Source organism: Bacillus sp. NPDC094064 (genome assembly GCF_050279585.1).
Classification (GTDB): Bacteria; Bacillota; Bacilli; order Bacillales; family Bacillaceae_G; genus Bacillus_A.
The window spans coordinates 16,484-74,154 of record NZ_JBNNUI010000011.1 but is presented as its reverse complement, the minus strand read 5'-3'; the positions used below and the strand labels follow the sequence as shown (position 1 = coordinate 74,154).

The 57,671-nt window shown below is 34.9% G+C and carries 50 protein-coding genes (1 of these 50 cut by a window edge); 14 read left to right on the top strand and 36 right to left on the bottom strand.

All coding sequences use genetic code 11. The features are described from left to right. Positions 1–1,313, top strand: partial view of a peptide MFS transporter gene (locus ACQKNI_RS22030; protein WP_088232505.1) — the 3' portion only. Its footprint begins 37 nt before the window's first position; the window shows 1,313 of its 1,350 coding nt (coding positions 38–1,350); its start codon lies beyond the left edge, outside the window; it ends in the stop codon at positions 1,311–1,313. A gap of 43 nt (positions 1,314–1,356) precedes the next feature. Here the strand turns inward: ACQKNI_RS22030 and ACQKNI_RS22025 are convergent, their stop codons facing one another. Together ACQKNI_RS22025 and ACQKNI_RS22020 are read right to left on the bottom strand one after the other, a co-directional pair. Further along, entirely contained in the window at positions 1,357–1,536 is a 180-nt protein-coding gene (locus tag ACQKNI_RS22025) for an acid-soluble spore protein H (RefSeq protein ID WP_088232504.1), read from the bottom strand. Between the two features lie 151 nt (positions 1,537–1,687). Continuing rightward, positions 1,688–1,975 carry an ArsR/SmtB family transcription factor gene (locus ACQKNI_RS22020; protein ID WP_000081427.1) on the bottom strand — a complete coding sequence of 96 codons (288 nt, stop codon included), beginning with the start codon at positions 1,973–1,975 and terminating at the stop codon, positions 1,688–1,690. Between the two features lie 796 nt (positions 1,976–2,771). Here ACQKNI_RS22020 and ACQKNI_RS22015 point away from each other — a divergent pair. After that, positions 2,772–4,391 carry an L-lactate permease gene (locus tag ACQKNI_RS22015; RefSeq protein WP_144559906.1) on the top strand — a complete coding sequence of 540 codons (1,620 nt, stop codon included), beginning with the start codon at positions 2,772–2,774 and terminating at the stop codon, positions 4,389–4,391. Between the two features lie 39 nt (positions 4,392–4,430). On the opposite strand, the gene aspA is transcribed toward ACQKNI_RS22015, so the two are convergent. From aspA to gloA2, 3 genes are all read right to left on the bottom strand, one after another. Beyond that, positions 4,431–5,864 (bottom strand): aspartate ammonia-lyase, encoded by a 1,434-nt coding sequence (aspA, locus tag ACQKNI_RS22010; RefSeq protein ID WP_088232502.1) that lies wholly within the window; start codon positions 5,862–5,864, stop codon positions 4,431–4,433. Positions 5,865–6,035: 171 nt separating this feature from the next. Continuing rightward, positions 6,036–7,334, bottom strand: a complete 1,299-nt coding sequence (locus ACQKNI_RS22005) for a hemolysin family protein (RefSeq protein WP_088232501.1) — start codon at positions 7,332–7,334, stop codon at positions 6,036–6,038. Positions 7,335–7,442: 108 nt separating this feature from the next. Continuing rightward, complete coding sequence (gene gloA2, locus ACQKNI_RS22000; protein ID WP_088232500.1) at positions 7,443–7,829, bottom strand: SMU1112c/YaeR family gloxylase I-like metalloprotein; 387 nt, start codon at positions 7,827–7,829, stop codon at positions 7,443–7,445. Positions 7,830–7,920: 91 nt separating this feature from the next. Between gloA2 and ACQKNI_RS21995 the strand changes: the two genes are divergently transcribed. The 3 genes from ACQKNI_RS21995 to ACQKNI_RS21985 all read left to right on the top strand — a co-directional run bounded on the left by ACQKNI_RS21995 (position 7,921) and on the right by ACQKNI_RS21985 (position 11,799). Next, the gene (locus tag ACQKNI_RS21995) at positions 7,921–9,099 is read left to right on the top strand and encodes a NupC/NupG family nucleoside CNT transporter (protein ID WP_098253292.1); all 1,179 of its coding nucleotides are present in this window, start codon (positions 7,921–7,923) and stop codon (positions 9,097–9,099) included. Positions 9,100–9,285: 186 nt separating this feature from the next. Beyond that, a complete protein-coding gene (locus ACQKNI_RS21990) occupies positions 9,286–10,302 on the top strand; it encodes an LCP family protein (protein ID WP_141524801.1) in 1,017 nt (338 codons plus the stop codon). Between the two features lie 234 nt (positions 10,303–10,536). Continuing rightward, positions 10,537–11,799, top strand: a complete 1,263-nt coding sequence (locus ACQKNI_RS21985) for a VanW family protein (RefSeq protein WP_088232497.1) — start codon at positions 10,537–10,539, stop codon at positions 11,797–11,799. A 54-nt stretch (positions 11,800–11,853) separates the two neighbouring features. Here the strand turns inward: ACQKNI_RS21985 and ACQKNI_RS21980 are convergent, their stop codons facing one another. Then, the gene (locus tag ACQKNI_RS21980) at positions 11,854–12,126 is read right to left on the bottom strand and encodes a hypothetical protein (RefSeq protein WP_088232496.1); all 273 of its coding nucleotides are present in this window, start codon (positions 12,124–12,126) and stop codon (positions 11,854–11,856) included. Between the two features lie 15 nt (positions 12,127–12,141). After that, positions 12,142–12,660 (bottom strand): RNase A-like domain-containing lipoprotein, encoded by a 519-nt coding sequence (locus ACQKNI_RS21975; protein ID WP_088232495.1) that lies wholly within the window; start codon positions 12,658–12,660, stop codon positions 12,142–12,144. Positions 12,661–13,057: 397 nt separating this feature from the next. On the opposite strand from ACQKNI_RS21975, the gene ACQKNI_RS21970 reads away from it, so the two are divergent. Further along, on the top strand, positions 13,058–13,606 hold the full coding sequence (locus ACQKNI_RS21970) for a TVP38/TMEM64 family protein (protein ID WP_088232494.1): 549 nt from the start codon (positions 13,058–13,060) through the stop codon (positions 13,604–13,606). 63 nt (positions 13,607–13,669) lie between these two features. Here the strand turns inward: ACQKNI_RS21970 and ACQKNI_RS21965 are convergent, their stop codons facing one another. From ACQKNI_RS21965 to ACQKNI_RS21955, 3 genes are all read right to left on the bottom strand, one after another. Beyond that, positions 13,670–15,367, bottom strand: a complete 1,698-nt coding sequence (locus ACQKNI_RS21965) for a M4 family metallopeptidase (RefSeq protein ID WP_098841335.1) — start codon at positions 15,365–15,367, stop codon at positions 13,670–13,672. Between the two features lie 171 nt (positions 15,368–15,538). Next, a complete protein-coding gene (locus tag ACQKNI_RS21960) occupies positions 15,539–15,667 on the bottom strand; it encodes an NprX family peptide pheromone (RefSeq protein WP_098841334.1) in 129 nt (42 codons plus the stop codon). After that, on the bottom strand, positions 15,664–16,941 hold the full coding sequence (locus ACQKNI_RS21955; protein ID WP_427282689.1) for a tetratricopeptide repeat protein: 1,278 nt from the start codon (positions 16,939–16,941) through the stop codon (positions 15,664–15,666). Before ACQKNI_RS21955 ends, ACQKNI_RS21960 begins: the two co-directional genes overlap by 4 nt. A gap of 199 nt (positions 16,942–17,140) precedes the next feature. Here ACQKNI_RS21955 and ACQKNI_RS21950 point away from each other — a divergent pair, with 199 nt between their 5' ends. After that, on the top strand, positions 17,141–18,604 hold the full coding sequence (locus tag ACQKNI_RS21950) for a nicotinate phosphoribosyltransferase (protein ID WP_088232490.1): 1,464 nt from the start codon (positions 17,141–17,143) through the stop codon (positions 18,602–18,604). A gap of 145 nt (positions 18,605–18,749) precedes the next feature. On the opposite strand, the gene ACQKNI_RS21945 is transcribed toward ACQKNI_RS21950, so the two are convergent. From ACQKNI_RS21945 to fdhF, 8 genes are all read right to left on the bottom strand, one after another. Beyond that, positions 18,750–21,116, bottom strand: a complete 2,367-nt coding sequence (locus ACQKNI_RS21945; protein ID WP_280147390.1) for a heavy metal translocating P-type ATPase — start codon at positions 21,114–21,116, stop codon at positions 18,750–18,752. 24 nt (positions 21,117–21,140) lie between these two features. Then, positions 21,141–21,518, bottom strand: a complete 378-nt coding sequence (locus tag ACQKNI_RS21940; protein WP_088232488.1) for an ArsR/SmtB family transcription factor — start codon at positions 21,516–21,518, stop codon at positions 21,141–21,143. Between the two features lie 373 nt (positions 21,519–21,891). Then, positions 21,892–23,307, bottom strand: a complete 1,416-nt coding sequence (locus tag ACQKNI_RS21935; RefSeq protein ID WP_088232487.1) for an amino acid permease — start codon at positions 23,305–23,307, stop codon at positions 21,892–21,894. Between the two features lie 103 nt (positions 23,308–23,410). Further along, positions 23,411–24,544 carry an alanine dehydrogenase gene (gene ald, locus ACQKNI_RS21930; RefSeq protein WP_001219739.1) on the bottom strand — a complete coding sequence of 378 codons (1,134 nt, stop codon included), beginning with the start codon at positions 24,542–24,544 and terminating at the stop codon, positions 23,411–23,413. A gap of 371 nt (positions 24,545–24,915) precedes the next feature. Further along, a complete protein-coding gene (locus ACQKNI_RS21925; protein WP_427282687.1) occupies positions 24,916–26,787 on the bottom strand; it encodes a glycerophosphoryl diester phosphodiesterase membrane domain-containing protein in 1,872 nt (623 codons plus the stop codon). Next, complete coding sequence (locus ACQKNI_RS21920) at positions 26,774–26,938, bottom strand: hypothetical protein (RefSeq protein WP_427282686.1); 165 nt, start codon at positions 26,936–26,938, stop codon at positions 26,774–26,776. The genes ACQKNI_RS21925 and ACQKNI_RS21920 overlap by 14 nt, the downstream gene beginning before the upstream one ends. 5 nt (positions 26,939–26,943) lie before the next feature. Further along, entirely contained in the window at positions 26,944–27,426 is a 483-nt protein-coding gene (locus ACQKNI_RS21915) for a DUF1641 domain-containing protein (RefSeq protein ID WP_001040512.1), read from the bottom strand. A 12-nt stretch (positions 27,427–27,438) separates the two neighbouring features. After that, positions 27,439–30,381, bottom strand: a complete 2,943-nt coding sequence (gene fdhF / locus ACQKNI_RS21910; RefSeq protein WP_098945646.1) for a formate dehydrogenase subunit alpha — start codon at positions 30,379–30,381, stop codon at positions 27,439–27,441. A gap of 461 nt (positions 30,382–30,842) precedes the next feature. Between fdhF and ACQKNI_RS21905 the strand changes: the two genes are divergently transcribed. Further along, complete coding sequence (locus ACQKNI_RS21905; RefSeq protein WP_098841328.1) at positions 30,843–31,349, top strand: GNAT family N-acetyltransferase; 507 nt, start codon at positions 30,843–30,845, stop codon at positions 31,347–31,349. A 407-nt stretch (positions 31,350–31,756) separates the two neighbouring features. Here the strand turns inward: ACQKNI_RS21905 and ACQKNI_RS21900 are convergent, their stop codons facing one another. Then, positions 31,757–31,879 carry a hypothetical protein gene (locus ACQKNI_RS21900; RefSeq protein WP_088233340.1) on the bottom strand — a complete coding sequence of 41 codons (123 nt, stop codon included), beginning with the start codon at positions 31,877–31,879 and terminating at the stop codon, positions 31,757–31,759. A gap of 332 nt (positions 31,880–32,211) precedes the next feature. On the opposite strand from ACQKNI_RS21900, the gene ACQKNI_RS21895 reads away from it, so the two are divergent. From ACQKNI_RS21895 to ACQKNI_RS21885, 3 genes are all read left to right on the top strand, one after another. After that, the gene (locus tag ACQKNI_RS21895; RefSeq protein ID WP_098882397.1) at positions 32,212–32,883 is read left to right on the top strand and encodes a response regulator transcription factor; all 672 of its coding nucleotides are present in this window, start codon (positions 32,212–32,214) and stop codon (positions 32,881–32,883) included. A gap of 148 nt (positions 32,884–33,031) precedes the next feature. Beyond that, positions 33,032–34,483, top strand: coding sequence for a HAMP domain-containing sensor histidine kinase (locus ACQKNI_RS21890; protein WP_088233338.1), 1,452 nt, complete (start codon positions 33,032–33,034; stop codon positions 34,481–34,483). A gap of 292 nt (positions 34,484–34,775) precedes the next feature. After that, on the top strand, positions 34,776–35,288 hold the full coding sequence (locus ACQKNI_RS21885) for a GNAT family N-acetyltransferase (protein WP_088233337.1): 513 nt from the start codon (positions 34,776–34,778) through the stop codon (positions 35,286–35,288). 33 nt (positions 35,289–35,321) lie between these two features. Here ACQKNI_RS21885 and ACQKNI_RS21880 read toward each other — a convergent pair whose 3' ends face one another. Then, positions 35,322–36,722 (bottom strand): PLP-dependent aminotransferase family protein, encoded by a 1,401-nt coding sequence (locus ACQKNI_RS21880; RefSeq protein ID WP_098253289.1) that lies wholly within the window; start codon positions 36,720–36,722, stop codon positions 35,322–35,324. A gap of 120 nt (positions 36,723–36,842) precedes the next feature. On the opposite strand from ACQKNI_RS21880, the gene ACQKNI_RS21875 reads away from it, so the two are divergent. Next, positions 36,843–37,769: a DMT family transporter gene (locus ACQKNI_RS21875; protein ID WP_098253288.1), complete on the top strand. Its 927-nt coding sequence runs from the start codon at positions 36,843–36,845 to the stop codon at positions 37,767–37,769. Between the two features lie 115 nt (positions 37,770–37,884). Next, entirely contained in the window at positions 37,885–38,409 is a 525-nt protein-coding gene (locus ACQKNI_RS21870) for a DUF4871 domain-containing protein (RefSeq protein ID WP_427282685.1), read from the top strand. Positions 38,410–38,579: 170 nt separating this feature from the next. Here the strand turns inward: ACQKNI_RS21870 and ACQKNI_RS21865 are convergent, their stop codons facing one another. The 11 genes from ACQKNI_RS21865 to ACQKNI_RS21815 form a co-directional block, all read right to left on the bottom strand. Then, a complete protein-coding gene (locus ACQKNI_RS21865) occupies positions 38,580–39,779 on the bottom strand; it encodes an NAD(P)-dependent malic enzyme (RefSeq protein WP_098946156.1) in 1,200 nt (399 codons plus the stop codon). Between the two features lie 59 nt (positions 39,780–39,838). After that, a complete protein-coding gene (locus ACQKNI_RS21860) occupies positions 39,839–41,185 on the bottom strand; it encodes a 2-hydroxycarboxylate transporter family protein (RefSeq protein ID WP_000512840.1) in 1,347 nt (448 codons plus the stop codon). Between the two features lie 122 nt (positions 41,186–41,307). Then, entirely contained in the window at positions 41,308–42,015 is a 708-nt protein-coding gene (locus ACQKNI_RS21855) for a response regulator (RefSeq protein WP_088233190.1), read from the bottom strand. Further along, complete coding sequence (locus ACQKNI_RS21850) at positions 42,012–43,616, bottom strand: sensor histidine kinase (protein ID WP_427282684.1); 1,605 nt, start codon at positions 43,614–43,616, stop codon at positions 42,012–42,014. The genes ACQKNI_RS21855 and ACQKNI_RS21850 overlap by 4 nt, the downstream gene beginning before the upstream one ends. 304 nt (positions 43,617–43,920) lie before the next feature. After that, positions 43,921–44,670 (bottom strand): C39 family peptidase, encoded by a 750-nt coding sequence (locus ACQKNI_RS21845; protein WP_140417535.1) that lies wholly within the window; start codon positions 44,668–44,670, stop codon positions 43,921–43,923. Positions 44,671–44,683: 13 nt separating this feature from the next. Next, positions 44,684–45,505: a transporter gene (locus ACQKNI_RS21840; protein ID WP_088233187.1), complete on the bottom strand. Its 822-nt coding sequence runs from the start codon at positions 45,503–45,505 to the stop codon at positions 44,684–44,686. Positions 45,506–45,727: 222 nt separating this feature from the next. Further along, positions 45,728–46,978 (bottom strand): sensor histidine kinase, encoded by a 1,251-nt coding sequence (locus ACQKNI_RS21835; protein WP_098882402.1) that lies wholly within the window; start codon positions 46,976–46,978, stop codon positions 45,728–45,730. Continuing rightward, positions 46,975–47,646 (bottom strand): response regulator transcription factor, encoded by a 672-nt coding sequence (locus ACQKNI_RS21830; protein ID WP_088233193.1) that lies wholly within the window; start codon positions 47,644–47,646, stop codon positions 46,975–46,977. The genes ACQKNI_RS21835 and ACQKNI_RS21830 overlap by 4 nt, the downstream gene beginning before the upstream one ends. Positions 47,647–48,318: 672 nt before the next feature. After that, positions 48,319–49,191, bottom strand: coding sequence for an ankyrin repeat domain-containing protein (locus ACQKNI_RS21825; RefSeq protein ID WP_098882403.1), 873 nt, complete (start codon positions 49,189–49,191; stop codon positions 48,319–48,321). Positions 49,192–49,481: 290 nt separating this feature from the next. After that, positions 49,482–49,985 carry a nitrous oxide reductase accessory protein NosL gene (locus tag ACQKNI_RS21820; protein ID WP_098882404.1) on the bottom strand — a complete coding sequence of 168 codons (504 nt, stop codon included), beginning with the start codon at positions 49,983–49,985 and terminating at the stop codon, positions 49,482–49,484. Between the two features lie 130 nt (positions 49,986–50,115). Further along, a complete protein-coding gene (locus tag ACQKNI_RS21815) occupies positions 50,116–50,370 on the bottom strand; it encodes a hypothetical protein (protein ID WP_088233184.1) in 255 nt (84 codons plus the stop codon). A gap of 255 nt (positions 50,371–50,625) precedes the next feature. On the opposite strand from ACQKNI_RS21815, the gene ACQKNI_RS21810 reads away from it, so the two are divergent. After that, a complete protein-coding gene (locus ACQKNI_RS21810) occupies positions 50,626–51,930 on the top strand; it encodes a CitMHS family transporter (RefSeq protein ID WP_088233183.1) in 1,305 nt (434 codons plus the stop codon). Between the two features lie 44 nt (positions 51,931–51,974). Here the strand turns inward: ACQKNI_RS21810 and ACQKNI_RS21805 are convergent, their stop codons facing one another. The 5 genes from ACQKNI_RS21805 to ACQKNI_RS21785 form a co-directional block, all read right to left on the bottom strand. After that, complete coding sequence (locus ACQKNI_RS21805) at positions 51,975–52,667, bottom strand: response regulator (protein ID WP_088233182.1); 693 nt, start codon at positions 52,665–52,667, stop codon at positions 51,975–51,977. Then, complete coding sequence (locus tag ACQKNI_RS21800) at positions 52,667–54,271, bottom strand: ATP-binding protein (RefSeq protein WP_140417534.1); 1,605 nt, start codon at positions 54,269–54,271, stop codon at positions 52,667–52,669. The genes ACQKNI_RS21805 and ACQKNI_RS21800 overlap by 1 nt, the downstream gene beginning before the upstream one ends. A 163-nt stretch (positions 54,272–54,434) precedes the next feature. After that, complete coding sequence (locus tag ACQKNI_RS21795; RefSeq protein ID WP_098841324.1) at positions 54,435–56,003, bottom strand: flotillin family protein; 1,569 nt, start codon at positions 56,001–56,003, stop codon at positions 54,435–54,437. Positions 56,004–56,015: 12 nt separating this feature from the next. Further along, positions 56,016–56,564, bottom strand: a complete 549-nt coding sequence (locus ACQKNI_RS21790; RefSeq protein ID WP_088233179.1) for an NfeD family protein — start codon at positions 56,562–56,564, stop codon at positions 56,016–56,018. A 525-nt stretch (positions 56,565–57,089) separates the two neighbouring features. Next, positions 57,090–57,671, bottom strand: a 582-nt coding sequence (locus tag ACQKNI_RS21785; protein WP_427282683.1) for an LPXTG cell wall anchor domain-containing protein, incomplete at its 5' end; no start/stop codon positions are given.

Genomic DNA, 57,671 nt, shown 5'->3' with positions numbered 1-57,671 from the left:
AACAATCACCAAAAAAACATCCACCAGGGTTATACTTGTTGTTCTTTACAGAGGCATGGGAAAGATTTAGTTATTACGGAATGCGTGGCTTATTAGTTCTTTATTTAACAACGAGCTTAGTAAGCGGCGGTTTAGGATTTGATAAAGCAGTTGCAGTACAAATATACGGTCTTTTCACAATGTTCGTATATTTCACACCGATTATCGGTGGTTGGTTAACTGACCATTTCATTACGAAGCGACATGCCATTACCATCGGTGGTATCATTATGGCACTTGGTAACTTTGTACTATTTTCAATGAACACGAAAACTGGACTATTTTTAGGATTAGGATTATTAGTTATTGGTAACGGATTCTTCAAACCAAATATTTCGACTTTATTAGGTCAACTATATAGCGAAAACGATTCTCGTCGTGATAGTGCCTTTACTATCTTCTACATGGGAATTAACTTAGGAGCTTTTGTTGCTCCATTCATTTGCGGTTATTTCGCAGATTATAAATACGGATTCTTAACAGCATGTATCGGTATGATTATCGGTCAGATTGCATTTAATTTATTAGCTCCTCGTTACTTAGGATCTATCGGAACAACTGTTGTTGGAAAACAATCTAAAGAAAACAATGCAAAAGTAATTGAGAAAAAACCTTTAACATCACAAGAGAAAAAACGTACAGTTGCAATTTTAATTTTAACTTGTTTCGTTGTATTCTTCTGGGCAGGATTCGAGCAAGCAGGTAGTTCTTTAACACTTTACACAGATAAGTTCGTGGATCGTACAATTGGTGGATTTACAATTCCAACACCTTGGTTCCAATCTGTAAACCCATTGTTCATTATCATATTGGCATTACCTGTTTCTGCATTATGGATTAAACTTTCAAAAACAAAAAATGGTGATTTAAAAATCCCAACAAAAATGGCATTAGGTATGATTTTACTAGGGATCGGATACTTAGTTCTAACTTTAGCTGTTTTAAAAACTGGTAGTGATGAAAGTAACATTACAATAAAAGCAAACTTATTATTCATTGTATTCACTTACATGTTCCACACAATCGGTGAGTTATTCTTATCACCAATCGGATTATCTATGGTAAGTGCAATCGCTCCTGTTAAATTAGCATCATTATTAATGGGTGTATGGTTAGCTGGTACTGGATGCGCTAACTTGTTAGCAGGACAATTAGCTGCTTTCACTCAATCTTTAGGATACTTAGAAGTATTCGCAAGCATCGGTATTATCGTAATCGTACTTGGATTAGTACTTCTTATGTTCTCTAAGAAAATTGCACATATGATGGAATAACACACAAAAAAGACGCTTCTAAAATTTAGAAGCGTCTTTTCTATTACTTCTCCTCTAAAGCCGTCACGTCCACGTGAACGCTTTCTCCAGGATTAGATACATCATACACTTGAGCAATCCCTCTCTGCTCATCACAGCTCTCAATCCATACTGGTACACCCTCATATGTAACATCAACTCTACTTGAAGAAGATAAGATTTGTTGCACGCGTTTTATATCCATACTATTATTCCTCCTTTACTTACTGCACTCCTTTCTATTTTTTCTTTTCCCTTTAGAATATATTCGGTAAAGCAACATGTTGATAAATAATCTTTTCTTCCAAATAAAAAAGACGTATATTTCACACGTCTCTTCCCATAATATTCAAATTTTAAGAAAATAATGTTTTCACTACTTCACTTACTTTATCATTATGAATTTGATAATACACTTCTAATCCTCGTCTTTCAAAGCGTACTACTTTATTTTGCTTTAATTTCGTTAAATGTTGTGAAACCGTTGATTGTGGAATTTCTAATACTTCCTGTAATTGCGTTACATTACACGTTCCACGTTGCATTAATTCCATTACTAGGCGTAGACGCAATGGATGCGCTAACGCTCTTAACATTTGTACATCTTCTTCTGAAATATGACATTCGAATTGATTTTGGCTCATAAAGTTCCCCTCGTTTTCGTTTTTATTTTCTTTTTATTTATTTATATATCTGTTCTTATATTTCCTGTTACGACATAACTTTATCAACCTAGAACGCTGAAAAATTTTTCCACTTTCATCAACAAAGAGTTCAGGAAAAACCCCTGCTGATTTTGAATATTATACTATATGATATAACGAAAAAGCAAAACAAAGGATTAGGAATACATTGCTTACAAATGTTGTTTTATCAAGCTTTTTGTTATATTTTCACCTCATCGAAACGTATAGTAACGATATTGTAAAATACCATCTATAATTGATAACTTTTCGTAAAGTGATTGAACCATACTTAACCTTTTTGTTACGCAAAAAGGAATTTTCAGTAAAAAATGATAACATGATAAAAAAATAAATATTTATTATTTTTTATCATGTTATCATTTGACTGTTATTCAAAACTTCCTATTAAATATATACACCTTTCCTGTTTTACTAGATCAAACAGATCAGTGCCGCCTATCCAATTATAAAGTTTGTCCCATCCTCCACTGATTATTAGCCCTCACCAATCAAGCGTTTATTGGATAAAAGAATATACAAATAATTTATACAGCGCACTCAAATAAACTCGAGTGCGCTTTTTGTCTACTTTATGAACAAAATGTTACTTTTAATACTATTATGGAATAATTATACTTTTTTACGTTGACAATAGTGTTGAAGGAGAATATACTAAGCATGTAAGTTGATTGTGAATAGTTTCACAAATAATGTGAATTTCTTCACATACAAATAGATAGGAGTTGTCATTATTATGAGTACTTGGACACAAATTTATGACCCATTAAACAATATTTGGTTATCTGCACTAATCGCAGCACTTCCAATTTTCTGCTTCATCCTTTGTTTAATGGGACTCAAAATGAAAAGTTACATGGCTGGTCTTTACAGTGTGATTGTCGCTATTATTCTTGCTATATTTGTTTATAAAATGCCAGCAACAGTAGCTGTAGCATCTGCCGGATTCGGTGTTTTATCTGGATTTTATCCAATTTGTACTATCGTTATCGCAGCAATTTTCCTTTATAAATTAACTGTTAAAACAGAGCAATTCAATATCATTCGTGATAGTATTTCAAGCATTACAAATGATCAACGTCTACAAGTATTATTAATCGCTTATTCTTTCGGTGCTTTCTTAGAAGGCGCAGCTGGTCTAGGGGTTCCAGTTGCTATTACAGCTGCACTACTTGTAGGTATGGGCTTTAATCCATTAAAAGCAGCAGGTATTTGTTTAGTGGCTAACATCGCTGGTGGTGCTATGGGTGCTATGGGTATCCCAGTTACAGTACCTGCACAATTAACTGAACTTGATGCATTAACTATTGGTCGTCAAACTGTTATGATTTTACCTTTCATTAGCATTATTTTACCTTTCTTACTTGTTTCAATGGTCGATGGAATGAAAGGTATTAAAGAAACTTGGCAAGGTATTCTTGTAAGTGGTGTTTCATTCGCAATTACTCAGTTCCTTGTAACTTACTTCTTAGGAGCAGAACTGACTAATATTTTCGCAGCCGTTGTAAGTATGGTCTCTCTTGCATTATTCTTACGTGTTTGGCAACCAAAATCTTCTGCTAAAGAAGAAAAACAAGAAGCAACAGAATCTCATACATTCAATCAAATTTTATATGCTTGGTCTCCATTCGTATTCTTAACTGCATTCGTAACAGTCTTTAATTTAAAACCGATTAAAGCTTTATTTGCTCCGGATGGCGCATTAGCAAACTTAGTATTTAACATTCAGTTCCCTGGTCTTCATAATGTGGTTATGAAAACTACACCAATTACAAAAGCAGATACACCGTTCGCAGCGATTTTCAAATTCGATGTATTCTCTTCTACAACTACTGCGATCGTACTAGCAATTATCGTTTCACTTATCGTTTACCGCGTAAAAGGTAAAATGGTTAAAGAATTAATGATTGAAACAATGAAAGAATTAAAAGCTCCAGTATATACAATTTGTAGCGTTATCGCTTTAGCTTATGTAGAGAACTACTCTGGTATGTCATCTACACTTGGACTTGCATTCTCTTCTACTGGTAATGCATTCCCAGTTCTTTCTCCAATCTTAGGATGGATCGGCGTATTCATTACAGGTTCAGTAGTATCAAGTGGTTCATTATTCGCACCACTTCAAGCAGTAACAGCAGACCAGTTAAACATCGTTCCTTCTACTCTCGTTGCCTTAAACGTAGTAGGTGGTACAATGGCAAAAATGGTTTCACCACAATCTGTAGCAGTTGCTTGTGCAGCAGTTGGACTAGTTGGTAAAGAATCTGCTTTATTTAAAACAGCAATGAAATATAGCTTAATCTTCTTAGCTGTTATTAGCTTACTTCAATTAAACGCTGTATTTAATATCTTTTAAAAATAAAACACCGATCCAAATGGATCGGTGTTTTTCACATTACATTTTTTTATTCTTTAATAACGAAGCTCCCGCAATTTCGGGATGCGTCATTTCGAATGGATCTAAAATAATATCCAATTCTTCTTCTGTCAGGACACCATGTTCTAAACATAGCTCTCTAACAGATTTTCCTGTTTCAATCGCTTCACGCGCAATACGAGATGCTGCTTCATAACCGATATGAGGGTTAACCGCTGTAATAATTCCAACACTTTTCTCAACATATTGCTTCAGCAATTCTTCATTCGCTGTAATTCCTTTAATACAATATTCACGGAATACACGGAATCCGTTATTCATAATACTGATAGATTGAATTAAATTAAATACGAGTACAGGCTCCATTACGTTTAACTCTAATTGCCCTGCTTCTGAAGCTAAGCAAATTGTATGATCGTTTCCGATTACTTGGAAAGCAACTTGATTAATTACTTCTGCCATTACTGGATTTACTTTACCTGGCATAATAGATGAACCTGGCTGACGAGCTGGCAATTGAATCTCCGCTAATCCAACACGTGGTCCAGACGCCATAATACGAAGATCATTTGCAATTTTAGACATGTTCATCATACATACTTTTAATGCTGCAGACACTTCTGTGTATGCATCTGTGTTTTGCGTTGCATCAACTAAATGCTCTGCACCAACAAGTGGGAATCCGCTAAATGTTCGTAAGTGTTTAACCACTTTTTCAATATACATAGGGTTTGCATTTAGTCCCGTACCAACAGCTGTCGCACCCATATTCACTTCATATAAATGTTGACGAGACTGCTTAATTCTTTTTATATCACGCTCAAGCACGCGGCTATATGCTTCAAATTCTTGTCCAAGGCGAATCGGAACTGCATCTTGTAAATGCGTACGCCCCATTTTAATAACATGATCAAACTCTTTTGCCTTATCACGAAAAGCAGTATGAAGTCCTTCCATTGTAATAAGAAGTTCTTCTAACATCATAAGAGTTGCAATATGAATCCCCGTTGGAAACGCATCATTTGTTGATTGAGCCATGTTCACGTGAGTGTTTGGGCTAATTTTCGCATACTCACCTTTTTCGTATCCTATACGTTCTAGTGCTCTATTAGCAATTACTTCATTCGTATTCATATTAATAGAAGTTCCAGCACCGCCCTGAATTGGGTCTACAATAAATTGATCGTGGAACTTTCCATCAACAATTTCTTGTGCTGCTTCTGCAATTTCGTGTCCAATATCTTTAGATAAGTAACCAGTATCCATATTCGCAAGTGCCGCCGCTTTTTTCACAATTGCCATTGCTGTAATGAGTGACGGATGAATGCGATATCCTGTAATTGGAAAGTTTTCTACGGCGCGTAATGTTTGTACACCATAATAAGCTGCACTCGGTACTTCCTTTTCACCTAAAAAGTCTTTTTCTATACGTATATCCTTCGTTGCTATCATTTTCATCACCTATACTTTTCATTCTAAATCCTTATCTAAAAAATTCGCCCTCTAAATAACGAGTATCATCCAGAAGAATTTTTCAGTATCCACCTTCACTATATAGCACCTTTTTTGAAAGCGCAAACATTTATTTTTCTATATATCCTTTTTATTAAAGTTTATAGAAAATCATTCTTCTACTTTCTTTATTTCCACTCGTTTAATTTGATGCATATCCTTTTCAAGGACTTTAAAATAAAAACCGTGTTTCTCAATAACATCCCCTTCAGCAACGATTTGTTTTTGTACCATAATCCAGCCACCAATTGTATCTACATCATCAGCGATTAAGTGTATGCCAAATAAATCATTCACTTCACTAATAAGCACTTTCCCCTCTACGATTTTACAACCTTCACTTATATGTTCTATCGGTGGGTGTTCATCTTCATCATATTCATCTCGGATTTCTCCAACAATTTCTTCTAAAATATCTTCTAGCGTAACAATCCCTGCTGTACCACCATATTCATCATATAATACAGCTAATGGAATGTGTCTTCTTTGCATTTGTAATAATAAATCATGAATAGGGATATTTTCTAACACTTCAATAACTGGACGGGTATATGGTGTAATCGAGCATTCCTCATCTTGATTTCCATCCATATAACGAATAAATAAATCCTTTACATTAACCATTCCAACAATTTCATCTTTATCTTCGCCAAATACAGGATATCTCGTGTACTTTTCTTGTGCGATTACTTTAATATGTGTTTCAAATGGTTCATCTTCATATAAGCCTACAACCTCCGTACGAGGTACCATAATTTCTTTTGCAACCCTATTATCAAATTCAAAAATGTTATTTACGTATTTAAATTCTCGTTGATTAATCTCACCACTCTCATAGCTTTCAGATAAAATTAATCTGAGTTCTTCCTCTGAATGAGCTACTTCATGTTCAGAAGCAGGAGGCAAACCAAATAAACCTGTTACAAGCCTTGCTGAACCATTTAAAGCCCAAATAAAAGGATACATAACCCGGTAAAAATAAATAAGCGGCTTTGATAATAATAAGCTAACTTGCTCTGCCTTTTGTATAGCGAACGTCTTCGGAGCAAGTTCACCAATGACAACATGTAAAAATGTAATTACTGCAAAGGCAATAATAAATGAGACTGTACTGGAAACTGCAGGAGATAAATGTAATTTTAAAAATAACGGCTCAAGTAAATGTTTAATGGTTGGCTCCCCTAACCACCCGAGCCCTAAAGCAGTAATCGTAATCCCTAACTGACATGCTGATAAATACTCATCTAAATTTGAAGTTACTTTTTTCGCTGCCAATGCTCCTCGTTTTTTTTCACTGACGAGTTGATCAATACGACTACTACGTACCTTAATAATTGCAAACTCAACAGCCACAAAAAAGGCTGTTAATCCAATAAGAATGGCTACCATCAATAATTTTAAAATATCCACATATGTTCTTTAGCTTTCTTAGCTAAAGTTACACCTCCTTTTAAAAAGAAGTTTCACTTTAGTTTCTTCATTTACTTGAAAGCAACCCTATATAAAATTCACCAATTTTCAGCTCTCATACAATTCTAAAGGCAAGCCATCAGGATCTTGGAAAAAGACGAATTTTTTATCCGTGATTTCATCAATACGTATCGCTTCAGTCTCTACGCCGCATTGCTTTAAATGCTTTACAGCTTCTTCTATATTTGTAACAGCGAATGCTAAATGTCTAAGTCCAGCTGCTTCTGGAAAACTTGGCCGCTCAGGCGGACTCGGAAAGGAAAATAATTCGATTTGATACTCCTCTCCCACGCATAAATCTAATTTATAAGAGTCTCGTTCCTTTCTATATACTTCATTTAATGTTTTAAATCCTAATATTCTAGTGTAAAAATCCTTTGACACCTCATAATTCGAACAAATAATTGCAACGTGATGTACTCTACATATATTCATGGTCTCTCTATTCCTTTCTTTACCAAAGATGCATATTCTCCCTTGAAATGACAAACATATATAGCAGAATATCTCTTTTAGGGGGCTTGCTATGAAATTCATCACTTTTTTTGTCGGACTTATCGTTGTTTTTTTCCTTGCCTACATTGCTAGCAATAATAAAAAACATATTAAATTTAAGCCGATTTTTATCATGCTTATTATACAATTAATTTTAACTTATTTATTATTAAATACAGAAATCGGACTTGTGCTTATCACAATCATTTCCAGCCTATTTACAAAGCTACTCGCGTATGCTGCTGATGGTATAAACTTTGTATTTGGCGGTCTTGCAAATAAAGGCGAAATGCCATTTTTCCTTACTGTATTATTACCAATTGTCTTTATTTCCGTCTTAATTGGTATATTACAACATTTTAAAATACTACCGTTTTTTATTCGTTGGATTGGTTATTTCCTTAGTAAAATAAACGGCCTTGGGAAATTAGAATCTTATAACGCGATTGCCTCTGCCATTGTCGGCCAATCAGAAGTTTTTATTACGGTAAAGAAGCAATTAGCTCAAATCCCAAAACACCGTCTTTATACACTTTGTGCCTCTGCTATGTCAACAGTATCTATGTCCATCGTAGGTGCCTATATGACAATGATTGAACCTAAATATGTAGTAACCGCACTCGTTCTTAATTTATTTAGTGGCTTTATTATCATACTCATCATTAATCCGTACGACGTAAAAGATGACGAGGATATTTTGGAAATAAAAGGAGAAAAGCAAAGTTTTTTTGAAATGCTTGGAGAATACATTCTTGATGGTTTTCGTGTAGCTATTGTCGTCGGTGCTATGCTCATCGGATTCGTCGCATTAATGAGTTGTATTAATGACCTATTCCTCATTATATTCGGCATTACTTTCCAACAATTAATCGGCTATGTATTTGCTCCTGTTGCATTCCTAATCGGTGTACCAAGTTCTGAAATTGTCACAGCCGGTAGCATTATGGCCACGAAACTTGTAACAAATGAGTTTGTAGCCATGATCGACCTTAGTAAAATGTCCAATAGCCTTTCTCCCCGTACAGTTGGTATAATCTCCGTCTTCCTCGTTTCTTTTGCCAATTTCTCTTCCATTGGGATTATTTCAGGTGCGGTAAAAGGCTTAAACGAAGAGCAAGGAAACGTCGTTGCACGATTTGGTTTAAAATTACTATACGGAGCTACTCTCGTTAGTATTTTATCTGCGATTATCGTAAGTATTATGTTGTAATTAGGTAAAATTTTATCATTTTCTTATCCCTATCTTTTGTATACAATAACGAATAGATGTCTTATACATAATCAAGACGTCTATTTTTTATACATGTACAATCTCTTTTATTTAGCGTACAATATTTTTTATGTGTTTGAACACGCTTCTAGATGTATACACTTTGATAGTTTTAAAGGAGAAAAAATGATGAAATCCGACATGAACAAAGATACACGAGCCAAAAAAGGACGCTCAAAGAAAAAACGCCTACTTTGGCTCCTTCTTATTCCATTACTAATTGTAGCACTTGGAGCAGGAGGCTACTCCTTCCATATATACAGTAAAGCAAAATCTGTTTTAAGTAATGCTTATGCTGAACTAGGACGAGGAGATAAATCAAGCAAACGTGAAAAAGCTGTTAAACCTATGACTGATAACATTTCCGTACTTATTATGGGTGTTGACGAAAGTGATATTAGGGACAAGAATTACGGAAAAGCAACTCGTACGGATGCGCTATTACTAGCAACAATTAATAAAAATGATAAATCCGTTAAGCTTGTCAGCATTCCACGTGACTCACGTGTCTACATTAAATCACGTGATAAATACGATAAAATTACACATGCACACGTATTCGGTGGTGTAGATAGCACGATTGATACAGTAGAGAACTTTTTAGATGTTCCAGTTGACTATTATGTAAAATTCAACTTTAAATCATTTATTAAAATTGTTGATTCCCTTGGCGGTATTACTGTCGACGTTCCAGTTGAATTCACAGAACAAAATAGTAAAGACGAAGCAGATGCAATTCATCTTGAAAAAGGACGTCAACATTTAAATGGGGAAGAAGCCCTTGCACTAGCGAGAACTCGCCATATCGACAGTGATTATATGCGAGGTCAACGACAACAACTTGTTTTAGAAGCTATCGCTGAAAAAGCACTATCTCTTAATTCCATTAATAAAATCAGTGGCCTACTAGATGCTGTCGACAACGACTTAAAAACAAATTTAACTTTCGATGATATGATGGCAATTGCAAAAAATTCAATGGGTTCAGATTTAAACATGGACAAACTGCAAGTAGAAGGTACTGACAAATATATAGATGGTATTTATTATTACGTTCCAGACGAAAAAAGCGTCAATGATATATCAACAACTCTTCAAGAACATCTCGGTGTTACGAATAAAAATGAGCATAAAAAATTATAATAAAAAGGCTGCTAGATCTTTCTAGACAGCCTTTTTATTATAATTTTCAACATATTTTTCACACATATTGTGACAAAAAAAGACAAATATTACAGCAATGTAACGTTTTTTATAAAAACATTACACACATAGTGAAAATAATAGTATACTAGGACATAAATACTGTTATTTTCATCATTTTTATACAAAAAATGTAATACATATATTTATACAAATTTTTCTGGGGGGAAACAAATGAAGAGTAGTAAAATACTAATCGGTTCCGCTATTGCTGGTGGCATATTACTTTGTGTAGGTGGTATTGGTGGATATCAATATGTATCCACATTAAATAACCAATTAAATACTACCGCATTACCAAACACTACATTTGAAGGCATTTCTCTTGATGGAAAAAATAAAACAGATATTCAAGCCATTATCAGTCAAAAGGTGAATGAATTAGATCAAAAATCTCTTAACTATGTATCCCAAGATGCTAAACAAACATATGTATGGAAAGATTTAGGTGTGGAATATAACGAAAAGGAAATTGTCGACACTATTTTTAAAGAACAAGAAGGCAATATGATTAATCGTTATAAAATGCGTAAAGAAGCTGAGGATGGCGAATTAAAACGCGATTATAAACTAACATCGAAATTAAATACAACAACTTACGAAAGTTTTATAAAGGACAAATATAATGAAACATTAAAAAATCCTGTTAATGCAGAATTAAATGTTGAAGGTTCTACCGTAAATATTAGCCAAAGTCAAAATGGAGAAAAAATTGATAAAGAAAAACTAACTGATTTAACGAAAAAGGCTATTACTGCTGGCACATCAGACGTTACTTTACCAGTTACACTCATAAAACCTGAGCGCTCTACAGAAGATATACAGAAAATGGGGATTAAAGAAGTGATCGCTGAATACTCGACTCCAATGGCTGGCCGTAATGGCAATCAGTCCTTTAACGTAAATAAGTCAGCTAATACTTTAAGCGGGGTTATTGTAGCGCCTGATGAAACATTTAGTTTTAATGGCCGTGTTGGCGTAACTGATGCTGCACATGGTTATAAATCCGCAGCAGTATATTCACAAGGTAAAGTTATACAAAGTGCAGGCGGAGGCGTTTGCCAAGTCAGTAGCACTTTATATAGCGCAGCTTTAAGGGCAGATTTAGGAATTGTTTCTCGAAGCAATCATTCTATGCCCGTAAATTATTTACCACTTGGGCAAGATGCAGCAGTGGCAGATTATGGTCCGGATTTAAAATTTAAAAACAATACAGGCAATCATATTTATATTCAAGCATTTTCAAATGGAGGCAGTATTACTACACGCATTTTCGGTACACCTACTGGTAAAAATGTTGAAGTTTCTTCTCAAGTAATTAGTAATACTGGTGATAAAATCACAGCGGTTACGTATAAAAAAGTAACACAAAACGGTGAAGTAATATCCAATGGACAAATTTCAAAAAGCGTATATAAAAGTGCCCCAAAACACTGATATACTATCCAACGGACAAGTTTCAAAAAGCATAAAGAAAAAGGCGTGAGTAGATCACGCCTTTTTCTTTTGCAATAATAGTATAAAGGTTTCCAGATGATCTTTCGTTTCTTCTAAAGACCACATACGATTTCCTTGCTTCGCAGCTAATACGCACGCTTCTTCCCACGCGTTCTTTTTTTTCATAGTTACTAATTCATCGCGCAATTTCAAAACGATTTCTTCATCTTCTTGCTCTATAAATTCTTCCATCACGCTCGCTATTTCATCCTCATGAATACTTAACGTACAGTACGATTTAAGAAAGTATTGTAATGTCGTATACATATGTACTCCCCCTTCTTATTTGTCAGTTGGATAAGAAGTAATAATCTTATATCCTAATTCCCCTGAATTATCTCTCGCTAAAACAGTAACTGTTTTTACTAACTTGTCTTTTACATTCATATTTTTCTTGATTACCGTTTTTCCAACTGGGAATGAATGAGTTGTATTTAATACGAGACGAGCCTCTTTAGAATTTTTCAACCAATCTTGAATTTCCTTATCATGTTGCTTCAAACTATCTTTTACAGCTTTCGTCGCTGTTTCCTTGTCATAGTATGTACTTGCTGCTGATACTTTATCTGTCTTCAAGCGATTCTTCAAATCTTCTTCTGATTTACCTACATGTCTTTCAATCGTATGGCCATTTTTAGGTGGCCCTTCCATTTCATCTAAAATATTATCACTAATTTTTTCTACTGATGTAGCTTGATTTCCTGTTTGTTTCTCTGTTTTTTGTTCTTTTCCTGCACATCCACTTAAGATCAGCATTAGTGCCAATAAACTACTCAAGAAAAGACTACTTATTCGTTTCATCGTATCACCTCTTTCATGATTATTATCGTATCTTCACTAAAAGTCAATTTCACATCGAAAAAACATACACATTTTTTAAATTCCTCATCTATTTTGCCCTATTACCACCCTAGTTTCATCAAACCACTATTTTCGACCCCTGACAAAATATACCCCTATGTTTTCTAAATTATTTCCCGAACTTAAATGCCAATCAAAACAATTAACAAATGCCTTAAATAAAGGTTTATCAGGTGTTTTTCACGGAAATTAAATATACCCCTAATTTTATATACCTAATACCCATATAAGGTATGAAGATGCCTTTTTATCAACATTTTCTACATTATGTAAATTTACACTTGCTGATACAATAGAAATATGGTGTAATGCAAAAAAAGATAAAGGATTTTAAACAATGGCCGAAACAATTCAAAATTTCTTAACAGACTATTATTCCATCGCAATTCCACTTAGTATCGTAATTAACATCATCATCAGTCTTTTAGGTTTTATCCCTAGTATTTTTTTAACCGCTATTAATATACAGCTCTTTGGTGTAACAAATGGGACAATCATTTCGATCACAGGTGAAGCATTAGGGGCTATTATCTCGTTTTACATTTATCGCATAGGCCTTCAGAAATTCACTCACAACAAAGTAAATAAGTACCCAAAGGTAGAACGCCTCCTTTATGTAGAAGGTAAAGAGGCCTTTCTACTCGTTCTATCGTTTCGCCTCATCCCTTTCATTCCGTCCAGTATCGTCACTTTATTTGCATCTCTAGGCAAAATGTCATTACTATCCTTCAGTATTGCCAGCACAATAGGTAAAATACCGGCTTTATTAATTGAAGTTTATTCTGCCTACCATGTCATAAATGGGACAAATGAAGCGAAGTGGATTATAGCAATCGCAGGTTGCATTGGATTGTTGTATTTGTGGAAAAAATGGAGAAAAAAATAAAGAAGGAGCCTATGCTCCTTCTTTATTTTTGAGGTATGTTATTAACAACTATCTCTTAAAACCTTAGTTTACACCAACAGCACTAAATGATTGCTTAACTGCTGTTACTTCCGCAGAGCTAGCACCATATAAATCAGCTGCTGCTTGTACTAAACCAGCACGCGCTTGGCTAAACGTAGTAGATTGTGTGAAATATTGCGTGTTTGCACGGTAATAAATTGCACCTAATTTGTCTTTTCCGATACCAGTTACAGTTACACCTGAATGCGTACCGCCATTTGCTAATAAATAAGCTTGTTTATTAATAATGCCACTGTTTGTATGAACACCACCATTATCACTAGTACCTGTGTAACGCTTAGAATAATGATCTGGATCACCGTATTTCGTTGGATCACTCATAGAACGTAGCGCATCTCCCGCTTTACCAGGCGTGTAAATATCTTCACCAATTTCCCAATCCGGGTTACGATTATCATAGTACTCTACTAACGTACCAAAAATATCTGAAACTGCTTCATTTAACGCTCCTGATTCATTTTGATAAATTAAATCCGAGCTATTTTCCGTAACAGCATGTGTTAATTCATGCCCAATTACATCAATTCCACCAGATAACGAAGTAAATGTTACACCATCACCATCTCCGTATACCATTTGTGAACCGTTCCAGAATGCATTATTATAATTTCTTCCATAATGCACAGTTGATTTCAATGGTGCCCCTGCATCATTAATAGAATTTCTATTAAATGTAGCTTTATAGTAATCATATGTTTTACCCGCATAGTAATGAGCATCAACTGCTGCTGCATCATATGCTGCATTGAAAACATTATCTGTATCTATCCATAAAGTTCCTGGCAACGTGGTACGATTTTTCGCATCATACGTAAAGATTGTTGCTCCACGCGTATTATCTTGCAAGTAGTAAGACGATCCCGATAACGTTGTATTAAGGGATTTTGTATCACCTAATACCCCTTTACCTGTCCCTACTTTATTTGTTCCAGTTACAGGTTTTCCAGCTGCTTTTGCATCCTGTTTAGGAGCACCTTGTTTCACCGGTGTCTTATCATCATTTACATGATCAAGTTTATTGTATTTATTTAAAACTTTACCGCTGTCTGCCTCAATGAAATAGTAGTAGTTTCCTGGGCTTGGATCTAAGAAGTTTAAATTTACAACGTATGCATATGTTGTTTCTTCACCGTTTTGGTATACATATAAGTCCGCTTTTGGTTCGATCTCATATTTCGGTGTTACCCCTAAATCTTGCTGCGCGATTTCAATTGCTTTTGCGCCTTCAATCTTATTTTTATTTTTCAACTTTTCCTTTTTGTCCAAATCAGGTGCAACTGTTCCAGACAACACTTTTAAAGAACCGTCTTTACTTACATGAGCTACTTGAGTAGACCCCCATACAGGTACTCCTTCATAAATTTGTTGCATACGTACTACTGTTGAATCAGTTACAGCATCTTTTTTCACTTGTTTCACTTTGAAAGAATCTTGCGCACTCTTTTCTCCTAGCTTGTAATCACCTTTTGCTGCGTTTAAATAATCAAACACAACAGATTCCGCTTTTTTATTAGTCGCTCCAGTTAGATCCCCAGAAATAAACTCCGGTGACTGTACTGTCTCATTATACTTCTTCGTAGAGAGAACATTTTTAGAATCTGCAAATGCAGAGCCTGTCCCTCCAAACGTTGTAACTGCCATTCCTGCCGCTAACACTAAAGCTAAACTCTTCTTTTTCATGAACCTTCCCCCTAATAAAAAATTTTTTTGAAAAAGAGTAGTTTCATATTAGCATTATGTTTTCATTATTAATATACTAAAAATTCAATTAATTTATTTCTCAAGTTTTGTAGAATTTTGGGGAGCAAATATTGAAAAACCCCTTTCCGATTAGAAAGGGGTTTTTCAATATTATGCATTTACAGTTTTTGATACATGAGAATCTAATCCATAAGTATCCGGTTTACTCGTATACTGCACTCCACCGACAATTGTAAGTACTACTGCAACCGCTAAAATTCCAGCTAATGTTTTTTTCATTTTTCATCCTCCTTATGATTTTCTAACATTTCAATAACTAACTTATAATAGTGATTACTTTGCTCAAATTGTAATGATTTAGAAAAGTATTCAGCAAGCTCCACATATACTTTCTTCAATTCTATTTTATTGCCCGCTGATTTATAAAACGGAATAGCTTCTAATTCCAAAAATTGTTTATACTCTTGCGCTTCTTCAAAATACTTATATTTAAGCATAAGAAGTAAATACAATTTTGTATTAAATCTCTCTTCTGACTTAGCAGAGCTAATACCTTTATTAATCCATTCTCTTGCTTCTTCAAACTGCTCTAATTTAATATATGCTAATGCGATTTCATATAATGTGTCTATATAATTTAAATCTATTTGTTTTTGAAGTTGCAAACTCTCTAAATAATAATCTTTCGCTTGATTATATTTTTTCTTTTTATAGTATATGTTCCCGATATTACTTAAAGTGATAGCCATTAAAACGTCTTTATCTGCAAAAGCCTCTGATTCCCTCAGTATATTCTCATACATTCCTAAAGCTTCTTCATATTGCCCTTGTTCTGCATAACTTAATGCAATGAGAATTTGACAGTTTATCACATTCCGAAATTTATACTCATTTCTAAATGCCTCTAGTGCAATATTTGCAAAATGCAACGTAAGATGTTGGATTTCCAAATGACTATAAGTAAGGGCGATATTATAATAAATTCCAGTCTCATGATACCCTAGCTCTTTTGCCATGATTTCTGTCTCTAATAAATAACTTAATCCTTTTTTCCACTTATATTGTAAACAGCATAATAATCCCTTACTATACGTATACAACAACTTCTGAAAAGGCGAAAATTTCTTATATGCCTTCTTAAGTTTATCCAGCTCTGCTGAAATTTCCGTAAAATCCCTTTTTATTAGTAAATAACGTATATTAAGTAGTTTATAATAATTTATAATTTCAAAATCTAAAACATGTTGCATATCTTCTTGCAATTCATTATATATACGTTCAACCTGTGCCTTGTCCAAACGAACAAGTGCGTTCAACCATTCATCCAGCTTCCCCTTCACATCTTCCTCTACATCTCTCAAATCCGTCACAGCAATTTCTAACCTTGCGCAGAGCAATTGTAAAATTTCTTCTGATGCTTCAATCTTTCCATTTTCTATTTTACTTAAATATGAGACAGAACAAATGCCCTGACATAATTCTTCTTGTGTCATTTTTTGCTGTAGCCGTTTGTAAAAGACTTGTTTGCCTATTTTTTCTAATGTTTGTTGCATTGTCCTCCTCCATTCTCATTACCCCCATTACTCTAATAATACATAAAATCTAGCGAAATATAAATTGATAAATTATAATTTTCCAAAAAATATGTATTATTTCATTTTCTTCTCTCTTGACTTCATTTTAATATTCCTTCTTTGCTACGAACGGGGAAAAATTGGTATACTATAACCAAATTATGGAGGTGTTTTCGCGATGACTTATTATAAAGACGATAGTTATGCCTTACATACAGATTTATATCAAATCAATATGGCTTATACATATTGGAAAGATGGTATTCATAATCGCCGTTCCGTGTTCGATTTATATTTTCGAAAACTTCCATTCGAAAACGGTTATGCTGTTTTTGCTGGTCTTGAGAAAATTGTAGAGTACATAGAAAATTTCAGTTTTACCGAAAGTGATATCGCTTATTTAGCAGAATTACAATTTGAAGAAGAATTTCTTCATTATTTACAAAATATGAAATTTACTGGGACGATTCGTAGTATGCAAGAAGGTGAAGTTGTTTTTAATAATGAGCCTTTATTACGTGTTGATGCACCGCTCGGCGAAGCACAAATTATTGAAACTGCGCTCTTAAACATTGTGAATTACCAAACATTAATCGCAACAAAAGCAGCTCGTATGAAGCATGCTGCAAATAATGATGAACTTTTAGAGTTCGGCACAAGACGTGCCCATGAGTTTGATGCTGCCCTTTGGGGTACACGAGCGGCCTTTATTGGTGGGTTTTCATCTACAAGTAACGTTCGTGCAGGAAAACGTTTTGGCATCCCTGTATCGGGTACTCATGCCCACTCTTTCGTTCAAGCATATCGCGATGAATATGTTGCATTTAAAAAATATGCTGAGACACATAAAAAGTGTGTGTTTCTTGTTGATACATACGACACTTTAAAATCAGGTGTTCCAAATGCAATTCGTGTTGCGAAAGAATTCGGAGATCGCATCGATTTCTATGGTATTCGTCTTGATAGTGGTGATATGGCTTATTTATCTAAAAAAGCAAGAAAACTACTAGATGAAGCTGGGTTTACAAATACAAAAATTATTGCTTCTAGCGATTTAGATGAATACACGATTATGCACCTTAAATCTCAAGGTGCAAAAATAGACGTATGGGGTGTTGGAACGAAATTAATTACGTCCTTCGAACAACCAGCATTAGGAGCTGTCTATAAACTAGTTGCGATTGAAGATACTGACGGAACCTTAAATGATACGATTAAAATTTCATCTAACCCAGAAAAGATTACTACTCCAGGGCTGAAACGAATTTATCGTATTATCAACCGAGTTAATAATCATGCAGAAGGCGATTATATTGCATTGGATGCTGAAGAACCTGGAAAAGAAGAACGATTAAAAATGTTTCATCCGGTTCACACATATATAAGTAAATTCGTTACAAACTTTGAAGCATGTGAACTGCATAAAGATATTTTCGTGAACGGCAAACGAACATACGAATTACCGAGCATATTAGATATTCAAAAATATAACGAACAGAGCCTCGCGCTATTTTGGGAAGAATATATGCGAACTTTAAATCCCGAAGAGTACCCTGTCGATTTAAGCCAAGAATGTTGGGATCATAAAATGAATTACATTCAAACTGTTCGAGAACAAGTTGAAAAAAATATACAAAAATAAACAGAGAAGTTGCTCCTTCTCTGTTTTTTCAATACTATATGTATCTTCTTGGAAAATATATCAAGATAAGAAGACAAATATATTTTATTGAGTCAATTTCAACAAAATAACCAATAAAAAATAGGACGCGATCGCGTCCTATTTTTTATAAATCTTTCACTCGTAATACACGCATTGCATTTAATACTGCAATTAACGTCACGCCTACATCTGAGAATACTGCTTCCCACATTGTCGCAATACCGAACGCACCAAGTAATAAAACTAATCCTTTAACACCTAATGCAAATATAATATTTTGCCACACAATGCTTCGTGTACGTTTTGCAATTTTTACAGCTGTCGCAATTTTTGAAGGTTCATCAGTCATTATAACAATGTCTGCTGCTTCAATTGCTGCATCAGATCCTAAACCACCCATCGCAATACCGATGTCTGCTCGCGCTAATACTGGCGTATCGTTAATACCATCACCAACGAAAACAACTTTTTCTTTCCCATGCTTCGCTGCATCGATTTTTTCAATTTCTTCTACTTTTTGTTGTGGTAACAACTCTGCATGAACTTCATCTAAACCTAATTCTTTACCAACAGCTTCACCAACTGGTTTTGCATCACCAGTTAACATGACCGTCTTCTTAATGCCTAGTTCTTTTAACTTTTGAATCGCTTGTTTTGAATCCTCTTTTACCTCATCAGAGATAACAATATAACCTGCATATTTACCATCTACAGCAACGTGAACTAATGTACCTACTGTTTCTGGTTGCTTAAATGCAATGTTTTCTTTTCTCATTAATTTCGCATTACCTGCAAAAATTTCTTTTCCTTGTACTTTTACAACCGTACCATGACCTGAAATTTCACTATAGTCTTCAATACTATTTTCATCGATTGATTTTCCGTATGCATTTCGAATAGATTGTGCAATTGGATGATTTGAATACACTTCTGCAAATGCTGCGTATTCTAAAAGCTCTTCAGCTGTAGTACCTTCACTCGGCTGCATCTTCGTAACTTTAAAGACACCCTTTGTTAATGTTCCTGTTTTATCAAAAACGATATATTTCACATCATTCAATGCTTCTAAATAGTTGCTTCCTTTTACTAAAATACCACTTTTAGATGCCCCACCAATTCCTCCAAAGAAACCAAGAGGAATGGATACAACTAGCGCACATGGACAAGAGATAACTAAGAATACTAACGCTCTATAAATCCACTCTGAGAATGTAGCGCCTTCTAAAATAAGCGGTGGAATAAATGCCATAATTGCCGCTGTAATAACTACGACTGGCGTATAATAACGCGCAAACTTCGTAATAAAGTTTTCTGTTGGTGCTTTTTTGCTACTTGCATTTTGTACTAAATCTAAAATTTTTGATACAGTAGATTCACCGAACTCTTTTGTAACCTCAATTGTTAATACACCATTTTGATTTACAAAACCACTTAATACATCATTTCCAACTTCTACTTCACGCGGTACAGATTCTCCTGTTAGTGCTGAAGTATCCATCATCGATGTTCCTTCGATTACTTTTCCGTCTAATGGTACTTTCTCACCTGGCTTAACAATAATATAATCGCCGATTTGCACATCTTCTGGTGATACTTGTTTCGTTTCATTTCCAATCTTCACATTCGCATAATCAGGACGAATGTCCATTAATGAAGTAATTGATTTTCGTGAACGATTTACCGCAATACTTTGGAATAGTTCTCCTACTTGATAAAATAACATTACCGCAACAGCTTCTGAATATTGTTGAATTGCAAAAGCTCCTACAGTCGCAATAGCCATTAAAAAGTTTTCATCGAACACTTGGCCGCGAGTTATGTTTCTTACCGCTCTCCAAACAATATCTCCACCTATTAATAAATACGCAAGGACGAATAACGGAATTGTTATCATTTGTGGTAAATCAGCTAAGGCAGCAATCCCTGTCAAAATCCCACCGATTACTAATCGTCCTATCATCTTTTTCACATTTCCATCACCGTGATCATGACTGTGCCCATGGTCGTGTCCAGCTTTCTCTTCACGAACAACTTTTACATCTGGCTCTAACTTTTGAACGACATTTTTTATGTCTTCTATAGTCGCTTCTACTTCTCTTTTATTCGCAACTTCTACTCTTAGTTTCTTGGAAACGAAATCAACAGTTGCTTCTGAAACAGCTGGCATTTCCTTTACCTTGTTTTCAATCTTCATTGCACAATTTGCACAATCTAAACCTTCTAATATAAATACTTCTTTTGCAATTTTTGTTTTTTGTTCTTCTTGCACTTTAATATGTGGTTCTAATTTTGTAACGAGTTGCTTCGCTTCCGTAACAACTTCATTTTCTCTATTTTGTGGTGTTTCTAAAACCATCGTCTTTGTTGCGAAGTTTACAGAGCAAGAGCTCACTCCTTCTATATTCCCAACACCTTTTTCAATTTTCATTGCACAATTCGCACAATCTAAACCTTCTAACATCAGTTTCTTTTTCACTAATGCTTCAGCCATCGTTATCTCCCTCCTCGCGTTGTTTTATTCTTCCTCGTTTACGTGTTCAAACGCTTGCTCGAAGATATGAATTACGTGCTGGTCAGCTAACGAATAATAAACGACCTTTCCTTCTTTACGATTCTTTACAAGCTTCGCTTGCTTTAATACACGAAGCTGATGCGAGATTGAAGATTGCGTCATTCCTAATAAATAAGCTAAATCACAAACACACATCTCAGCTTCAAATAATGCATGTAATATTCTCGTACGTGTACGGTCACCTAATACTTTAAATAATTCTGCTACTTTACTTAAACTTTCATCAGTCGGAATCGTTTGTTTCACCTGATCCACGACTTCCTCATGAATTATTGTTTGAGAACAAGTCTCTTGCGGTGCTTCTCCTTTATTTCCAGCCATTATAGCTCACCTCTTCAATTGAACATATGAACAATCATTCATATATCTTATACTTTTATTATATGAGCGCCCATTCATATGTGTCAATAAAAACCAAAAGATTTTTTTGACAATTCCGTTCACATTTCAACATAAACATATCAATATTCTCCGCATCTATCATACTCTTCATACAAAAAAGGATGCACGAAAACTATCGTGCATCCTTCTCCTATTTATTCACTTTCACTCCATCCACAATTAACGAAGAAAATTCTAATTTACCACCTTGATTTCTGTAACCAAAAGGTTTCGAGCTATAAATGAATCCTTTATTTCCATAAAAAACCTTGCGCGCTCCCTAGACGCACAAGGCTTACTAACTTATATCCCTTTAATTAGCTTCTTCTAAATTATCCTGCGAACTTCCATCTTCTTTTAAATGACTATGTTTTTTCGAATAAACAAAGTATACAATTACACCAAGTGCTAACCAAATACCGAAGTATATCCATGTTGTTAATGGTAAATTTACCATTAAGAATAGACAACATGCAACTGAAATAATCGGTAAGGTTGGTACAAGTGGTACCATAAATCCACGTTGTAATTTCGGATGCGTTTTACGAAGAATGATAACAGTTACACCAACCATCGCAAATGTTAATAATGCTCCAATATTCGCTAAATTCGACAATTCTTTTAAATCGATAAATCCAGCAATTAAAGCACTACCAATTCCTGTTAACCAAACTGAAAATGTTGGTGCTTCAGTCTTCTTGTTAATTTTCGCAAAAGATTTTGGCAATAAACCGTCACGGCTCATAGCGAAGAATACACGTGTTGTCGCATAAATGTAAGCGAAAATTACAGCCATAATACCGATTACAGCTCCAATAGCAATTACACCAGCTACTTTATCTTGCCCTACAACCTCTAGTACATATGACATAGCTTCTGGTACATCTAATTCCTTATAAGAAACCATACCTGTCATAACAAGACAAACCACAACATAAATGATTGTACAAATCACTAACGAAGCAATAATACCAATTGGTAGATCACGTTGCGGATTTTTTACTTCTTCAGCAGAAGTTGCTAATGCATCAAATCCTAAGAAAGCGAAGAATACTGCTGCTCCTCCGGCAAAGACTCCACTTAAGCCATACGGTGCAAATGGTATCCAGTTTTCTGGTTTCACGTAGAATACACCAACTGCAATGAATAAAACAACGATACCAATTTTAATTAATACCATTATGTTATTCACACGCTTACTTTCTTTCGTACCTCGTGATAATAACCAAGTTATCACCAACGTAACGATAACTGCAGGTAAGTTCACGATACCACCTTGCGCCGGAATCGTTAACAATGCTTTTGGAATTTCAATTCCCAATCCACTCACTAAATTATTGAAATAACCTGTCCATCCGCCAGCTACTGCGGCAGTTGTTACGACATATACGGATAACAATGTCCATCCCATTAAATGGGCAACAAATTCACCAATTGTCGCATATGAATAGGTGTACACACTACCTGAAACTGGAAGTGTAGATGCAACTTCTGCATAACATAACGCTGCAAATCCACAAACAATTGCTGCAATCATGAATGAAAAAATAACTGCTGGTCCAGCATCTCTTGCTGCTACTATTCCTGTTAATACTAGAACTCCTGTACCAATTATCGCACCAATCCCTAGCATTGTTAGGTCGAATGCCCCTAGCGTTTTCGTCAAAGTTTTACTTTTACTTTCCCCTAACAATTGCGTAACGGATTTCTTTTTAAATAGGTTGGCCACGATGAATGCCCCCTTTTGCCAAGAAGAGCTAAGAGGTGTTATCTCTTAGCTCTTATCATGTTGTTTTATATATTGTTCGATTTTGTTTTGTATAATGCTGCTATTAGCAAGATACTGTTTCTGCTTCTAATAACTCTTTTGCACCTTTGTACTCTACACCGTGAGCTTCTGCAACTGCTTCGAATGTTACATAGCCATCTAATGTATTGATACCTTTTAATAATGCAGTATTGCCTAGGCAAGCTTCTTTGTAGCCTTTGTTAGCAATTTGTACTGCATATGGTACTGTTACGTTTGTTAATGCAAGAGTTGATGTACGTGGAACCGCACCTGGCATGTTAGCAACTGCATAGTGAACAACGCCGTGTTTTTCGTAAGTTGGGTTGTCATGAGTTGTAATACGGTCAGTTGTTTCGAAAATACCACCTTGGTCAATCGCGATATCAACAACAACAGAACCTGGTTCCATTGATTTAATCATTTCTTCTGTTACAAGTTTTGGCGCTTTTGCACCTGGGATTAATACTGCACCAATTACAAGATCAGACTCTTTAACAGCTTCTGCAATATTGTAAGGATTAGACATTAAAGTTTTTACTTGGTTTCCGAAAATGTCATCTAATTGACGAAGACGTTCTGCACTTAAGTCGATGATTGTTACATCTGCACCTAGTCCAACTGCAATTTTAGCAGCATTTGTACCAGCTTGTCCACCACCGATGATTGTTACTTTACCGCGCTTAACCCCTGGAACACCTGCAAGTAAGATACCTTTACCGCCTTTGTTTTTCTCAAGGAATTGTGCACCGATTTGTGCAGCCATACGACCAGCTACTTCACTCATAGGTGCAAGTAATGGTAATGAACGGTTGTCTAATTGTACTGTTTCGTATGCAATTGCAACAACTTTCTTCTCGATTAAAGCTTTTGTTAATTCTGGCTCTGGAGCTAAGTGTAAGTATGTGAATAAGATCAAACCTTCACTGAAGTGTTTGTATTCGCTTTCAATTGGTTCCTTAACTTTCATAACCATTTCCATGTTCCAAGCTTCTTCAGCTGTATCAACAATTTTTGCTCCTGCTTCAACATATTGAGCATCTGTGAAACCAGATCCTAAACCTGCACCCTTTTGAATGAATACTTCGTGATTGTTACGAATTAAATGTACAACACCTGCTGGTGTCATTGCCACACGGTTTTCGTTGTTTTTAATTTCTGCTGGTACTCCAATACGCATAATGAAATGCCCCCTTATAATTAACAGAAAAAAGAAAGTCTTTTTTCTTTTTGTAATAATTAATAACTTATGTCCTTATTCTAGCATAACTTCAAAGTTATGAAAACGCTAACATACCATTTTTTTAAAGTTTATATATTTAGAATAGTGTAAATATATAAAACATTGATTCTATTAGGGACTTTATTCTATTTCATTATCTATAACTCTATTTTTATTATATTCCTTCAAAATGAACAATAACTATTTATTATTCGACAATAATGTAACAATGTAAGAAACCCAAGTAACCACGTATACATATACACTTATTATTTTACACAATGCTTTAGAGATATATTCTTTTTACAAAAAAAAACAGCTGCTAGCATTTAGCTAGCAACTGGATAACTTATAAATAACTTCGAAAACAAATCATCTGTTGTTTCCGTAATTTTATCGAACAAATCACTTTCTTCTGCTTCTTGCTCTTTTAACATCTTAATTGTTTCACGTGCCGATTCAGGATAATCGGTAATGATTCCATCTACGTTTAACTTGTAATATGCCTTTAAACTCTCCATATCGTTCACTGTCCATACATAAATTGGCTTATTTAACTTCCTTGCTTCTCTTACCAATTTTTTATTTAACATGTATTCTTCTGCTACATAAAAATCAGCCTTCACATTCTTTAAGTTAGCTCTACTTGCATACAGTATATATCCTACTTTTATCTCTGGATTTGCACGCTTAAACTCTTTAATAAGAGGATAATGTAATGTTTGAATAACACATTGTTTCTCAAAGTCATTATCTTTAATCGTTTTTAATACTTTGTTTACAAAATCTTTTTCGCCCCCATGAAGCTTCACTTCAATATTGAGTTTGATTTTACCCTTTGCCAGCTTAATCATCTCATCAAGCGTGCTTATTTGTCCTGAAAATCCATCTTGACTAAGAGTAAGCTGCCTTAACTCATCCATCGTTAAATCTGACACATTCACATTGGCATTGGCAAGACGTTTTAACTTCAAATCATGTATAACCGCTAGTTCACCATCTTTTGTTTGTAATACATCTATTTCAGCGTAGTCTGCCTTTGCATCAATAGCACCTTGCAAAGCTTCTTTCGTATTTTCTACCCCTTTTGATATATACCCGCGGTGTGCCATAATAATCGGTTCTTTATACGAATTCGAAATAAACGTTACAATGAAGGCAACGACCATTCCTGCAGTAATAATTCCTACAATATATACACCAATAAATTTCCAACGATGTTTTTGGAAGAAACATTTATCTGCTTTTGATTTTGAATAATCTAATCCTTCTTCTAATAAAACATCTTCGACGGGAACCTTTTGTAAATACAATCGTGTAATCGCCATAATATAAAACGGTGTCACGATAAAACTAAATAAATACAATGTACTCGTTAAAAATACAGAGATTGTTGATTCAGCTAATAATGCAAATGTCCCCTGCGGATTCGTAAACTCATAAACGCCCCATAGACACAATAAATACATTCCGAAAAATACAACATACACAATCCCTATTGAAACGAAAAAGCCTACTAAAAAGAAAAGTACTTTAAAAAAGCTCTCTTTTACTAAAATTGCACTTTTACGCGCTGCTGTGCGAAATGGCTTTTGCTCTAGAACGACAATAGGTAACACAAAAATCCAACGAAGGTTCAAATACGCAACTACAGCAAAAAACGTATAATAACCTACTTGTCCCATTGTTGTCTTAAACAGTTCTCCTGTAATAAAGTTAGGAATTTGAATTTGAGGGATTAATGCTGTTTCATACCCCATATTTAAAAGAGGTAACAATACGACAGCATATAAAATAAATCCCGGTAAGCAATATGTGAAAAGAGTAGGTAAATACGTTACCGTTTTATATAAAATCGGGCGTAATTTCACCTTTTGTCTTTTATGAGCGAAATACGAAATAATAATAAGCACCGCAAATTCCGTAAAGATAAGAAACAGTGCTAACATTGACAAAATTACGATTGCCAAGATGCCGTATGGCGTTTTTAAAAATGCTAATAATTCATCATTCGTTGCATTTGCATAACCACCAAAATACAATAACTTATTAAAAATGATCCCAAATAGAGGGACGAATACAATTGCTGCTAATAATTTATAAGCAAGTTGAAAGGTTAATACATTCCAAAAAGCAAACCTAACTGTTTGAAAGGAATGTCCCATTACTCCTGGTATAGATAGTTTTTTACGGTGTTGCATATATTCCTCCGAATTCTAAAACGATATTTGGGATGGATTCCATATTTCCAGTTTCAATCCATCTTTTTAATAATAATATATTCCGCTTAACATGAACACTCTTATACATACAACGAAAAAAGTGATGGCTACTTCCCATCACTTTTTTCATCCACTCTATTTTTTCTCCAGTCCTTGTCCAAACGCTTTCAAGAAACTAAAACCGAATGTAATAGCCCTGTTAATGTCTGGATCTTTTAATACTTTAAAGAAATCCATTACCTTCGTTTTTTTACCACTATTTAATTCATCTGTTGCAAATTGTAATCCAGTAACTAAACTTGATGTAATTTGCTTCGTTACTTCTGGGTCAACTGAAGATAACGCTTCTCCTGCCCCCATCATATTGTTTAACGCATTTTTAACTGGCTCACGATTTAATTGCTCAACAGCAATTTTTGACACATCTTCCTTTGCGGCAAGTAAACTAATCGCCGCGTCTAAAATACCAGCTTTCTGTAATTGTGCTAACAACTGCATTGTTTCCTCGACTGCTTCACGGTTATTCGCTAACTCAGTGAACAGTTCCTCTGCTAATTGCTGTTTTTTCTCTTCTTCTGTTACAACCTTTTTTTTGATTAAAGTAATCTCTTTTGCCATTATCTCCGCCCCCTAATTCTGGTCCACAAGTGATACATATTGTTTTCGTTGCCATTTTTGCTCAATTTCAACACCGTTTTGCGGATGACGTTTTTTATCTCTTGGGTTTGAAGATGGTAATGGACGAGTTCCTTTTTCACGTAATACGCGCAGTTTCACCATTGTTTGTTTATAAGCTGGTGTACATGTATAAATGTCGGTTGCTGTTCCTGTTAAAATATTGATTGCCTCTTCATTTACTGTCGCATGCATCGGCAAATATAACTCATTTCCAGTTACACGATCTGTAACAAGTGCTTGTACTTTAATCTTCCCAAATGGTGATGCTAATTCTACAAGACCACCATCTTTCACATTGCGTTCTAAAGCGAGTTCCGGCGAAATTTCAACAAAGACTTCAGACACTTTAGATAAAATTCCAGCCGACTTATTCGTCATATTTCCTTCATGGAAATGCTCTAGCATACGGCCATTATTTAAGAGTAAATCATACTCATCTGGCGCTACAACTGGTGGTACCCATTCATCTAATGATAAACGAGCAAGTTTATCTGGGAAGTTAAATCCATCTACATATAATAGCGGTGTATCGCTACCATCATGGCTACCCCAACATAAACTATTCCATCCCTCTAAACGATCGTACGTTGCTTGAGAGTATAATGGTGCAAGTGATGCAATTTCATCCATAATTTCACTTGGACTTTCATAATTCCAATCCCCGCCAAGTGCACGAGCGACTTTTTGTAAAATCCACCAATCCGGCTTAGAATCACCGAGTGGCTTCAATACTTCATACAACCTTTGAATACGGCGCTCTGTATTCGTAAATGTTCCTTCTTTTTCTAAACTTGGCGCCGCTGGTAAAATAACATCAGCAAAACGAGCTGTTTTCGATAAGAACATATCTTGAACAACAAGGAAGTCTAAATTTGCTAAAATATGTTGCACATGGTTCGCATTTGAATCAACTAAAGCCATTTCTTCACCCATGACATACATACCACGCAGTTTTCCTTCATCTGCCGCAAGTAACATTGCAATATTATTTAACCCCGGTGCTTTCGGAATGGTAGTACCATATGCTTTTTCAAATTTTGCACGAAGCGTATCATCTGAAACTGCTTGATATCCCGGAAGCCAGTTTGGTAATGTCGCCATATCACAAGCACCTTGCACGTTATTATGTCCTCGTAACGGATATGCACCTGCACCAGGACGACGATAGTTACCCGTAACAAGCAGTAAATTTGAAATTGCTGCTGACGTTGTACTTCCTCCTGTATTTTGAGTTACACCCATCCCCCAAAGTACACAAGTACCATCCGCTTCATATACCATACGAGCCATTTCTTTTAACTGATCTTTAGAAATACCTGTAATTTCCTCTGTATAATCCAGCGTATATTTTTCTAGCATGTTGCTATATTCATCAAAGTTCTTCACATTTTCGGCTAAGAACTTTTTATCATGCCAATCTTGATCAATAATATATTTCGTAATACCAGCAAGCCATACGTAATCCGTTCCTTGACGCGGATGAATAAACAAATCCGCACGCTCTGCCATCTCATGTTTGCGAAGGTCTGCCACAATTAATTTTTGTTCGTGTAATTTATGAGCACGTTTTACACGTGTTGCAAGTACAGGATGTCCTTCTGTTGGATTTGCACCAACAATAATAACAAGACCTGCTTCAGCGATATCTTTCACTGTTCCAGCATCCCCGCCCATACCGACAGTTTTAAATAAACCGTCTGTCGCTGGGGACTGACAATAACGTGAACAATTATCTACATTATTTGTTCCATATATTTGACGTGCTAGTTTTTGCATAAGATAGTTTTCTTCATTCGTTACTTTCGAAGAAGAAATAAATCCAAATGCATCACTGCCATATTCTGATTTAATATGCTGCATATTAGATGCAACCACTTCAAGAGCCTCTTCCCAAGAAGCTTCAACAAACATATCTCCTTGGCGAATTAACGGTTTTGTAATACGATCTTCACTATTTACAAAGTCCCATCCAAATTTACCTTTTACGCATGTGGAAATGCCGTTAACCGGTGCATCTGAAACAGGTTGCACTTTTAAAATATGACGGTCTTTCGTCCATACTTCGAATGAGCAACCGACACCACAAAACGTACAAACTGTTTTTGTTTTATTAACCTTCGTCTTACGCATCGCAGACTCTACTTCTGAAACTGCTAAAATACTGCTATATCCTGGCTCTACATCTTTTACAAAATCAATCATCGGATCTAACACATCTGGTTTTAATCCTGTCATAAAACCAGCCTCACCTAGCATTGTTTTTTCCATTAATGCATTACATGGACATACTGTTACACACTGCCCACAACTCACACAAGATGAGTCATTTATACTTACACCATTGTCCCAAATTACACGTGGACGATCCAAACTCCAATCAATTGACAACGTTTCATTCACTTGTAAATTTTGGCATACTTCTACACATTGCCCACAAGCAATACATTGATTTGGATCATATCGATAAAATGGATGTGACATGTCCACTTCACACGCACTTACTTTCGGTTCATACGGATATTTCTGTTCTTCAATTCCCATCATATGCACTGTATTATGTACTTTACAATTACCGTTATTGTTATCACATACGGTACAATACAATAAATGGTTTTCTAATATTCGATCCATCGCCTCAGTCTGCGCCTCTTTTGCACGCTGTGACTGTCTTTCAATATGCATACCGTTCTCTAATTTCGTTGAACAAGCACGCATCAACTTCCCATCTACTTCTACAATACATGTATCACAAGTTTGAATTGGATCTACTTCTGGTACATGACAAATTTGAGGATGTTCCAAATTACTCTCGTTAAATAATTGTAGTATCGTCTTTTCACCCGATGCGGATAATTCTTTACCATCAACGGTTACACGGACTGTCTGTTCTGCCATAGTTTCCCCTCTCCTTACAACCAACTGTACAACACGATTTTGAATCCGTTTTCAAAATCGCGTTACTGTACATATTTTTGAAACACTCTGCCCAAATACTTTTCTTATGAAGTCGATTCTAGATGTTATAAGGTATCACTACGAAAGCTTAAAAATGTCACTATTCTACAGTTCTATTATATCGTACATATACAATAACAACCAAAATAATCTGTTATCTTCCTCCGAATAACTAAAATAACTCCTCAAGCGAGGAATTATTTTAGTTATAAAAATGTAATATATTAAATACTTGAATAGTTAATGAAGTTAATATATAATTTCATTACATAATTAAAACAAAACATTGTAGCATATATCTTTTCATTCTTTTACAAATTAAAAGAGATCACTAACAAAACGCATACTCAATCTTATACAAGTAATGAATTTATTTAAAATCCACCAGGGAGGTTACGACTATGGAAATTCGCTTATTAACAACAGAGGACGCAGAAGTATATTTAAAAGTTTGTATGGAAGGTTTAACGAAGAATCCTGAAGCTTTTAGCTCTTCTTATGAAGATGTTCTTAAACATGAAGATCCTGTAGCTGCTATGGCAAAACGATTAAGTAATCCTGATAAATATACGCTAGGTGTCTTCAAAGATAACGATTTAATCGGCATTTCTACTTTAGAAACAAAACCATTCATTAAACAAGAACATAAAGCAAAAATTGGTTCCGTTTTTGTTTCCCCAAAAGCGCGTGGCCTTGGTGCAGGACGAGCTTTAATTAAAGCAATTATTGAAAATGCTAATAAATTACACGTAGAACAGCTCATGCTCGATGTTGTGGCTGGTAACGATGCAGCAAAAAAATTATATGAATCATTAGGCTTCCAAACTTACGGCGTACAAGAACGTTCTTTAAAACACAATGGTCAATATTGGGACGAGGAACATATGGTTCTGTTCTTAAATGAGTAATACTTCAATATAGTTTTCCAAGAGCATCTTTTGATCAAGAAAGGTGCTTTTTTCATTACAACAATGTAATCTTCATGTCACCTTTATCGATCGTACCAAACCTTTCCATTCATTATACTAAAAGTGTAAAGTGACACTTTAATTAGTGAGACACCACTCATGAAACGAACGTACAGCATTCAATTGATATGTAGAGGAGAATGTGACATGAAACAAAACAAACGAGCTATATTTTTAATATTTACCACAGCGATTGTAACTTCTGGTTTAGCAATTTTGCCTTGGCTTATTATATAGAACTATTCCCTTGAAACTATACTCAGTGAGGAAACGTCCATCCTTATCCAGTACTTTCCTACATAAAACAAAAAGCTGATTGCTTCTAACAAGCAATCAGCTTTTTTATATTATAAAATCCCTAAAAATTTATTTACGCAACTTATAATAATAACCATAGATACGGCAACACACATTACAACCGTATTACGATCTTGCTTTTCTTTTGATGAAATTTCTTCTTTTGGATTCATGTGTATAATCTCCTTTTTTAAAAAAAGTGTGAGATAGGAATTTTTTCTTATCCGATGCGAGGTGAATACGAAAACCCTCTCTATCTCACATACACAATAGAATGGAATTGTCATTTTATAAATAAAATGACATGACGTTATGTCGCAACATAGGGTATTTTGTGTCGCTACGTTTTCTATTATAAAAAATAGTTGTGCAAAACTAGTGCATTTTTTATGTCAATTGCCCCGAACGAAAGAATCAGCCTTCCATTCAATCACATAAAAAGAGTTTTTTATTATTTTCATGTAAACTATACAAGTAGAATGAATAGTTTGGGGTGCACAAGATTATGGTGAAAATTTTATTAGTAGACGACGAAGAACGTATGTTACGATTATTAGATCTGTTCTTAAGTCCTCGCGGTTATTTTTGTATGAAAGCTACTTCTGGCCTTGAAGCACTAAAATTAATCGAACAAAAAGACTTCGATATTATTTTGTTAGACGTTATGATGCCAACTATGGATGGTTGGGAGGCTTGCTATCAAATCCGGCAAATTTCCAATGTTCCAATCATTATGCTAACAGCTCGTAATCAAAATTACGATATGGTTAAAGGACTTACGATGGGAGCAGATGACTATATTACAAAACCATTTGATGAACATGTATTAGTCGCACGAATTGAGGCTATATTACGTCGCACAAAGAACGATGGCTTTGTTAGCTTCAATGGTATTGAGTGGGATAAAACGAAACATACTGTCACAGTATATGACGAAAAGATCTCGTTAACTCCTATCGAATTTTCGTTACTTGGACTATTTTTACAAAATACAAACCGTGCTTACAGCCGAGATAATTTAATCGAAAAAATTTGGGGCTATGAAACGGACATCGAATATAGAACGATCGATTCACACATTCGTAATATCCGTGATAAACTACGCAAAAAAGGGTTTCCAGTTGAAAATTACTTAGAAACTGTCTATAAGGTCGGATATAAATGGAAAGGTGAATAATCAATTCGGTCAGTGGACACTTATTGCCCACTGACCCTTTAGCCTGCATCAATGAATGGGCAATAAGTGTCCGATTGATGCGGGATAATAATCCGTAGAATCCTCTAATTAAAATTTCACTTTATATGAAATAAGGTATGGTGAGAAAATGAGTAAACTTTCCCTTAAAATTGGGACATACTTTTTAATATTAGCTTTATGTATTGAAACAATTGCTTTCGTATCTTTTTACAAAAGTATTTCAAAAATGCGAGTTGAAGAGGAAACGCTCGCTCTTTTAGAAAAAGGCAATCGCTATCGTAGTAAGATTGAAAAACGCGCACAATGGAATGAATATTACAAACAAAAACCAGAGCAATACAATAATCGCTATAAACGACCGGTGTATCAAGATTTCACTATTGAGCATGCGGCTGAAGAGTTAATTGAATCCGAATTAATCGCTAACTCTGATATAACTATCATTATAACTGACAATAACGGCAAAATTATTTCCACTTCAGAACCCGTAACGAAAGAAATGCAAAAACATCTGAATTGTAAAACAAAACATGTTCCCAAAAATGGATTAATAGTAGATGGAAACTGGAAAAAATCAAAATTCATCTCAACAGTAAGCCCACTTGAAATAAAAGGATTTCAAGGTAACTTACATATGTTATTAAAAACATCCTTCTTAGAAAATATGTTACTTAAACTCATGAATCAATTTCTTATCATCAGTATTTTGACGATTATTTTAACAACTATTTCTGTCTTTGTTTTTTCTCGTGTTATTACAGAACCACTTATAAAAATGAAGAGAGCAACAGAGAAAATATCAAAATTAAACAAACCAATTCAATTAGGAATTAAACGAAATGATGAACTTGGAAGCTTAGCAAAAACGATTGAAGATTTATCCAGTGAACTTACGTATATGAAAAAAGAACGCAATGAATTTCTCGCTAGTGTTGCTCACGAGTTATTAACTCCATTGACCTATATGAAAGGTTATGCAAATGTCGCAAAGAGAGATTCTTTAACGAAAGAAGAACGCGAAGAATACTTACAAATCATTGAAGACGAAACGGATAGTGTAACCGATCTCGTACAAGATTTATTTATGCTTGTACAATTAGAGCAACACCAGTTTGTTATTAAAAAGCAAAAAATGCTTCTTCAACCATTTTTAGAACGAATGGTTGAAAAAACAAAAACAACATTAACGAACAAACAAATGCAACTTCATGTATACTGCAAAGATGATGTAGAAGCGTGTATAGACGAAAGACGTATGGAGCAAGTAATGTTAAATTTATTGCATAATGCTTATCAGCATTCACCAGAAAACACTACTATAACAATACGTGTACTAACTGAATCAGATCATTTTACAATAAGTGTACAAGATGAAGGAGAAGGTATTCCAGAAGAAGATATTCTGCATATTTTTGATCGTTTTTACCGCGTTGATAAATCCAGAACAAGAGCTACTGGAGGAAAAGGTATCGGACTAGCTGTTGCAAAGGAAATCGTAGAATTGCACAACGGTTCCATTCGAGCAACAAGCGAATTAGGAGCAGGAACAACTTTTATAATCAAACTACCTTTTGAATAATAAGTGTGTGAAAACACCAGTAGTAGTAAACACTACTGGTGTTATTTTGTTCATAAAACCAACTTATATAAGCTAGGCTTTTGAAATTATTCTTATTTCAATATAAAATAAAGTGAAACTTTAATCCATGGAAAGATTCACCCCATGGATTATTAGTTGAACCAATCGGGCATTTACGGGCAGTTATCTCCCACCTAACTTCCGCGCATTCGCCGAATTTTAAAGTTGGAGTCTTACTGCCCGTTAATGCGGGGTAAAGGTACATTTGTCAAAGATTTGGAGGGTGATATAATTGGATATCCATGTATTAACAAAAGACGAGGCAGAAATTTACTTAGAACTTCGTGTAGAAGGATTAAAACAAAATCCGGAAGCTTTCAGTTCTTCTTATGAAGATATTATTAATAAAGAGTGCGCGATTGAATATAAAGCACAAAAATTAGCACAAGATGAAAACTATACGCTAGGTGCATTTAAAGATGGACAATTAATCGGTGTTGCAACGCTGGAAACGAAACCATATGTAAAACAAGAGCATAAAGCTAAAATCGGTTCTGTATATGTCTCTCCAAAAGCACGTGGACTTGGAGCAGGAAAATCCCTAATTAAAGAATGTCTTGAACTTGCTAAATCTTTAGAAGTAGAACAAGTTATGCTTGATGTTGTTGTCGGAAACGATGGTGCAAAGAAACTTTATGAGTCATTGGGCTTTAAAACATTTGGTGTACAAGAGCGTTCACTGAAATATAACGGACAATATTGGGATGAAGAGCATATGGTCTTATTCCTAGATGAAAATAAATAACAAAAAACATCCTCTAGTGTATGAGGATGTTTTTTACTTTTTTGTACACCATGCCGTACTTAATAGTTGAATCGCTTTCACAATTTCTTCTTCTGATAATATCGCAAACCCAAGTAAAACTATATTTCCCGGAGCAGTGCCGTCTTTATAGTACGTAGAAACAGGATATACTTTAATACGATGTTTCGCGGCTTCTGTAATTAAATCTTCTTCCCGCATTCCATTATGCACCTTTAATAAAATGTGTAATCCCGAATCTTCTCCTATCACTTCAACCTGATCAGCGAAATACTTTTCTATTTCAAAAACAAGTCGATCTCTCTTTTTCCGGTAGACGACACGCATTTTATGAATATGTTTTTCAAAATGCCCTTCATTTAAAAACTTTCTAATCACTTCTTGGTCTATTCTTGAAACACTTTGTGTATAAAACAAATATTGCTTTTGATACTTGTTAATTAAATTCTTCGGTAATACTATATAACTCATCCGTAATGAGGGCAATAAAGCTTTTGAGAGCGTCCCCATATAAATAACTTTCCCATCTGTATCTAATCCTTGTAGTGCCGGAATTGGCTTTCCTGAATAACGAAATTCACTATCGTAATCATCTTCAATAATATACCTACCTTCTTCTTTCTTCGCCCATTGTAAAAGCTGCATCCTTCTCGTGATAGGCATAATCATTCCATATGGGAACTGATGAGACGGTGTAACAAATACAACATTCGCATCGCTATTCTCTAAATCTGCAATACAAATTCCATCCCTATCTAAAGATAACATTTGAACTCTGTTTTCTCCTTGTTCAAAAGCAACCATTTTCCTATGATACCCTGGGTTTTCGACTGCATAACAGCTTCCCTGTAATAACTGAAAAAGTAACTTTACTAATATTTGCGTACCCGCTCCTAATACAATTTGACTCGGTGAACAACGCACACCTCTAGATTCATACAAATACTTTGCAATTTCTTCTCGTAAGCTCACTTCTCCTTGTGGGTGACCAAGAAAGAGCAACTCATTATTGTGCGGCTGCCATACGTCATTTATAAGTTTTCGGTACATATTGAATGGAAAAGTATTCGTATCGACTCCTGTTTGTGTGAAATCAAATGTATAATCCCTCTCCAGAAAGGATACCTCCTCTATTCTATCTTCGCTTCCTTCTACATGAATCATTTGCTCAATTTCACATACGAAGTAACCTTTTCTCGAAATTGACTCAATATAACCTTCTGCAAGTAATTGCTCATACGCCGCTTCCACTGTATTTTTACTTACTTGTAAATATATCGCTAGCTTTCTTTTAGCTGGTAATTTCGTAAAAGCTGGAATCGTTCCATCTTTAATTTCTTTTTTTATATACTCATACAATTGCACATACAACGCGATTTTACTTTGCGTATTTAAATTAGGCGTTAATTCCAACATAATATCTGACCCCTTAACAAAACTAAAATCTGATACTTTTTACAGTACCAGATTTTATATATAATTCCTTTTATCATGTCACACATAAAAAATCAAATACTAGAGAGGAGATGCATGATAGTGAACAATAGTAGACGTATTGGACTCATCATGGTTATTACAGGAGCTACCTTATGGGGGTTATCGGGTCCAATGATTCAGTGGCTTTTTCAGCATACTAACGTATCATCAATTGATTTTTTAACAATTCGCTTGTTGCTTGCAGGCATATTTATTTTATCTTTCTTACTAATAAAAAAACAAAATATATTTCACATTTGGCAACGCCCTAAACAATTTATACAGCTGATTATCTTCTCTATTCTTGGCATGCTTGGTGCACAATACGCCTTTATCGAAACGCTTCATATTAGTAATGCAGTCACAGCAACACTATTTCAATTTCTAGGTCCTGTACTTATTACCATTTATGTTGCCTTTGAACAAAAGAAACTCCCTGCTTCTATGCAAATACTAGCCATTGTCACCGCTCTAACGGGGACATACTTTATTATTACAAACGGTTCAATTGAAAACATTGTTTTATCTAAAGCAGCCATTACTTTCGGTCTATTAACAGCGATTGGATTTGCATTTTATACCCTTCATCCTGCTTCCCTTATTAAAGAATGTGGTACAACTGTAGTAATTGGCTGGGGAATGTTAATTGGAGGAATTGCACTGCTTATTTGTAATCGTTCTTTTGGGTGGAATCAAATTTCGCAAACTTTCACACTCCAAACTTTTTCTATGCTTATTCTTATCATTATAAGTGGCACCCTTTCTTTCCTTCTTTATATTGGTAGTCTTAAATATTTAGCTGCAACAGAAACTAGTATTTTATCTAGCATTGAACCACTTGTAGCAGCCATCGTTTCAATCGCTTGGCTTAATGAATCTTTTGGAGCATATCAATTACTAGGCGGCGTATGTATCGTTCTTTCTGTTATTTTCTTAACGGTGCCTCAAAAAGAGCGCGAGCCAGCCTATTCAACTGAACAAATATAGAAAATGTCAAAAGAGGTCGTACAAAACTTACGACCTCTTTTTATACTTTAAAGGAATTGTCCCGCCTTCTAGCAAATACAATTACACTAACAATAAAAACTAGGAGTGTGGCACCATGAAAAAAATCGGAACTATGCTACTTTTCTCCTTTCTCATTACTGGCTGTGCGCAAGTGCAACCCGATGCAAACGTATCTAAAAAAGAAATACTGGAAACATCATCCGCTCAAATTAACGTCCCTTCCTTTTTTCATCTTAGTGTTTTAAAAGATGTAAATTGGGAAGAAGCCCCATCCTTCGTAGAAGGAAAAATACCGTTAAAAGGGATCGAAAAAAAAATCGCAATGGCTGATAGTCCTATTATCGCAAATGAACAAAATGAAATAATGTGGTACTTTCTAGATCCTGAAATGCCCACAGGAAATTTATCTATTATTGCGCTAAAACAAGGATCTGTAACTCCAACACCAGTACTCTTTCAACAAGAAACTTCCAAACAAACTTGGACTACTTCAAATACAATTGATTCAACTACAAACGAACTCCCGCTCACTATGTCGCTACCTTCATCTGGATTATGGGTATTAAATATATATGTGAATGAGAAATATTATGAGCAGTTTGTGATCACTGCGGAGTAAGTTGATAAAACTAATATACTTCCTTGCACCCGCTGAATTTTGAACGAGAGTCTTACTGCCAGCAAATAGCGAGATGAATAGTGGAGAAACATCAATAATTCTACACTTCTTCATTATTTTAATTTCTTACTTCAAAAAAGCAGTGCCTTTTTAGGCACTGCTTTTAACTATTAATAACTTGGCATTTTCGTAATCTGTGCCACTCCTGAATCAATGGCTGCTTTTGCTACTGCTTCTGCAACACTTGGAACAACTCTTTTATCTAATGGATTTGGAATTACATAACTCGCATGAAGCTCTTCATCCGTAATGATGTTAGCGATTCCATATGCTGCCGCTAATTTCATCTCTTCTGTAATATCAGTCGCTCGCACATCTAACGCACCGCGGAATATTCCTGGGAACGCCAATACATTATTTACTTGATTCGAGTAATCAGAACGTCCAGTTCCTACTACTGCTGCACCAGCTGCTAATGCATCTTCTGGGAATATTTCTGGAATTGGATTCGCCATTGCAAACACAATTCGCTTCTCATTCATCGTCTGTACAAGTTCTTTCGTTAATACGTTAGGGGCAGATACACCAATGAAAATATCAGCCTGATGAATCGCTTCCTTTAATGTTCCGCGCACGAATTCTCGATTTGTTTTCTTTGAAACTTCGATTTGCGCTTCATTCATCCATGTTTCCCCTTCACAAACAATACCTTCTAAGCTAACTAACGTAATATGTTTTGCACCGGCTTTTAATAATAATTTTCCAATTGCAATTCCTGCCGAACCAGCACCGTTAATAACAATTTTCACATTATCCATTTGTTTACTTACGACTTTTAGTGCATTAATAACAGCTGCTAAAACGACAATAGCTGTTCCATGTTGATCATCATGGAATACAGGAATATTCGTTTCTTCTTTTAATCTTTTTTCAATTTCAAAGCAACGTGGCGCTGCAATATCTTCTAAATTGATACCTGAAAATGTAGGCTCTAAATTTTTCACAAGGGTAACGATTTCATCTACATCCGTCGTTCCTAGACATAACGGGAATGCATCTACATTCGCAAATTTCTTGAATAAAATACTTTTACCTTCCATAACAGGCATAGCCGCTTTCGGTCCAATATTCCCTAAGCCAAGTACTGCAGTTCCATCTGAGACAACCGCTACCATATTACCACGTGCTGTATAGTCGTAAGCTGCTTCTTCATCTGCTGCAATTGCTTTACAAGACTCCGCCACACCTGGTGTATAAGTCAAGCTTAAATCGTCCGCTGAATTCACTTCCACCTTACTTGTAATCTCAATTTTCCCTACTAACTCTTTATGCAATAACAATGATCTTTCATTAATTTGATTTTCTAACATACTTATAATCTCTCCTTAATTTGACAAGCTAGCTATATGAATATAGCTAGCTTGTTTGATCATGAAAACATTTTTAATAAAATTGTTGCCGTTACGACCACTGCCGCTCCACCTAAACGCGTTGAAATTTGCGCAAAGGGCATTAATTCCATACGATTTGAAGCTGATAGAATCGCAACATCTCCAGTTCCACCTAAACCACTATGACATCCCGTTACAATTGCTGATTCAACAGGGTACATTTTCATCACTTTTCCTACAAGAAATCCTGATGCTACCATTGTAAGAACAACTGATGCACACACAACAACATATCCTACAGAAAGCACTGCCGCTACGTCTTTTAACGGAATATATAGTAACCCCAAGCCAACCATTAACGGCCATGTTAAATTTTTTGAAATAAATTTATATAAATGGAATGCTCCTTGCTCCATTTTTGCTGGCATTAATTTAAAGTACTTCACAAGTGCTGCTGAGAAAATCATAATGATTGCCCCAGGAATCCCGATGAACTTAGAAGCGAATCCTCCAAAGATGAAGAACGTACATGCAATTAATAAACCTGCTCCCATTAATGAGAAGTCAATTGGCTTCTCTGTATTTTGTTCTTTTAATAATTCTGCTTGATTGTCTGTCTTCACTAATACACCGTTACCACTAAGCTCAGGTTTTTTCTCACCTAAACGCTTCATATAGCCTGCACTCACAATTGCAAACATATTCCCGATAATAGCTGCAGGAATAAGTTGTGATACAAATGTTGCTGATGACTCATTTAAAATATCACCATAAGCTAATGATAATGGTAAAATCCCTTCCCCAATACCACCACTCACAATTGGTACAATGATAAAGAAGAATGTCTGCTTCATTTCAAATCCAAATAACGAACCTACTAATAGGCCTACCGCTATAGAAGCTAGCGTCCCTACCACTAAAGGAATAAACATGCGAACGAAACCTTGTACTAATACTTTACGGTTCATTCCTAAAATACTTCCAACTACTAAACAAGAAATATATAAATATAAAAAGTTCGATTTTTTCATTAACATAGTCGCAGCTTCCATTGAAGCTGGATTCATCCAGTTAAAAAATACAAGTAACGATGGAACAAATAATGAAAGAATTGCTGGACCACCGATGTTTTTTAAAATTGGAATTCTCATCCCAATGTCACCTAAGAAAATACCCATAATCATAATAACTGCAAATCCACCAATCATATCAGCTGGCAATTTATTATATACAGATGCCCCATAAATAATAGCAGCCAATACTACGTATAACGGTAAAGGTATAACACCGATTTTTACATTCATAATTTTAGAAGCGAAAGACTCTCTTTGTACCTCATTCTCCTCTGATAATGATATCGCTTCCATATCCTTTCGAATTCCCATATGGCACCCCCTTGTTTTCTTAATAACAATATTAAAACGCTTTCAATAGTAAAAATAGTTTTTGTAAGTTTTGTAATTGATTTTGTAATTAAAAAAAGTATAAGCGACTTATAATAAGTCGCTTATATGTAAAACTCTATTTTATTTTGGTCAACACATCTTAATTTACTCACAGGTCTTCCCACATGTTGATACACCATTTCGTTTTCTAACACTCCAATTTCAGTCAAAAACATAACATACTTTCGAATAGAAACTCTTGAGACTCCTACTAATTGTGCCATTTCATCTGTTGTAAACGCTCGTCCATTCAGCAACTCGATCTTCTGCCAAATTAACTGTAACGTTTGCTTCGTTAATCCTTTCGGGAGCTCTTTCGTGACAGTAGGCTCTCTTTTTTCTTTTTGCAAAATTAATGAATCTAATTCCGATTGACTAATTTTTTGTTGTTCTTTCATAAAAGTGAGTTTTTCTCGATATATAGTTAATGCCTCTTTAAATCGTTCAAATGTAAATGGTTTAATTAAATAATCTACAACCCCGTATTGTAATGCTTTTTTAATACTACCCATATCATGTACAGCTGAAATCATCATAATATCGATTTCTTTTTCTTGATTCCGAATATACATTAAAAGCTCGAATCCAGTCTCTCCAGGCATAAAAATATCAAGTAACACTAAATCTACTTGTGATTTTTCTAATGCTTCTATCGCCGATTTTACTGAGTTAACTGCATGAACAAGTTCAAATCCCCCTACTTGCTCTAAATAATGTGTATTTAACATCGCTACCATCGGGTCATCTTCTACAATTAAAACTTTAATCATATTTGCCTCTCATCCCTACCTTTAGGTATTTCAATTGTTATCGTTGTTCCCTCTCCTAACAATGAGGAAATGTGAATCTCCCCATTTATTCGCTGTATACTTTCTTTTACAAGATACAAACCATATCCACGATTGTCTCCTTTTGTGGAATAGCCTTTTGTAAATAATGTATCAATCTCCTCTGCTTTTATGCCATTCCCTGTATCTTGTACTGTAATAGTCAATGCATCCCCATATTGTATCCCGATTTCAACTTGTTTCTTTTCACAATTCATCACTGCCTCTAATGCATTATCTATTAAATTCCCGACAATTGTAATAAGTTCATGAGTAATACTTTCATCATATATTTCCGGCAAGTAAGCATCTTCACTTATAATTAAATTTATATTTTTCTCTCTAGAATAGCTAAGTTTACCTAGTAAAAAACCAGCAAATACTGGATTTTTAATTTTTTTCATAACCCCGCCAATTTCATATTGATGCTCGGATACCATACTACTCACATATTTTTGGAGTTCTTCATACTGTTTCATATGTGTAAGTCCTAACACGACATGCATCTTATTCATAAATTCATGAGATTGTGCCCGTAGCGCTTCCGCGTATAGCCTAATACCAGTTAATTCCTCTGCTAATTTTCTAATCTCTGTTTTATCACGAAATGTTGCAATTGCGCCAACTATTTCTCCTTTTACATATAAAGGAACACGATTCGTAACAATCGTAATTCCGTAAATATTTTGTTCTTCGTTTAATTGTACCACTCCTGTTTGCAGCACTTCTTTTATACGTGAATTCGGCATATACAATTCAACATCTTTACCGATAAAGTCGTCTTTAAGTCCACTTTTCTTAAATAGCCACTTTGCTTCATTATTAATTAACGTTACTTTCGCTTCTTTATCTACAGCAATAATACCTTCTTTGACCGATTGTAACATCGTATTTCTTTCTTCTAAAATTTTCGCTATCCTATGCGGCTCAAGACCAAATAAACTTTTCTTTATATGTCTAGCTAGCAATATCGCTCCTATAATGCCAACCAATAGCCCAACTCCAACACCGATATACATAATATGTCTACTTTCCTTAACGCGCTCTTTTACATTATCTGCTGAAATTCCAACCGCAACCACTCCAAGTTGTTCCCCTGTTTCAGAAAAAACCGGTATAAATACTCTCATAGAGACCCCTAAAGTCCCTTCTGCTAGCGACACATGTTCCCTTCCCTTCAATGCCGTTCCTTCATCTCCTCCAATGAAATGTTGCCCTATTTTTTGAGGATTGGGGTGAGATTTCCGGATTCCATTCATATCCATAACGACAATAAATTGAACATCCGTACTCTTTAATATTTTATTTGTATACACTTGAATCAAGGAGGTATCTACCTTCCCTGCCAACCCATCAATTACAATAGAATCATTTGCCACAATACGTGCAATCGTTTTCGCCTTCTCTGCCTGACTTTCTTCTGTCGTTCGTTCAACATTATGGCTAATTAAAAAATCTGTTACGAGTAAAGAAAAAATTACAACTGTACACACTAGTAATGTAATCGTTTTCCATAAATTCCATAGTTTCTTTCTTTTTTTCATCCCGTTAATAACTCCCCTAATTGCTAAATAGAAAAATAAGCAAGGTGATATTATTTTCACCTTACTTACTTATTTGCTGTTATTATACTTCAAATATACTAGTCATTTCTTGTAGTTCTTCTGCGGACGTAGCAATTTCATCAATAGCATTTGCCACTTCTCTTGTATCTCCAGCGACTCTCTTCGTTGTTTCTACTATTTGATTAATTCGAGAAACAATATGAGTAGTAGAACTTAAAATTTCTCTTCTATAATCCTCTGTCCATCACCTTACAGTTATATAGTTAAAGCTCTCTTTCCTAATTTATTTTGAGTTCTTTACGTAACTAATCGCCTGACTCCCCATCTGCATCCATGCCTTTTCAAAGTTTTCTCTTGGCACTTTTACATCTAAGCTATCATCGAGAGGATCTCGAATATATGCATATTCCTTATCGTATCCAACAAGTACAACACAATGTTCATTATACGTAATAGAAACATCTCCACTTTTTGTTTTCCATGTAGTAAATTCATCTTCATCTAATGGGGTAAATGTTGCATTCGTAATCATAACTACTGGTTGCCCGGCTTTTACACTCTTATACATCTCTTCTATACTCTTCCCTGTTAAATCTACGGCTTTATTCGGTAAATATTTTTTAGCTAACTGAAAAAGTGGTCCATGATATACACCATATCCGGATTCAGAAAACGTATAAATATTACCTACAAATCCTTCATTCGGATTCCCGCGTACACCATCGTCTATAAAATCAACTTTTTTTATTTCATTTGCTAATTTCATTTTATCTACTGAAACGCCTGCATGTTGTAACATCATCGCTAAGCTTGTCACTTCACAACCTCTATCCAACTCCGGTAATTGCTGAATTAAAGGTACATTTGATAAAATGACCTTTTCATCATTATCACTAAAATCCATTCGTTTTCCGCTTTGTATATTGAAGAAATTTAACTTATCCACATACTTTGTAATTCCATTTGTATATATACTCCATACCACTATACTAAGTAAAGTCATACATATATACCACTTCAATTTCCGTATCACTCTCACGCCCTTTTTAATTCGTTAAATAAGAATAAAACGCGTCAGCATCCGTTCGAACCATTGGTACAAAATTTAGTTCTTTTCCTTTCTCTGGTTGATCTTTTTTTATTTTTTCTGTTAGATCTTGAATATTCATATTCGTTTTGTCCATATTAAGCTCATCTGCCATTTGTATCACTTTTTGTTCATTAATTTCTCTTAATACTTGATATATATCTTTACCGTACAAATCAATATGATATTTTTTTGCTTCATCCTGTACTTTTTGTTCGTACACTTCTTGTGCTAACTCTTCTATCTCTTTTCCTTTTTGTGAAATACCTAACTTTCCTGCTTCTTCTCTTACTTTCGTTCCATAGATTTCTTCCTCTATGTCTTCTATTTCTTTTCCAGTTGTCGAAATGCCTAATTTATCCGCTTCATCATTAATTTTAATCGTATTGATTTGAGTAATTAAATTTACAATCGATGTATTCTCTATAGATATGCCTAGCTTCAATGCTTCTTGCTTCACTTTTGTTTCATAGATTTCTTCTGAAAGAGCTCCAACATCTTTTCCTTCAATCGAAATCCCTAACTGCTGCGCTTCTCTTCCTACTTCTGTTTCATGAATTTCTTTTTCTAGCGTAATTTGCTCTTTTCCTTCCGTTTCAATACCGAGTTTCTCTGCTTTTTCTTCTGTATGCACTGCATGTATCTTTCCATTGTTTAATTGTTCTTTACTGCGCTGCGTGTAATCTGTCTTTCCTTTTTGTGTTTCAGAAGGAGAGGCACCTCCTAATATGCTTAAACTCATCACTCCAATAGTGAATACCGTCATCATTTTCTTTTTCAACTCTACTTCCTCCCCCTTGTACTTTCTTTTCCATCATTCCCATAATTTTTTTAATACTATACATACATCTCATCGTTACTTGAGATAACATTATGATCAATAAAACCCTCTATAATTACTTCTTTATGTGTCAAATTTTCCTTATACAATACATGATATAAACCGTTCCTTAACTTTCCCTTAAAAAAAGACGACCTTGTAAAAACAAGATCGTCTTCTCACTTATATTCTTTGATTTTTAGGGAAAATCACTTCAAAACAAGTGCCCTCTCCCCATTTGCTCTCTACTAATATTTTGCCGTAATGCTTTTCGACAATCCAATTTGCAATTGAAAGACCTAATCCAGCTCCTTCTGACGTACTTCTTGCTTTATCCCCTTGATAAAAACGATCAAATAATTTCGAAATATCCTCTTCTTTCACTCCTATCCCATCATCCTTCACCTGTATACGAATGGAACCGCTCGTTTGTGTGCAATCAATTTGAATATGCCCGCCTTCATTTGTATACTTCATTGCATTATCTAACAATATAACCATCATTTGATGGATTCTCTCTCTATCCCCCATAAACGATATATCTTGTTCTACTTTTAATATCATCTCTTTTTCTTGATAAGAAGCAATCTCTTTATATGGATCTACGATTTCTTCTAACAATTTATCCATTTCAAATGTTTTCTTATCCATCTCAATTTGATTAGAATCAGAACGTGCTAACAATAATAAATTGCTAACTAATTTCGATAACCGCCTACATTCCTTTGAAATTGTAGAGATATCCATCGCCTTCTCTTCTATCGTAGCGGATGGTGACTGGAATAATACATCCGTTTTTGATTGAATAACTGCAAGTGGTGTTCTTAATTCATGTGATGCATCAGAAACGAACTGCTGCTGTTTTTCCCATGAATTTTGAATTGGTACGAGCGCCCTACCAGCTAAGAAAAATCCAATACCTATTGCACATAGACTTCCTATGCTACAGCCGATAACGAGAATTAAAAATAAAGTATTTAGCATCTCTTCTTCAGCTGTTATATCGCGTACAATTTGAACTATTTTTCCATCTTCTTGAAACGCAAATGTCCTAAAATATAGTCCTTGCACTTCAATATCTTGCAAAGATCCTAACTTTTTTGGAGAGAATTTTTCTAAATTCTCTTCAAAAATAAGACGGAATTTTGGATTTTCGATACCTATCTCCACAGTTTTTCCAATCCAAGTTAACTCCGTTATCCTTGGATCACCAATTTGAAGATATCCCCTAAATTTTTTAGGGGGCTTTTTACCATCTAAAACCTCTCTATGCTGAACCATTTTTTCAATGGATCTATCCACTTCATTATAAATACGCTTATATGTGTACGAATAAATAATACTGCCTAATACTCCTATTAATATGATAAACACTAACGAATTTAGTATAGTTAGACGAATGCGTGTTTTTTGAAACATACTTCCTTTTTTCATTGTTCTTTTAGTATATATCCAATACCACGAACAGTTTGAATATCTTTCTGATAACCGAATGGTTCTAATTTTTTACGTAAATGATGTACATACACTTCGACGATGGCTACTGTTGTATCGGAATCAAATCCCCAAACACGATCAAAAATTTGTTCACGCATTAAAATTTTGCCGCTATTTTGAATGAGATATTCTAGTAGTTCATACTGTTTTAATGTGAGCTTCATTGCTTGTCCATCTACTTGAACATCTTTATCTTTTCCAAACAATTCAATTCCTTTATAACGAATTGTCTGCTGCGTTGTTAAACTACCACTTCTGCGCAACAAAGCGCGAATTCTCGCTTTTAATTCGGGAGCCTGAAACGGCTTAACGATATAATCGTCTCCACCAAAATCCAATCCCTTCACCCGATCTTCTAAAGAATCTCTCGCTGTCAAAAACAGGACTGGCGTTTCAATCTTTTCATCACGTATTTTTTGAATCACTTCAAATCCGTCCATTTCTGGCATCATTACATCAAGCAAAATTGCATCATATATATTTTGCAGTGCTAGAAATAATCCATCTTCTCCATTCAATGCTGTATCTACTTCAAATTCATCGCGTAAAATTTGGACAATAGACTCTAATAAAAAAGCATTGTCCTCTACTACAAGTAAGCGCATATTCTCACCTTCCACGGTATATTTCAACTCTCTTTATTATTGCATCTCTTCTTTTCATAAAAAAAGAATATAGTTACATTATGTACTTTCATTTTCAACGATTTCCCTTTAAATTTTTGAATTGTATAGAGAAGATTTATTATAAAAGCGATTCCTTAAATTTAGCTTAATAACGAATGAAAAGAAATAAGTTCCTCCTTATCAACCCCTCTATGAATATAACTAATAACAAGTGCTCTATTCATTCCCCCTTCTTTCTAAATCCATTTGTTTCTAATTATAACTTTATTTAAAGGGGGTTTCTGGATTCAATTGTTAGAAAGTATTATTACAAACGCATCTATTTTTCTTACAACAATGTAAGTCTCTCGTCATCCAATTCGATGGTTGCAATCACTCCATTTCCTTATACTGAAAGTAAGAAATGAAACAAAAACAAGGAGAGATGAGATATGAAAAAAATGATGGAAGTTGTAGTAGCGGTAGTAGAGGTTTTCATAAATGGTAAACAAGTTGCAATGGAGTTAAATAAATAATGAAAAGGACAATATTCGTTCTAGACCCTTTACTCATATAAAAGAGATAAGAGTTCATCATTTCTTTGATCCCTTATCTCCCTGTAAAGAAAGCCGTATCCTTAAAAGGATACGGCTTTCTTTTTATTTCTTTTTGTTATTCCACCGGCTGTGGTTGCGGCTGTACTACTTCATTCGCTCCAGCCAACCTCAACATATTTGCAATATCTTTAAAGCCTCTTTTTTCAGCATATTGCAGCGGCGTAATATTTTCCTTATTAGCCATATTTACATCTGCACCATGCTCAATAAGCATTTGAATTACTTTCTTATGACTTTCACTACCATTTCCTAATACAATTGCTTCTAATAACGCTGTTCCACCACGGTCATTCTTATAATTCACATCAATATCTGTATGCTCTAACAATTCCTTAACAACCTCTACATGACCACGTTCAGATGCCGAAATGAGTGCAGTTCCACCTGACCTAGTCGTTTCTTTCGTATTAACTCCCGCAGCAATTAATAGCTTTACAATATCCGTATATCCTTCTCTACTTGCATAAAGAAATGGATTGCTTTTTTTCTCATCTTTCACTTCAATATTAGCGCCGGCATCAATTAATGCTTTCACTGTCTCTACATGATTTTGATACGTTGCTGCAAGGATAGGCGTTTCTCCGTTGTCACCTTCTATATTTATATTTGCTCCGTCCTGAATCAGCTTCATAGCTGTTTCTGTGTCTCCAAGAGTCGCAGAAAGTAACAACTGTTTGTCCATTAAATTTATACTTTTTTCTTCTTTAACTTCTTCTTCTTCTTTATACTGTTCTTTTTTCTTTTCGTTTTTCACATGAACTGGTTTTGATTCTGGTTCTTCTTGCTTATCGCAAGCCACTACCGTCATTAAAAGTCCTAATAACATGCATAATAAAATTTTTTGTTTTCTCACAATTACAGCTCCTATGAAAGATAATGTTTTCTTAACCATTCCTCCATCACATACAATAACTCTTCTTGAGTACATTTATCCATAAGCTCTTTATATTCCTTCTTGAATCGGATTATCTTAAACTTATACCATGTTTCTCAACCTATTGGAATGATACGCCAGGTGGCCTCATCATTAACATTATGAAGCAATTAGTTTAGCACGTTTTTGCCGCATTTGTATACATTTCTAAAAAGTGGGTAAATGATTGCTTTAGGTTACTATATTCCATTGTAACCGTTCTTCAAAAAATTTTACACCTTTTATATATTTGCACCTGAGTAATAATAGAAAAAGACAACTTATGTAGTTGCCTTTTTCTATTATTAATGATGCCCACCGTGATTTCCTTTTTTCGTGTTCCCCATCATCTCTTTATTCATTTCCCATTTATGCTCAGCTAGCTCTTTATACGAAAGAACTTTCCCTTTATAGTTAGACACAAAGCTTTCTGCATCCTTTTTATTTTCAAATGAAATAACATTATAAGCCATCGGTGTCGTTATTGTTTTATCATATACGTAAGTCGCATCTTCTAATGAAATCCACTCTTTCGAATCATAATCTCGAACAAATTTTTCTTTCGTCTTTTCACCTGGATTAATCTCCATCCATTTATACATACAACCGATATCATCAAATTTTAATGCTTTTCCATTTTCTAAAATGATTTCTGTTGCAAATTGATTATCCATTACCCCAATTTGGCAAATATCACATTTATCATGTTTCTCATCAATTGCCACAGCCTCTGCTTGTTTCTTATCACATCCTACAATTGTAAAGACAAAGAATAAACATATAGCAAGCATCACATATTTTGTTCTCATTTTTTTCCTCCTTAGCCGTATCTTCCACAAGGAGAATATCAAAAACTTGTGTGAGATTTGTGAAAAAACAATGTACTTTTTGTAATATAGGAAACAAAAGAGATGTGTAGCTATTTCTACACATCTCTTTTCATTCACAACCTGTAATTAATAAATCATCTTCTAACTTAACTAATAATGTATCTGCACTAATTTTCTGTCCAATTTCTACATTTACTAATCTTATATTTCCACTAATACCGACCGCAACCTTTTCAAGCTCACCGTTATTTTTCCGGATCAGCATTAATTTTTCCCACTCATATACGTAAGAAGATTCATTAACAAAAATCTCTTCTATTTTCCCTTCATAAGAACTATAAATTTCTTCTATTCTCGTTTCCATTTAAAATCTACTCCCTACTTCGCACATCACTATTTTCACCTTATTCTATCATTCTTGTAAGTAGTAAATTATATTTTTAAAAATTCAAAATTACCTTCGTGAACAAAATGACCAAAATAAAAATTATGCTTCTAATGATGTTATTTTTCAAATTATTTACCATTTGGATAGATGCCACTATGATAAACAAAAAACAATTTTTCTGAATTTTTATTTTATTTTGAAAGCGTAATCATTTTTTGAGGGGGAAATCATATGTTAGCTCTACTTGGATTTGCGATGGTATTTGTCTTTATGTTTTTAATTATGACGAAACGTATGTCAGCACTAGTAGCATTAATATTAGTTCCGATTGTTTTTGCATTAATTGGCGGCTTCTATGCCAATATGGGACCTATGATGCTAGAGGGAATTCAAAAGTTAGCACCTACTGGTATTATGCTTATGTTTGCTATTTTATATTTTGGAATTATGATTGATAGTGGTTTATTTGATCCTGTCATTAGCAAGATCTTACAATTCGTAAAAGGTGATCCTTTAAAAATTGTTGTTGGTACAGCGATTCTTACTATTATCGTTTCATTAGATGGTGACGGAACAACAACGTATATGATTACTGTTTCTGCAATGTACCCGCTGTATAAACGTCTTGGAATGAATCCACTTATATTAGCTGGGATTGTTATGTTAGGAGCAGGTGTGACAAATCTTACACCTTGGGGTGGACCGACAGCTCGGGTTATGAGTGCTCTTGGACTTGATGCATCAGAGCTCTTCACACCACTTATACCAGGAATGATTGCTGGTGCTATTTGGGTAGTTTTCGTTGCCTACTATCTTGGAAAAAAAGAAAGAAAACGTTTAGGTATTATGGATGTACAATATTTAAAACAAATGCAAACAATAGATGAGCAAGCTGCAACAGTCGAAGCGGCAGTACATAAACGTCCTAAACTATTATGGATTAACTTTTTATTAACTGTCGCTCTTCTCGTTTGTCTCATACTAGAAGTTATGCCATTACCGGTTTTATTTACAGTTGCTTTTGCTATTGCTGTTATGATTAACTATCCAAACTTAGAGCAACAGAAAGAACGTATTGCTTCTCATGCAGGAAACGTATTAGCAGTTGTTTCTCTCGTATTCGCTGCTGGTATTTTCACGGGTATTTTATCCGGAACAAAAATGGTAGATGCGATGGCTCAAGGTGTAGTAACTCTTATACCAGATGCACTGGGACCACAATTACCAATTATTACAGCTCTTCTTAGTATGCCGTTCACATTTTTCATGTCCAATGATGCATTTTACTTTGGCGTATTACCTATTTTGACGAAAGCGGCTGCTACTTACGGAATTAGTGCGGCTGAAATGGGACGCGCTTCCTTACTCGGTCAACCTGTTCACTTATTAAGCCCTCTTGTCGCATCCACTTATTTATTAGTCGGAATGGCCAAAGTTGATTTCGGTGAACATCAACGCTTTACATTGCTTTGGGCTGTTGGAACGACAATGGTCATGTTAATTACCGGAATTATGATTGGGATTATTCCAATATAAGATACAAAAACAGTAGAGAAAATGAATCCTCTACTGTTTTTTTGTTATGAAGAAACAAGAAAGTACCTTCTCTCTGGTCTCCCCACACTTCCATATATAAGCTCTGCATGTACTTTCTTTCCAGATATTAAGTACTCTAAATAGCGTCTCGATGTTGATCGGCTCACTCCGACCATTGTGCTTAACACTTCTGCGGTAATACCTTCTTCATTAACTGTTAACATATGCTTTTTTATTTTTGCTAAAGTTAAAGGATCTATTCCTTTGGGGGCGTATTCGATTGAATTCCCCTTCACCCCTCTTTGAGACCAGAGCTGTTCAATTTGTTCTGGTGATAATTGGTCCGTTCTCTTTAACTGTATAATCTTCTTTTGATAATTTTCTAGACTTGTTTTAAATCGATCAAACATAAGTGGCTTTACGATATAATCTGCTACTCCTCCTCGTAAAGCATGACGTACGACATCTGTTTCTGACGCCGCTGTAATCATAATAATGTCTGTATTATGCAAATTTTGTCTAATATATGTAACGAGCTCTGTCCCTTGCATATCAGGTAAATATACATCCAATAAAACGAGTTGTGGCTTCACAAGTTCTAGCCATTCTTTTGCCTGCTCCCCAGTCGTTGCTGTTCCAATTACTTTAAACCCTTCAATCTTTTCAGTAAAACGGCGATGAATCTCTGCAATCCGAATATCATCTTCTACTATCAATACTTCAATTTCCTCAGTCATTACAATTCGCCTCTCTCTTTCGGTAATGCAATAATAAATAACGCACCACCTAAATCCCCTTTTTCGATTGCAATACTTCCATTTAAATCTTCCACTAACTCTTTTACCTTCGCTAATCCATATCCTCGCTTTTCTCCTTCCTTCGTCGAAAAGCCTTTATAGAATATACTTGTAATGATTTCATCTTGAATCCCTTGTCCTGAATCTTCCACTTCAATTACTATTTCCTCGCCGATATCTGTTACAAACATTCTAACTTTCTTATCATCCTCTTGATTTCTTTCAATTGCTTCAAATGCGTTCGTAATTAAATTCCCCAAAATAGAAACAACATAATTACTCTCAATATGCGGACTTAACTTTTCTAAACTACTTTCTCGATCTAATACAAAATCAATCTTTAACTCTCTTGCTCTATTATAAAATCCAATTAAAATTCCACCTAGCCACGGATTTTGAATTCGTTTCATAATAAATTGAACAAAATCTTGATAGACTGCCGTTTCCTTATGAATGAGCTCTAAAGCATCTTCATATGATTCTAATTGGATAAGACCCGAAAGCGTATACAACAGATTGTTATATTCATGCGTTTGTGCTCGTAACGCTTCCGTATACTGCTTAGTTTGAGACAGCTCTGCAGTTAACTGATCCATTTCAGATTTCAAACGTAAACTCGAAACAACACCAGTTACTTTATTATTTACTTTAATAGGTAGACGGTTAGCAATAACAGCTTGCCCCTTTATATTTAATTGGCGATCAAACTGTTCTTCACCAGTTTGCAGTACATCTAATATCGATGAATTAGGAATTACATTTAAAATACATTCTCCAATAATGTTTTTGTGTGTATCTAGCGAAAGAATATCATAAGCTGCTTGATTTACTAAACTGACCATTCCATTTTTATCAATTACGATAATCCCTTCACGTACAGATTGAATGACAGTACTATGTTCTTCATATAAAGAGGAGATTTCTTCTGGTTCCATTCCAAACATCATTCTTTTTATACTTCCCGCTAAGTATATAGAGCCGATTATCCCTATCAACAAACCTATTATTGTAATCCAAAACACGCGCGTACCATATACTTCTACCACACCATGAATATCATCCATTGAAAAACCAACAGATACTACACCAATAATTTCATTCTCCTGATTACGGATTGGAGCTTTTCCACGTAAGGAAGGTCCTAATGATCCAGTCGCTTTCGAAACATAAGATTTCCCTTCTAATAGAACTCCTTTGTTATCTCCACCAACCATCGCTTCTCCTATTTTATCTTTCCTAGGATGCGCATAACGAATCCCTTCTTTATTTCCAACTACAATAAAATCAGCATCTGTATCCATTCGAATTTTTTCTGCAATGGGCTGAATAATAGAAGCCGGATTTTCTTTTTGAAAAGCTTCCTGAATTTCTGGTATAGCAGCAACTGTTTTCGCAACGTGCAAAGCTCTTTTTCCAATTTGTTCTTCCACTGTTTCAGATAATATGTAATAAAATAAATAACTCGTTAACAGAAGTACAACTAGAATAAGTGTACTAATAGTGAATGTAATTCTTGGTTGTAGTTTTAATTTTTTAAATTTCAAAACCATTCCCCTAACATTTCCTAAAGTTAAATTTTAAGAATATACAGTTTTTTACGTTTATGTAATCATACCATGATTACGATAGAGTTTCTTTACTTTGTATCGTATTGTATGTATTCAAAAAAGGAACCTCTAGCACATGCTAGAGGTTCCTTCTATCTTTCTACTCTTTATCTACTTCTTTTTCTTTATCTTCTACCACAGATACAACAGGTTTATCATTCGATAGCTGCTGTACTGCACCTTTGCCCGCAAATCCTTCTAATAGCTCTTTTAAATCAATGCCAGAAGAAGCTTTTAATGTTTCTTGCATAGTTGCCATTAAATCCGTCGCATAACCTGCCACTTTTCCAGCACCGCCATTCTTACCACCGCCGCCTGTATCAACAACTGTAATTTTATCGATGTTGCTAAGTGGGCTTGCAATTTCTTTCGCATAACTTGGAAGCATTTTAAGAACCATATCCATAATCGCCGCTTGACCATATAATTCAAATGCTTCTGCAATTTTTTGTTTCGCTTCTGCTTCAGCTAAACCTTTCAATCTAATAACGTCTGCTTCTGCTGTACCTTGCGCTTTTTGTACTTCTGCTTTCGCTTGACCTTGCGCTTTTTCAATTTCCGCCTTCGCTAAACCTTCCACACGTACTTCTTCTGCACGTGCTCTCGCTTCTGCTTCAATCTTATATTGGTCTGCATCTGCCTTCTTAATTTGTTTTACTTTTTCAGCTTCAGCTGATTGTTCAACAGCATAGCGGTCTGCATCTGCTTTTTTCTTTACTTCTGCATCGTATTGTTTTTCACGACGCGCAATTTCTTTTTCTTCTAATTCAATTTGCTTCTCACGCTCAATGATTTTAACGCGCATTTGCTCTTCTGTAACACCTTGTTGCGCTTTCGCTTGTTGTAATTCGTAAGAAAGATCCGCATCTGCACGTGCTTGCTCTTGCTCTCTCTTATAAGATTGTACTTTTAACTCTTTATGCTTTTCAGCTTCAGCAATTTGGGCATCACGTTGATATTCGGCTTCTTTTGCTTCTTTTTCAGCACGTGCTTTTTCAATACGAGCTTCTTTTTCACGCTCTGCATTCGCAATTGTTGCATCACGCTTAACTGTCGCAATTTGTGGCTGACCAAGTGCATCTAAATAGCCGTTCTTATCCATGATTTCTTTAATTGTAAAGGAAACGATGCGAAGCCCCATCTTCTTTAAATCTGTAGAAGCTACTTCGTGCACCTTTTGAGCAAATTGCTCTCTATTACTGTAAGCATCTTCTACTGTCATAGAAGATAAAATTGCGCGTAAATGACCTTCTAAAACTTCTTTCGCCTCTACTTTTAACTCTTCTGTTTCTTTTCCTAAATATTGCTCTGCTGCTGTAGATACTTCTTCAATTGTAGAACCTACTTTAATAATAGAAACACCATTTACCGTAACTGGAACACCTTGCTTCGTATACGTATCACGTGTACCCACTTCTAACTTGTAGTTTAATAGGCTTAAAGGCTCTGCTCTTTGCATAATTGGAACTACGAATGTACCGCCACCGCGAATAATCTTAATCTTCTTTCCATCATCAGTGGTAACAACGTTCTTTCCACCACCAAGCCAGTTCCCTGTAACAATTAACGCCTCATCCGGCCCAACTGTTCGATACTTCGTAATGAATACTAAAATAAGTAGAATTAAAATTGCGAGTAACACTCCACCGATAATTAATGGAATCGTCATGTAAATTCCCCCTTATAATTTTGGTTTTTTTAAAGAATAAGCGATGTTTTGTACAAGTAAAACACCATCTTGAACTCCCTCGATAATAACCTCTGTTCCTTGTAAAATATCTTTTTTCCCAACTGTTTTAGCTGGGATTGCATTACTTCCAAATTGGGAGGAAATTAATACTTCACCAAACCCTTCTGTAGGAATTGTCGTAATGACTTCTCCCTTGCAACCAATAAACTCATCCATACGTTGTACGGTATTTTGCTCTGCTTCTGCAATCGGTTTTAAAATTAGTATTTTCATGATGAAAACACCGATAAAGGATATAGCAAAGGCACCAGCGAAAATAACAATACTATTAAAGGAAAATAAATATTCTCCTATATAACTTAATCCACATAACATGGCGAAGAAACTAAGTAATAAAGTTACGACGGATACTGATCCGCCTCCAAAACTAAATATTGATTCAAATATATCTCCAAAAAAGATATAAATAACAGTAAGTATAGTAGCAATAATAAATCCATATAAATAAATTGTTTCAAGTGGATAACCAAACAAGACCATTTCTTATCCCCCTTTCTTAAACAATCCTCTTTTGTTATGTGTATGCCTCACCTCTTTCAAAGATTATCGTTCTTAATTTTCAGTTATTTACCCTTTAAAGAAAGGCCTGTAAAACAGGCCTCTAAAAAAGAACAGGAGGAACCTATTGTGACAGGCTCCTCCTAGAAAATAACCGATATATTATATATCTATATAATATACTATTTTCCACAAAAAGTAAAGTTAAACATACATTGGAAAAGTGCTTATTTTACTGATAATGAGTAGATTCCATCACCATTATTATATTCCATTAAAAAATAACATATTATTTCTTCATACATTTTGAACATATAGTGAGCGAAAAGGACTTACAATTTTACTACAGTGGCTCCATTATTTAAGCAATCGAAACATCCTCGTATTAATATCTTTCCCTATTCAAAAAGACTTGATCATAAGCATATTTCAACAGGAAATTGCTATGATCAGGTCTTCTCAAAAACTTCTATAGTTGTTTTATATAATAATAAGATAAAGCGTTGTTTATTTCTTAAATAATTTCTTTCTAAATACAAACATACTTAATGCTGAAAGAACAAGTGCTAATCCAGAAAGTAAAGTCGATGTGTTAACTTGACTACCAGTTGCTGCTAAAGATTTCTTATTTTCCTCTTGCTTATTAGCATGTTGTTTATTTGAATCCGTTTCTTTCGCACCCTCTTGTCCTACGTTTTTCACTGGCCCAACTTGATTATCCTCTTTTGTCTCTTGATCCAATCCAGTTGCTAATTCTTTTGTTGGTCCTTCAACTTCTTTTACTGGTTCTTTTACTTCTTCTTTCGATTCTTCAACTTCTTTTGTTGGTTCTTTTACTTCTTCTTTCGATTCTTCAACTTCTTTTGTTGGTTCTTTTACTTCTTCTTTCGGTTCTTCAACTTCTTTTGTTGGTTCTTTTACTTCTTCTTTCGATTCTTCAACTTCTTTTGTTGGTTCTTTTACTTCTTCTTTCGGTCCTTCAACTTCTTTTACTGGTTCTTTTACTTCTTCTTTCGATTCTTCAACTTCTTTTGTTGGTTCTTTTACTTCTTCTTTCGGTTCTTCAACTTCTTTTGTTGGTTCTTTTAA

Excerpts from the sequence above, each read along its gene's own strand:
- ACQKNI_RS22025 (WP_088232504.1), bottom strand. The coding sequence starts at position 1,536 with ATGGATATAAAACGCGTGCAACAAATCTTATCTTCTTCAAGTAGAGTT.
- ACQKNI_RS22020 (WP_000081427.1), bottom strand. The coding sequence starts at position 1,975 with ATGAGCCAAAATCAATTCGAATGTCATATTTCAGAAGAAGATGTACAA.
- ACQKNI_RS22015 (WP_144559906.1), top strand. The coding sequence starts at position 2,772 with ATGAGTACTTGGACACAAATTTATGACCCATTAAACAATATTTGGTTA.
- aspA (WP_088232502.1), bottom strand. The coding sequence starts at position 5,864 with ATGATAGCAACGAAGGATATACGTATAGAAAAAGACTTTTTAGGTGAA.
- gloA2 (WP_088232500.1), bottom strand. The coding sequence starts at position 7,829 with ATGAATATATGTAGAGTACATCACGTTGCAATTATTTGTTCGAATTAT.
- ACQKNI_RS21995 (WP_098253292.1), top strand. The coding sequence starts at position 7,921 with ATGAAATTCATCACTTTTTTTGTCGGACTTATCGTTGTTTTTTTCCTT.
- ACQKNI_RS21990 (WP_141524801.1), top strand. The coding sequence starts at position 9,286 with ATGATGAAATCCGACATGAACAAAGATACACGAGCCAAAAAAGGACGC.
- ACQKNI_RS21985 (WP_088232497.1), top strand. The coding sequence starts at position 10,537 with ATGAAGAGTAGTAAAATACTAATCGGTTCCGCTATTGCTGGTGGCATA.
- ACQKNI_RS21980 (WP_088232496.1), bottom strand. The coding sequence starts at position 12,126 with ATGTATACGACATTACAATACTTTCTTAAATCGTACTGTACGTTAAGT.
- ACQKNI_RS21975 (WP_088232495.1), bottom strand. The coding sequence starts at position 12,660 with ATGAAACGAATAAGTAGTCTTTTCTTGAGTAGTTTATTGGCACTAATG.
- ACQKNI_RS21970 (WP_088232494.1), top strand. The coding sequence starts at position 13,058 with ATGGCCGAAACAATTCAAAATTTCTTAACAGACTATTATTCCATCGCA.
- ACQKNI_RS21965 (WP_098841335.1), bottom strand. The coding sequence starts at position 15,367 with ATGAAAAAGAAGAGTTTAGCTTTAGTGTTAGCGGCAGGAATGGCAGTT.
- ACQKNI_RS21960 (WP_098841334.1), bottom strand. The coding sequence starts at position 15,667 with ATGAAAAAAACATTAGCTGGAATTTTAGCGGTTGCAGTAGTACTTACA.
- ACQKNI_RS21955 (WP_427282689.1), bottom strand. The coding sequence starts at position 16,941 with ATGCAACAAACATTAGAAAAAATAGGCAAACAAGTCTTTTACAAACGG.
- ACQKNI_RS21950 (WP_088232490.1), top strand. The coding sequence starts at position 17,141 with ATGACTTATTATAAAGACGATAGTTATGCCTTACATACAGATTTATAT.
- ACQKNI_RS21945 (WP_280147390.1), bottom strand. The coding sequence starts at position 21,116 with ATGGCTGAAGCATTAGTGAAAAAGAAACTGATGTTAGAAGGTTTAGAT.
- ACQKNI_RS21940 (WP_088232488.1), bottom strand. The coding sequence starts at position 21,518 with ATGGCTGGAAATAAAGGAGAAGCACCGCAAGAGACTTGTTCTCAAACA.
- ald (WP_001219739.1), bottom strand. The coding sequence starts at position 24,544 with ATGCGTATTGGAGTACCAGCAGAAATTAAAAACAACGAAAACCGTGTG.
- ACQKNI_RS21925 (WP_427282687.1), bottom strand. The coding sequence starts at position 26,787 with ATGCAACACCGTAAAAAACTATCTATACCAGGAGTAATGGGACATTCC.
- ACQKNI_RS21920 (WP_427282686.1), bottom strand. The coding sequence starts at position 26,938 with ATGAAAAAAGTGATGGGAAGTAGCCATCACTTTTTTCGTTGTATGTAT.
- ACQKNI_RS21915 (WP_001040512.1), bottom strand. The coding sequence starts at position 27,426 with ATGGCAAAAGAGATTACTTTAATCAAAAAAAAGGTTGTAACAGAAGAA.
- fdhF (WP_098945646.1), bottom strand. The coding sequence starts at position 30,381 with ATGGCAGAACAGACAGTCCGTGTAACCGTTGATGGTAAAGAATTATCC.
- ACQKNI_RS21905 (WP_098841328.1), top strand. The coding sequence starts at position 30,843 with ATGGAAATTCGCTTATTAACAACAGAGGACGCAGAAGTATATTTAAAA.
- ACQKNI_RS21900 (WP_088233340.1), bottom strand. The coding sequence starts at position 31,879 with ATGAATCCAAAAGAAGAAATTTCATCAAAAGAAAAGCAAGATCGTAAT.
- ACQKNI_RS21895 (WP_098882397.1), top strand. The coding sequence starts at position 32,212 with ATGGTGAAAATTTTATTAGTAGACGACGAAGAACGTATGTTACGATTA.
- ACQKNI_RS21890 (WP_088233338.1), top strand. The coding sequence starts at position 33,032 with ATGAGTAAACTTTCCCTTAAAATTGGGACATACTTTTTAATATTAGCT.
- ACQKNI_RS21880 (WP_098253289.1), bottom strand. The coding sequence starts at position 36,722 with ATGTTGGAATTAACGCCTAATTTAAATACGCAAAGTAAAATCGCGTTG.
- ACQKNI_RS21870 (WP_427282685.1), top strand. The coding sequence starts at position 37,885 with ATGAAAAAAATCGGAACTATGCTACTTTTCTCCTTTCTCATTACTGGC.
- ACQKNI_RS21865 (WP_098946156.1), bottom strand. The coding sequence starts at position 39,779 with ATGTTAGAAAATCAAATTAATGAAAGATCATTGTTATTGCATAAAGAG.
- ACQKNI_RS21860 (WP_000512840.1), bottom strand. The coding sequence starts at position 41,185 with ATGGGAATTCGAAAGGATATGGAAGCGATATCATTATCAGAGGAGAAT.
- ACQKNI_RS21855 (WP_088233190.1), bottom strand. The coding sequence starts at position 42,015 with ATGATTAAAGTTTTAATTGTAGAAGATGACCCGATGGTAGCGATGTTA.
- ACQKNI_RS21850 (WP_427282684.1), bottom strand. The coding sequence starts at position 43,616 with ATGAAAAAAAGAAAGAAACTATGGAATTTATGGAAAACGATTACATTA.
- ACQKNI_RS21835 (WP_098882402.1), bottom strand. The coding sequence starts at position 46,978 with ATGAAAAAAGGAAGTATGTTTCAAAAAACACGCATTCGTCTAACTATA.
- ACQKNI_RS21830 (WP_088233193.1), bottom strand. The coding sequence starts at position 47,646 with ATGCGCTTACTTGTAGTAGAGGACAATGCTTTTTTATTAGAGTCTATT.
- ACQKNI_RS21825 (WP_098882403.1), bottom strand. The coding sequence starts at position 49,191 with ATGTACTCAAGAAGAGTTATTGTATGTGATGGAGGAATGGTTAAGAAA.
- ACQKNI_RS21820 (WP_098882404.1), bottom strand. The coding sequence starts at position 49,985 with ATGAGAACAAAATATGTGATGCTTGCTATATGTTTATTCTTTGTCTTT.
- ACQKNI_RS21815 (WP_088233184.1), bottom strand. The coding sequence starts at position 50,370 with ATGGAAACGAGAATAGAAGAAATTTATAGTTCTTATGAAGGGAAAATA.
- ACQKNI_RS21810 (WP_088233183.1), top strand. The coding sequence starts at position 50,626 with ATGTTAGCTCTACTTGGATTTGCGATGGTATTTGTCTTTATGTTTTTA.
- ACQKNI_RS21805 (WP_088233182.1), bottom strand. The coding sequence starts at position 52,667 with ATGACTGAGGAAATTGAAGTATTGATAGTAGAAGATGATATTCGGATT.
- ACQKNI_RS21795 (WP_098841324.1), bottom strand. The coding sequence starts at position 56,003 with ATGACGATTCCATTAATTATCGGTGGAGTGTTACTCGCAATTTTAATT.
- ACQKNI_RS21790 (WP_088233179.1), bottom strand. The coding sequence starts at position 56,564 with ATGGTCTTGTTTGGTTATCCACTTGAAACAATTTATTTATATGGATTT.